General features: G+C 66.3%; 45 protein-coding genes and 1 tRNA gene (2 of these 46 cut by a window edge). 31 read left to right on the forward strand and 15 right to left on the reverse strand.

What is annotated here, in order from left to right; translation table 11 throughout:
- Both ACODSU_RS06475 and ACODSU_RS06480 read left to right on the forward strand, forming a co-directional pair.
- A protein-coding gene (locus ACODSU_RS06475) for a Crp/Fnr family transcriptional regulator (RefSeq protein ID WP_488840941.1) crosses the window boundary here: on the forward strand, positions 1-603 show its 3' portion. It extends 21 nt beyond the left edge of the window; 603 of the gene's 624 nt are visible here — the last part of the coding sequence; its start codon lies off the left edge, out of view; its stop codon occupies positions 601-603.
- Positions 604-957: 354 nt separating this feature from the next.
- Positions 958-3,084, forward strand: a complete 2,127-nt coding sequence (locus ACODSU_RS06480; protein ID WP_488840943.1) for a sensor domain-containing diguanylate cyclase — start codon at positions 958-960, stop codon at positions 3,082-3,084.
- Positions 3,085-3,944: 860 nt separating this feature from the next.
- Here the strand turns inward: ACODSU_RS06480 and xdhB are convergent.
- Both xdhB and xdhA read right to left on the reverse strand, forming a co-directional pair.
- The gene (xdhB, locus tag ACODSU_RS06485) at positions 3,945-6,293 is read right to left on the reverse strand and encodes a xanthine dehydrogenase molybdopterin binding subunit (RefSeq protein ID WP_488840945.1); all 2,349 of its coding nucleotides are present in this window, start codon (positions 6,291-6,293) and stop codon (positions 3,945-3,947) included.
- A complete protein-coding gene (gene xdhA / locus ACODSU_RS06490) occupies positions 6,290-7,801 on the reverse strand; it encodes a xanthine dehydrogenase small subunit (protein ID WP_488840947.1) in 1,512 nt (503 codons plus the stop codon). The genes xdhB and xdhA overlap by 4 nt, the downstream gene beginning before the upstream one ends.
- 104 nt (positions 7,802-7,905) lie before the next feature.
- On the opposite strand from xdhA, the gene ACODSU_RS06495 reads away from it, so the two are divergent.
- The 13 genes from ACODSU_RS06495 (at position 7,906) to ACODSU_RS06555 (ending at position 22,313) form a co-directional block, all read left to right on the forward strand.
- Positions 7,906-8,838, forward strand: a complete 933-nt coding sequence (locus ACODSU_RS06495; protein WP_082522392.1) for a LysR family transcriptional regulator — start codon at positions 7,906-7,908, stop codon at positions 8,836-8,838.
- Between the two features lie 79 nt (positions 8,839-8,917).
- Positions 8,918-10,504: an ABC transporter ATP-binding protein gene (locus tag ACODSU_RS06500; protein ID WP_488840949.1), complete on the forward strand. Its 1,587-nt coding sequence runs from the start codon at positions 8,918-8,920 to the stop codon at positions 10,502-10,504.
- Complete coding sequence (locus tag ACODSU_RS06505) at positions 10,497-11,570, forward strand: ABC transporter permease (protein WP_209817332.1); 1,074 nt, start codon at positions 10,497-10,499, stop codon at positions 11,568-11,570. Before ACODSU_RS06500 ends, ACODSU_RS06505 begins: the two co-directional genes overlap by 8 nt.
- Complete coding sequence (locus ACODSU_RS06510) at positions 11,570-12,490, forward strand: ABC transporter permease (RefSeq protein WP_488840951.1); 921 nt, start codon at positions 11,570-11,572, stop codon at positions 12,488-12,490. Before ACODSU_RS06505 ends, ACODSU_RS06510 begins: the two co-directional genes overlap by 1 nt.
- 109 nt (positions 12,491-12,599) lie before the next feature.
- Positions 12,600-13,766 carry a BMP family ABC transporter substrate-binding protein gene (locus ACODSU_RS06515; protein ID WP_015012885.1) on the forward strand — a complete coding sequence of 389 codons (1,167 nt, stop codon included), beginning with the start codon at positions 12,600-12,602 and terminating at the stop codon, positions 13,764-13,766.
- A 119-nt stretch (positions 13,767-13,885) separates the two neighbouring features.
- Positions 13,886-14,869: an aromatic ring-hydroxylating dioxygenase subunit alpha gene (locus ACODSU_RS06520; protein ID WP_488840953.1), complete on the forward strand. Its 984-nt coding sequence runs from the start codon at positions 13,886-13,888 to the stop codon at positions 14,867-14,869.
- Positions 14,869-15,921, forward strand: coding sequence for an adenosine deaminase (locus tag ACODSU_RS06525; protein ID WP_488840955.1), 1,053 nt, complete (start codon positions 14,869-14,871; stop codon positions 15,919-15,921). The genes ACODSU_RS06520 and ACODSU_RS06525 overlap by 1 nt, the downstream gene beginning before the upstream one ends.
- A 216-nt stretch (positions 15,922-16,137) precedes the next feature.
- Positions 16,138-17,712, forward strand: coding sequence for a methyl-accepting chemotaxis protein (locus ACODSU_RS06530; RefSeq protein WP_110959525.1), 1,575 nt, complete (start codon positions 16,138-16,140; stop codon positions 17,710-17,712).
- 182 nt (positions 17,713-17,894) lie between these two features.
- On the forward strand, positions 17,895-18,995 hold the full coding sequence (locus tag ACODSU_RS06535) for a BMP family ABC transporter substrate-binding protein (protein WP_488840957.1): 1,101 nt from the start codon (positions 17,895-17,897) through the stop codon (positions 18,993-18,995).
- A 111-nt stretch (positions 18,996-19,106) separates the two neighbouring features.
- Entirely contained in the window at positions 19,107-20,390 is a 1,284-nt protein-coding gene (guaD, locus tag ACODSU_RS06540) for a guanine deaminase (protein ID WP_488840959.1), read from the forward strand.
- A gap of 195 nt (positions 20,391-20,585) precedes the next feature.
- A complete protein-coding gene (locus ACODSU_RS06545; RefSeq protein WP_488840961.1) occupies positions 20,586-21,053 on the forward strand; it encodes a hypothetical protein in 468 nt (155 codons plus the stop codon).
- A gap of 122 nt (positions 21,054-21,175) precedes the next feature.
- Entirely contained in the window at positions 21,176-21,748 is a 573-nt protein-coding gene (gene dcd, locus ACODSU_RS06550; protein ID WP_015012892.1) for a dCTP deaminase, read from the forward strand.
- A gap of 148 nt (positions 21,749-21,896) precedes the next feature.
- On the forward strand, positions 21,897-22,313 hold the full coding sequence (locus tag ACODSU_RS06555) for a hypothetical protein (protein ID WP_488840963.1): 417 nt from the start codon (positions 21,897-21,899) through the stop codon (positions 22,311-22,313).
- 35 nt (positions 22,314-22,348) lie between these two features.
- On the opposite strand, the gene ACODSU_RS06560 is transcribed toward ACODSU_RS06555, so the two are convergent.
- The 3 genes from ACODSU_RS06560 to pcp form a co-directional block, all read right to left on the reverse strand.
- Entirely contained in the window at positions 22,349-24,049 is a 1,701-nt protein-coding gene (locus tag ACODSU_RS06560; RefSeq protein WP_488840965.1) for a sensor domain-containing diguanylate cyclase, read from the reverse strand.
- Positions 24,046-25,035, reverse strand: coding sequence for a delta(1)-pyrroline-2-carboxylate reductase family protein (locus ACODSU_RS06565; RefSeq protein WP_476017068.1), 990 nt, complete (start codon positions 25,033-25,035; stop codon positions 24,046-24,048). The genes ACODSU_RS06560 and ACODSU_RS06565 overlap by 4 nt, the downstream gene beginning before the upstream one ends.
- Before the next feature lie 117 nt (positions 25,036-25,152).
- Entirely contained in the window at positions 25,153-25,827 is a 675-nt protein-coding gene (pcp, locus tag ACODSU_RS06570; RefSeq protein ID WP_488840968.1) for a pyroglutamyl-peptidase I, read from the reverse strand.
- Between the two features lie 122 nt (positions 25,828-25,949).
- On the opposite strand from pcp, the gene ypfJ reads away from it, so the two are divergent.
- The 3 genes from ypfJ to ACODSU_RS06585 all read left to right on the forward strand — a co-directional run bounded on the left by ypfJ (position 25,950) and on the right by ACODSU_RS06585 (position 29,606).
- Complete coding sequence (gene ypfJ, locus ACODSU_RS06575) at positions 25,950-26,834, forward strand: KPN_02809 family neutral zinc metallopeptidase (RefSeq protein WP_110959519.1); 885 nt, start codon at positions 25,950-25,952, stop codon at positions 26,832-26,834.
- A gap of 33 nt (positions 26,835-26,867) precedes the next feature.
- Positions 26,868-29,057 (forward strand): cyclic nucleotide-binding domain-containing protein, encoded by a 2,190-nt coding sequence (locus tag ACODSU_RS06580; RefSeq protein ID WP_488840970.1) that lies wholly within the window; start codon positions 26,868-26,870, stop codon positions 29,055-29,057.
- 126 nt (positions 29,058-29,183) lie between these two features.
- On the forward strand, positions 29,184-29,606 hold the full coding sequence (locus ACODSU_RS06585) for a group II truncated hemoglobin (RefSeq protein ID WP_110959517.1): 423 nt from the start codon (positions 29,184-29,186) through the stop codon (positions 29,604-29,606).
- Between the two features lie 107 nt (positions 29,607-29,713).
- On the opposite strand, the gene ACODSU_RS06590 is transcribed toward ACODSU_RS06585, so the two are convergent.
- Both ACODSU_RS06590 and ACODSU_RS06595 read right to left on the reverse strand, forming a co-directional pair.
- Positions 29,714-35,716 carry an Ig-like domain-containing protein gene (locus tag ACODSU_RS06590; protein WP_488840972.1) on the reverse strand — a complete coding sequence of 2,001 codons (6,003 nt, stop codon included), beginning with the start codon at positions 35,714-35,716 and terminating at the stop codon, positions 29,714-29,716.
- A gap of 66 nt (positions 35,717-35,782) precedes the next feature.
- Positions 35,783-36,634 carry a sulfotransferase family protein gene (locus tag ACODSU_RS06595; RefSeq protein WP_488840974.1) on the reverse strand — a complete coding sequence of 284 codons (852 nt, stop codon included), beginning with the start codon at positions 36,632-36,634 and terminating at the stop codon, positions 35,783-35,785.
- 314 nt (positions 36,635-36,948) lie between these two features.
- On the opposite strand from ACODSU_RS06595, the gene ACODSU_RS06600 reads away from it, so the two are divergent.
- From ACODSU_RS06600 to ACODSU_RS06620, 5 genes are all read left to right on the forward strand, one after another.
- Positions 36,949-37,542: a LemA family protein gene (locus tag ACODSU_RS06600; protein WP_015012900.1), complete on the forward strand. Its 594-nt coding sequence runs from the start codon at positions 36,949-36,951 to the stop codon at positions 37,540-37,542.
- Positions 37,543-37,561: 19 nt separating this feature from the next.
- On the forward strand, positions 37,562-38,653 hold the full coding sequence (locus tag ACODSU_RS06605) for a M48 family metalloprotease (RefSeq protein ID WP_488840976.1): 1,092 nt from the start codon (positions 37,562-37,564) through the stop codon (positions 38,651-38,653).
- A 41-nt stretch (positions 38,654-38,694) separates the two neighbouring features.
- Complete coding sequence (locus ACODSU_RS06610) at positions 38,695-39,168, forward strand: RidA family protein (protein WP_422849629.1); 474 nt, start codon at positions 38,695-38,697, stop codon at positions 39,166-39,168.
- Between the two features lie 28 nt (positions 39,169-39,196).
- The gene (locus ACODSU_RS06615; RefSeq protein WP_422848947.1) at positions 39,197-39,463 is read left to right on the forward strand and encodes a DUF7661 family protein; all 267 of its coding nucleotides are present in this window, start codon (positions 39,197-39,199) and stop codon (positions 39,461-39,463) included.
- Positions 39,464-39,583: 120 nt separating this feature from the next.
- Positions 39,584-41,650, forward strand: a complete 2,067-nt coding sequence (locus ACODSU_RS06620) for a bifunctional 2',3'-cyclic-nucleotide 2'-phosphodiesterase/3'-nucleotidase (protein WP_488840978.1) — start codon at positions 39,584-39,586, stop codon at positions 41,648-41,650.
- 137 nt (positions 41,651-41,787) lie between these two features.
- On the opposite strand, the gene ACODSU_RS06625 is transcribed toward ACODSU_RS06620, so the two are convergent.
- Together ACODSU_RS06625 and radC are read right to left on the reverse strand one after the other, a co-directional pair.
- The gene (locus ACODSU_RS06625) at positions 41,788-42,534 is read right to left on the reverse strand and encodes a Smr/MutS family protein (RefSeq protein WP_369750498.1); all 747 of its coding nucleotides are present in this window, start codon (positions 42,532-42,534) and stop codon (positions 41,788-41,790) included.
- A gap of 185 nt (positions 42,535-42,719) precedes the next feature.
- Positions 42,720-43,433: a RadC family protein gene (radC, locus tag ACODSU_RS06630; RefSeq protein WP_056641656.1), complete on the reverse strand. Its 714-nt coding sequence runs from the start codon at positions 43,431-43,433 to the stop codon at positions 42,720-42,722.
- Between the two features lie 88 nt (positions 43,434-43,521).
- Between radC and ACODSU_RS06635 the strand changes: the two genes are divergently transcribed.
- Together ACODSU_RS06635 and ispH are read left to right on the forward strand one after the other, a co-directional pair.
- On the forward strand, positions 43,522-43,986 hold the full coding sequence (locus tag ACODSU_RS06635; protein WP_015012908.1) for an FKBP-type peptidyl-prolyl cis-trans isomerase: 465 nt from the start codon (positions 43,522-43,524) through the stop codon (positions 43,984-43,986).
- Entirely contained in the window at positions 43,986-44,981 is a 996-nt protein-coding gene (gene ispH, locus ACODSU_RS06640) for a 4-hydroxy-3-methylbut-2-enyl diphosphate reductase (RefSeq protein ID WP_476017076.1), read from the forward strand. Before ACODSU_RS06635 ends, ispH begins: the two co-directional genes overlap by 1 nt.
- Before the next feature lie 129 nt (positions 44,982-45,110).
- Here ispH and ACODSU_RS06645 read toward each other — a convergent pair whose 3' ends face one another.
- Positions 45,111-45,842 carry a CBS domain-containing protein gene (locus ACODSU_RS06645; protein ID WP_488840981.1) on the reverse strand — a complete coding sequence of 244 codons (732 nt, stop codon included), beginning with the start codon at positions 45,840-45,842 and terminating at the stop codon, positions 45,111-45,113.
- A gap of 166 nt (positions 45,843-46,008) precedes the next feature.
- On the opposite strand from ACODSU_RS06645, the gene ACODSU_RS06650 reads away from it, so the two are divergent.
- The 5 genes from ACODSU_RS06650 to mnmH all read left to right on the forward strand — a co-directional run bounded on the left by ACODSU_RS06650 (position 46,009) and on the right by mnmH (position 50,834).
- Positions 46,009-46,950, forward strand: coding sequence for a threonine/serine dehydratase (locus ACODSU_RS06650; protein ID WP_488840982.1), 942 nt, complete (start codon positions 46,009-46,011; stop codon positions 46,948-46,950).
- A gap of 32 nt (positions 46,951-46,982) precedes the next feature.
- Positions 46,983-48,299: a serine--tRNA ligase gene (gene serS / locus ACODSU_RS06655; RefSeq protein ID WP_015012912.1), complete on the forward strand. Its 1,317-nt coding sequence runs from the start codon at positions 46,983-46,985 to the stop codon at positions 48,297-48,299.
- A gap of 33 nt (positions 48,300-48,332) precedes the next feature.
- Positions 48,333-48,422, forward strand: a tRNA-Ser gene (locus tag ACODSU_RS06660).
- A gap of 253 nt (positions 48,423-48,675) precedes the next feature.
- On the forward strand, positions 48,676-49,728 hold the full coding sequence (gene selD / locus ACODSU_RS06665) for a selenide, water dikinase SelD (protein WP_488840984.1): 1,053 nt from the start codon (positions 48,676-48,678) through the stop codon (positions 49,726-49,728).
- Positions 49,728-50,834 carry a tRNA 2-selenouridine(34) synthase MnmH gene (mnmH, locus tag ACODSU_RS06670; RefSeq protein ID WP_488840986.1) on the forward strand — a complete coding sequence of 369 codons (1,107 nt, stop codon included), beginning with the start codon at positions 49,728-49,730 and terminating at the stop codon, positions 50,832-50,834. Before selD ends, mnmH begins: the two co-directional genes overlap by 1 nt.
- Before the next feature lie 3 nt (positions 50,835-50,837).
- Here the strand turns inward: mnmH and ACODSU_RS06675 are convergent, their stop codons facing one another.
- The 5 genes from ACODSU_RS06675 to ACODSU_RS06695 all read right to left on the reverse strand — a co-directional run bounded on the left by ACODSU_RS06675 (position 50,838) and on the right by ACODSU_RS06695 (position 57,205).
- Positions 50,838-53,174 (reverse strand): CHASE2 domain-containing protein, encoded by a 2,337-nt coding sequence (locus tag ACODSU_RS06675; protein WP_488840988.1) that lies wholly within the window; start codon positions 53,172-53,174, stop codon positions 50,838-50,840.
- A 103-nt stretch (positions 53,175-53,277) separates the two neighbouring features.
- On the reverse strand, positions 53,278-55,020 hold the full coding sequence (locus tag ACODSU_RS06680; RefSeq protein WP_488840990.1) for a FecR domain-containing protein: 1,743 nt from the start codon (positions 55,018-55,020) through the stop codon (positions 53,278-53,280).
- Positions 55,021-55,072: 52 nt separating this feature from the next.
- A complete protein-coding gene (locus tag ACODSU_RS06685; RefSeq protein WP_291444996.1) occupies positions 55,073-55,771 on the reverse strand; it encodes a response regulator transcription factor in 699 nt (232 codons plus the stop codon).
- A gap of 118 nt (positions 55,772-55,889) precedes the next feature.
- Positions 55,890-56,897 (reverse strand): formylglycine-generating enzyme family protein, encoded by a 1,008-nt coding sequence (locus ACODSU_RS06690; protein ID WP_488841025.1) that lies wholly within the window; start codon positions 56,895-56,897, stop codon positions 55,890-55,892.
- Between the two features lie 47 nt (positions 56,898-56,944).
- Positions 56,945-57,205 carry a hypothetical protein gene (locus ACODSU_RS06695; protein WP_488840992.1) on the reverse strand — a complete coding sequence of 87 codons (261 nt, stop codon included), beginning with the start codon at positions 57,203-57,205 and terminating at the stop codon, positions 56,945-56,947.
- Positions 57,206-57,385: 180 nt separating this feature from the next.
- On the opposite strand from ACODSU_RS06695, the gene ACODSU_RS06700 reads away from it, so the two are divergent.
- Positions 57,386-57,671 carry the 5' end (the start) of a CHASE2 domain-containing protein gene (locus ACODSU_RS06700; RefSeq protein WP_488840994.1) on the forward strand. 1,718 nt of this gene lie beyond the right edge of the window, so the window shows 286 of its 2,004 coding nt (coding positions 1-286); the start codon lies at positions 57,386-57,388; its stop codon lies beyond the right edge, outside the window.

Consider the following 57,671-nt stretch of genomic DNA (forward strand, 5'->3'; position numbering starts at 1 on the left):
TCTCTGCCCGCTGACACCGAGGTCATCGCTCCCGGCGAAGTGCTGCGCAGGCGCAATGAGGTGCTGACGACGGTGTCGCACCTCGAAAGCGGCCGTGTGCTGCGCGGTGTGCTAGACGACGGTTTCCTGCGCCACCAGCTCGGTGCTGTCGAGGGGCCGTTCTGGCTCGACGCCGCGTCGGCCTTGCTGGGCCTGCCTTTGCCGGTGGACATGGTGGCCGACACCCGCGTGCATGTGCGGCGCGTGCCCATCGAGGCGTTCCAGCGCAGTCTGGCCGCCATGCCGGCGGGCGCTCGCGGCCTGCTGCTGGACATGGCCCAGGGCTACCGGCAGCAGTCTGAACTGGCTGTGAGCCGCCTCGCGCAGGATGCCGAATCGCGCTGCGCACAGTGGCTGCTGAACCACGCCCAGCCGGACCACAGTGGCGCCATGCAGGTCACCCTGCACCAGCGTAAACGCCTGATCGCCGCCCAGCTGGGCATTGCGCCCGAAACCTTCTCGCGCGTGCTGCGCCACCTGCGCGAGCTGGGCCTGATCCACGGCACCGGCAATGTGCTGGCACTGCCCCAGCCCCGGGCCTTGCAGTCGATGGCGGGCTGCTGACCCCGCATTCTTGAGGCTCAGCAGCGGCCAACCGGCTGCTTGCTCCTGAGCGCTGTCACGGGCTGGTGCTCCGTTGCATTTGCTGACAAATCGACACCTCTGAGGCGATCGGCCCGGAGGCGGCTCTTCTGCGCGGCGATGTGCGCGTGCACCGCGCTGCACGGCCCTTGCCGCACCCCTTTTTCATACCCTCCGCACCCCGGCGGGCTCAGGGTTTTTCCTTGGCTTTACCCAAGGGTTCCACCCAAGCCCCGGGGCACAGGCCCTGCGTATATTTGTTGGGACATGTCTGCTGCGACCCGTCCCCATGCCGAACTTTGAGCGTGCCCATCAGCCCGAAGGGGGGAAGCGTCCATGACGCCGCCGCCCGGCCCCCAGGCTGCCCCGGACCCTGCGCCGGGCTGGCTGGTGCCCGGCGCCCTGGTGCTGCGGCTGATGCTGGTGGCTGCGCTGGCGGTGGCGCTGTCGGGGGCGGTGGCTGCCTGGCTGGTCACACGGGCCTCCGGACAAGAGGCCATGCGCCGGGTGGTGAGCCAGCAGACCGACGAGGTCGAGGTGGTGGCCCGGTTGCTGGCCAGCAAGATTGAACAAAGCCAGAAGGTGCTGCGCACGGTGGCTGCTGGCATCACGCCGGCCGTGCTGGAGTCGCCCTCGTCGCTGGAATGGCTGCTGCAGCAGGGCCTGCCTGCGGTGCAGTTTTTCGACACCATGCAGGTCGCGCGCGACAACGGCGAACTGCGCCTCAATTTACGCGCCGGCCAGATCGAAAAGGCGGCGGACCTGGACCCTGCCGAGCGCGACGCCTTGCGCCGCACCCTGGTCGACGGCAAACCTCTGGTGTCCGAGCTGATCGCCGGGCGCCGGGGCGAGGCGCGCGTCATGTTCACCATGCCGCTGCACCGTGACGACGGCACCGTGATGGGGGTGGTGGCGGGTGCTTTGCGGCTGCAATCCCAAAGCCTGTTGCCACCATCGATGACGCTGCCCGCGCGCGACGACTCGCAGCTCATCGTCTTCACCCGCGACGGCACCATCCTGTCGCACTCCGACCCCGCCCGCGTGCTGGGCCAGGTACGTGACGAGGCGGGCCTGGCCCCCGTGTACACCCGCTGGCAAAGCCAGGCCCAGCCCGTGGTCGGGCGGGGCATGACCCATGTGCAGGCCGACCACATCGTGAGCATGGCGGGCATGCCGCTGCCGCAGTGGATCGTGGCGCGCGTGAGCCAGTCGCAGGCGCTGCTGGCACCGCTGCGCGGCGCCCAGCGCGAAGCCTGGTGGCTGGCGGTGGCCAGCATGGTGCTGTGCATGTTGCTGGCCGTGGCGCTGATGGGCTGGATGGCCCAGCCACTGGCGCAGCTGACCTTCAAGGCGCGCCAGCTGCTCCGGACCAGCGCGCGCCAGCAGCCCGTAGAGGCGGTGGACTGGCCCCGCGCGGGCGGCGAGGTGGGTGAGCTGGTGCGCGTGTTCCAGGGCCTGGTGCAGCAGGGCAGCCTGCAGCAGTCGCGCAAGGACACGGTGGTCGGCCAGTTCCAGGCCGTGCTGGACAGCGCCCCCGTGGGCATCGTCATCACCCGCCACGGCATGCTGGAGGTGGCGAGCCACCAGGCCTGCGTGATGCTGGGCTACACCGCGCAGGAGCTGCAGGGCCGCCCCGCGCGCATCCTGTACGCGAGCGACGCCGACTATGCGCAGGTGGGCGACCGGGTGCGGGCCGAAGTGGCGGCGCATGGTGCGTTCGACGGCGACATCTGCTTTATGCGCAAGGACGGCAGTCCCGTGTGGGCCCGCGTGCAGGGCCGGGGCGTGCGCCCCGAGGAGGTGCACGGTGGCACCGTGTGGATTCTGGAAGACATCACCGCCGCGCGCGAGGCCCAGGTGCAGCAGTCCTGGGGCCGCGCGCACGACGCGCTGACGCAGCTGTACAACCGCGCCGCGTTTGACGAGCGCCTGGGCCAGCTGATGGCCGAGCGGTCGGCCCGCCAGCGCGCTGTGGTGCCCGCTGCCGACGAGGAGGGTGGCGAGACCCAGGGCGATGGTGTGGTGCTGTTCCTCGACCTGGACCATTTCACCGTGGTCAACGACATTGCGGGCCACGACGCGGGCGACGACGTGCTGCGCCATGTGGCCCGGCTGCTGGAGTCCCATGTGCGCCAGATCGGCTGGGCGGCGCGCCTGGGTGGCGACGAGTTCGCGGTGGTGTTGCCCGGCTGTGCGCTGGCACGCGGCCAGGCCGTGGCCGAGCAGTTGCGTGCGGCGGTGCATGCGTGGGAGCCGTCGTACCAGGGGCGCAGTTTTACGCTGGGGGTGAGTATTGGGCTGGTGGTGCTGGATGCCAGCTTGCAGGATGTGCCGTCGGTGCTGTATGCGGCGGACATGGCTTGTTATGACGCGAAGCGGGCGGGGCGCAACCGGGTGGAGACGCGGCATGCGAGGGATGCGTCGGTCACTTCTTCGGGGCGGATGGCTTTGGGGCCTGTTTGAGGGGTTTGGGCTGGATGCGCTAGTGGGATATGCGGTGATTGCTATTGATTTTGTAGTGTTGGTTTTTGTGTGCTGATTGAACCGCATGCCTTGGTTGAGGGCGGAGGCCGGGAGTCGCCCCGGCGGGCGAGGTACTTTTCTTTGCTTCGCCAAAGAAAAGTACCCAAAAGAAAGGCGACCCCCAGTCTGCGACCCCTTCGCGGAGCGAAGGGGCAAACCTGCGGCGTGTCGGTTGCGGGGTGCGCCGTGGAACTCGCTTTGCGCTGCGCGCGCCGCTCAGACATCCACGGCGAGTCAGTTGACGAGGCATGGGCGCTCCGACGCCCCTGCTCACCCCGCAACCGCCCCGCCGCAGGCGCAGCCAGCAGGGGGTGGACAGCCGAACATCCAAACAACCGAACAGCCGAACATCCATTCGGGCCATCGCTGCGCTCGGCCCAAGTTGCGCAGCGCGTGGCGCTTGCGCCCGCGAGTTGGGGCCGAGCGCAGCGCAGCGAAGCAAAGGCCCGTGTGGATGTTCTGTCCCCTTTGCCCCTCTGTATGCGCCGAGGAGCGCAGGGTTTGGCGGATCAGGGCTCGCGATTGTCTGAGCGAAGTGAAACGGAGCGAGTTCGAGCGAGACCCCGCCAAACCCGAGCACCGCAGGTTGCCCCGACGCGCAGCGGCGGGGACGCAGACAGTGGGGTCGCCCTTTCTTTGGTTCCTTTCTTTCGGCGACGCGAAAGAAAGGGACTCGCCTGCCGGGCGACTCCCGGCCTCCGCCCTCAACCAAGGCATGCGGCCCAATCAGCCATCCCACCAAACACTGCAAAATCAATAGCTACCAGCGCATATCCCTTCAGCGCCAGCAGCCCAAAACATCACTCTCCCACCCGCCCCAACGCCCTGAGCACATTCTCCGCAGTCGCCGGCGCTGTCAGCACCACTGGCGCCGCCGCATCCACCCCGCTACGCCCCGCCGCCACCGCATTGCGCAGCGCCTCATACACACTGATCGCCAGCATGAACGGCGGCTCACCCACCGCCTTGCTGCCACCCACGTTGTCCTCCCGATTCGCCTCGGGCCACAGGTGGACGTTGAAGTGCGCCGGGATGTCGCCGGTGGCCGGGATCTTGTACGTGCTCGGCGCGTGGGTGGCCAGATAACCCTTGTCGTTCCACACCAACTGCTCGGTCGTCAGCCAGCCCATGCCCTGCACGAAGCCGCCCTCGATCTGGCCCACGTCGATGGCCGGGTTGATGCTGTGGCCCACGTCGTGCAGGATGTCCACCTTCAGCACGCGGCTCTCGCCGGTGAGGGTGTCGATGGCCACCTCGGTGCAGGCGGCGCCGTAGGCAAAGTAATAGAACGGCCGGCCCGTGAGGGTCGTCTTGTCGTAGTGGATCTTGGGCGTGCGGTAAAAGCCGTCGCTCCACAGCTGGATGCGGTTGGCGTACGCGGCCTGCACCACCTCTTCAAAACTGCGCACCGTCTTGGGCGATATCACCTGGCCGCCCGCAAACCGGATCGCGCCTGCGCCGCAGCCGTCCAGGCCGCAAACGAACGAGGCCAGGTTGTCGCGCACGTTGCGCGCAGCGTACTGGGCGGCGCGGCCGTTCAGGTCGGTGCCGCTGCTGGCGGCGGTGGCGCTGGCGTTGGGCACCTTGCTGGTGTCGCTGGCGGTCACCAGCACGCGGTGCAGCGGCACGCCCAGCTCGTCGGCCACGATCTGCGCCACCTTGGTGTGCAGGCCCTGGCCCATTTCGGTGCCGCCGTGGTTCACCTGCACGCTGCCGTCGGTGTACACATGCACCAGCGCGCCCGCCTGGTTGAACAGCGTGGCGGTGAAGCTGATGCCGAACTTGACGGGCGTGATGGCCAGGCCGCGCTTGATGACCGCATTGCGCGCGTTCCAGTCCGCAATCTCGGCCTGGCGCTGGCGGTAGTGCGAGGTCTGCTCCAGCGTGGGCAGCAGTTCGTGCAGGATGTTGTCTTCCACCGCCATCTGGTAGTGCGTCACGTGGCGGCCACTGCTCGCGTCCTTGCCATAGAGGTTGGCCAGGCGCACGTCCTGCGCATCGCGGCCCAGCGCGCGGGCGATGTCGCCCAGGATCGCCTCGATCACGATCACGCCCTGCGGGCCGCCAAAGCCGCGGAAGGCGGTGTGGCTCTGGGTGTTGGTCTTGCAGCGGTACGACGCGATCTCGACATCGCTCAGGTAATACGCGTTGTCGGCGTGGAACACCGCGCGGTCGGCCACGGGGCCCGACAGGTCGGCGCTGAAGCCGCAGTTGGCGGCCATCTGCAGCTTCAGGCCCGTGATGCGGCCGGTGCCGTCAAAGCCCACGTCGTACTCGTACGCAAACGGGTGGCGCTTGCCGGTGACCATGAAGTCCTCGTCCCGGTCCAGCCGCAGCTTGATGGGGCGGCCCAGCTTGTTGGCGGCCACGGCGGCCCACACGGCCAGGTGCCCGGCCTGCGTCTCCTTGCCGCCAAAGCCGCCGCCCATGCGGCGGCATTCCACCTTGACCGCGTGGTTGTCGATGCCCAGCGCGTGCGCCACCCAGTGCTGCACCTCACCGGGGTGCTGCGTGCTGGAGTAGATCCACCACTGCTTTTGCTCCAGTGGCATGGCGTAGGCGATCTGGCCCTCCAGGTAGAAATGTTCCTGGCCGCCGACTTCAAACGCTCCCTGCATGCGGTGCGCCGATTGCGCGAGGCCCGTGGTCGCATCGCCCCGGCGCACAAACACCGGCGGCAGCACATAGCTTTGTGCCTTCAGTGCGTCCTGAACCGTCAGCACGGCGGGCAGGGGGGTGATGTCGAGCTTCACGGCCCGCACCGCGCGGCGCGCCTGCATGACCGAGTCGGCCACCACCAGGCCGATCACCTGGCCGACAAACTGCACGCTGTCCAGTGCGAATACGGGCTCGTCGTGTCCGAACGCGGCGAGGATCTTGTCGCCCGGCACGTCGGCTGCCAGCACCACACCACGCACGCCGGGCAGGGCCAGTGCGGCGGTGGCATCCACACTGTTCAGGGTGCCGTGGGCCACGGTCGAGAGGATGGGCGCGGCATACAGCGTGCCCTTCACCTCCGGCAGGTCGTCGATGTAGTGCGCGGCGCCCGCCACCTGGGCGCGGGCGCTTTCGTGGATGTGCGACTGGCCCATGGCGGCGCGGGCGGGTGCGGGCAGGGCGGTTTCGGCGATGGTGTGGGGGGCGTTCATACGGCGGCCTCCAGTGTCAAAGTGTCCAGGCTGACCGAGGGCTGGCCCTGGGTCTCCAGCCAGTAGCGCTGCAGCAGGCTGCCCAGCACCTGGCGGCGGTAGGCGCCACTGGCGCGCATGTCGGAGATGGGGCTGAACTCGGCCTGCAGCACCGCAGCGGCGCGCTGCGCGGTGGCCTCGGTCCAGGGCTGGCCGGTCAGTGCTGCCTCGGTCTGCCGCGCGCGGGCCGGTGTGGCGGCCACGCCGCCTGCGCCAATGCTGGCGCGTTGCACCGTGCCGTCCGCGATGTCGAGGTTGAGCACCAGGCACACGGCAGAAATATCGTCGTCAAAGCGTTTCGAAATCTTGTAGGCGCGCAGCTGTTCTTGCGCCGAGGGGCGGGGCACCACAATGCGCACCAGCAGCTCGTCTGCGGCCATCACGTTCTGCCGGTAGCCGGTGTACAGGTCTTCCAGCGGCAGCTGGCGCTCGCCCCGGGCCTGGCTGGCCAGCACCACCTGGGCGCGCAGGGCGATCAAGAGGGGCATGGAGTCGCCAATGGGCGAGCCGTTGGCCACGTTGCCGCCCAGCGTGCCCGAGTTGCGCACCGGCAGCCCCGCAAACCGCGTGGCAAATCGGTGCAGCTGCGGCCACTGTGCAGTGAGGGCCGCAAACGCGTCGGTTAGCGTGACGGCGGCACCGATGTGGATGGCGTCAGGGTGTTGCACCACCTGCCGCAGCTCGGCCGCGCGGGTCACGTCCAGCACCTGGGTGTACTGCTTGTGCTGCTTGGTCACCCACAGCCCCACATCGGTACAGCCCGCCACCACCTGGGCGCCCGGGTGGGCGGCGCGGGCTGCGAGCAGCTCCGGGAGTGTGGAGGGTGCGATATAGGCCGAATCGGCCGCATGCGCTAGTGCACCATGCCGAAGCAGCTTCAGTTTTTGTAGCACTTCGGCCTCGTTGACCGCCATGCCGGGCAGCGATGCCATCTGCTGGGCGGCATCAAGGATGGGGCGGTAGCCGGTGCAGCGGCACAGGTTGCCCGAGAGTTCTTCCTGCGCCAGCTCGCGGGTGATGGGCTGGCCGTGGCAGACATGGTTCTGGTACATGCCGAAGAGGCTCATCACGAAGCCGGGAGTACAGAACCCGCATTGAGAGCCGTGGCACTGGACCATCGCCTCCTGTGCGGGATGGAGCGTGATGGTTTGCTGTGCAGCGGGCGCTGTGTCGCCCACGGGCTGGATCAGCGGATCTTCCGCCAGGTCTTCCACCGTCCACAGTGCCATGCCATCCACCGAATGGGCCAGGCGGACGCAGCTGTTCACGGCGCTGTAGTGCAGCTGGCCATCGCGTTCTTCGCCGAGCACCACGGTGCAGGCGCCGCAGTCGCCTTCGCCACAGCCTTCCTTGGTGCCGGTGCAGCCCAGGTCTTCGCGCAGCACCTCCAGCAGGGTGCGGTCGGGTGGTACATTGCCCAGCGCCACGGGCTGGCCTCGGCGCAGGAATTGCAAGGGTCTTGTTGTCATGACAAACGCCACTTCGATCTTGGATGGAAAGGTTCAGCAGAGGGTAGAACGCAGTACCGTTACCGGCATATGCGCAAGCTTATGGCACCCATGCCCACACCGCTATGAGAGACCACGCCCTTTTCGACAAGATAGACCTCCATCTCATAAGGGTCTTGCACACCGTGCTCACAGAACGCAGCGTATCGAGGGCCGCCGTCCGCCTGGGCATGCACCAGCCGGCGGTGTCGGCTGCGCTCAAGCGGCTGCGCGACCTTTCGGGCGACCCGCTGCTGGTGCGCTCCGGCGCCAGCATGATGCCCACCGATGCCGCGCTGCGCATGGTGGAGCCCGCCGGGGCCATCCTGCGTGCGGCGGAGGCCCTGTTTTCGGATGCGCGTGGGTTTGACCCGCGCACGGCCACCCGCACCTTCCGCGTGGCGGCCAGCGACTACCTCGACCCGCTGTTCCTGCCACAGCTCGTGGCCCGCATCAAGGTCGAGGCGCCTTTGTGTCCCATCGAGATCCTGCCCCTGTCGGCCGACGCGCACTACCACGCGCACCTGGCCCAGGGCGATGTGGACGTGGTGATCGGCAACTGGCCCCAGCCGCCCGACGACCTGCACATGGGCCGCCTGTTTGGTGACGAGGTGGTGTGCCTGGTCGGCAAGGACCACCCTGCCGTGCGGCGCGGCTGGGATGTGGAGAGCTGGCTGGCCGCCGAGCACATCGCGCCCACGCCCACCCACCCTGGCGCGCGGGGCGTGATCGACGCCCACCTGGACAGCCTGGGCATGCAGCGCCACATCACGGCGCGCTGCGCGCATTTCAGCCTCATCCCCAGCATCGTGGCATCGAGCTTGCTTGTGCTGACCACGGGCCGCCAGTATTGCGAGCGGTATGTGGACCAGCTGCCGCTGGCCATCCTGCCGTGCCCGGTGCCGTTTCCCCGGCTCATGTATTACCAGCTGTGGCATGCCCGCACGCACCACTCGGCCGCCGCGGCCTGGCTGCGAGATTGCGTGAAAACCGTGGCTGCTTCGCTACGAAAAGAATAGCTGCTTGGGCATGCTGAACAAGCGCCATGAGGTATTTTCATTCTTATAACAAGTTGTAAAACTGAGAGACAATCCCCGCATGAGTTCTCCCCCCAATCCTTCAGCGCCTGGTGCGGCGCCGCCACGGCTGCAGCTGGTGGGCATCACCAAGCGCTACCCGGCCGTGGTGGCCAACAGCGGCGTGTCGCTCACGGTGCTGCCGGGTGAAATCCACGCCGTGCTGGGCGAAAACGGCGCGGGCAAGTCCACGCTGATGAAAATCATCTACGGCTCGGTCAAGCCCGACGAAGGCAGCGTGTTCTTCAACGGCCAGGCCGTGCAGGTGCGCAACCCGCAAGAAGCGCGGGCCCTGGGCATTGCCATGGTGTTCCAGCATTTCAGCCTGTTCGACACCCTCACGGTGGCCGAGAACGTGTGGCTGGGCCTGGACAAGAGCCTGACGCTGGCCGAAGTGACCAGCCGCATCACCGCGAAGGCCGCCGAATACGGCCTCGACATCGACCCCCTGCGCCCCGTGCACACGCTGAGCGTGGGCGAGATGCAGCGCGTGGAAATCATCCGCGCCCTGCTCACCAACCCCAAGGTGCTGATCCTGGACGAGCCCACCTCGGTGCTCACGCCCCAGGCGGTCGAAAAGCTCTTTGTGGTGCTGCGCAAGCTCGCCAGCGAGGGCTGCAGCATTCTTTACATCAGCCACAAGCTGCATGAGATCCGTGCGCTGTGCACCGCCTGCACCGTGCTGCGGGGTGGCAAGGTCACGGGCGTGTGCAACCCGGCCGAGGAATCCAATGCGTCCCTGTCGCGCCTGATGATCGGCGCCGAGCCGCCTGCGCTGGAGCACCGCGCGGTGCAGACCGGTGCCACGGTGCTGCGGGTGCAGGGCCTGTCGTTGCCGCGTGCCGATCAGTTTGGTGTGGACCTGATTGACCTGCAGTTTGAAGTGAAGGCGGGCGAGGTGGTGGGTATTGCCGGCGTGTCAGGCAATGGGCAAAAAGAGCTGCTCTACGCGCTGTCAGGCGAAGACCAGCGCGCCGAGCCGGCCAGCATCCAGGTGACGGGCCAGAACGCGGGCCGCATGGGCCCGGGCCAGCGCCGTGCTTTGGGCCTGCACTTTGTGCCCGAAGAGCGCCTGGGCCGGGGTGCTGTGCCCACCATGGGCCTGGCGCACAACCTGCTGCTCACCCGCACCAATTCGGTCAGCGGCAGTGGCTGGATCCAGGTGGGGGCGCTGCAAAAACATGCAGCGGACATCATTGCCCGCTTCAATGTGAAGGCGGGCGGCCCCAATGCAGCGGCCAAGTCGCTGTCGGGCGGCAACCTGCAAAAGTTCATCGTGGGGCGCGAAATTGACGCCAACCCGAAGCTGCTCATCGTCTCGCAGCCCACCTGGGGCGTGGACGTGGGTGCAGCGGCGCAGATTCGCGGCTCCATCCTGGCGCTGCGCGATGCGGGCTGCGCGGTGCTGGTGGTGAGTGAGGAGCTGGACGAATTGTTTGAAATCTGCGACCGGCTGCATGTGGTGGCCAAGGGGCATCTGTCGCCCTCGGTGCCCCGCGCCGAGGCCACGGTGGAACGCATTGGCGAATGGATGAGCGGGCTGTGGCATGCCGATGTGCAAGCGCACCTCGCGCAACAGGCCAAGGCAGGGGAGGTGCAGCATGCTTAAGCTGGAACCACGCCCCCAGGCGTCCAAGCTCTGGACCTATGGCTCGCCCCTGCTGGCGCTGGCCTTCACCGTGCTGATCGGTGTGGCCCTGTTCATTGCGCTGGGCAAAGACCCGGTGCGTGGGCTGCAGGTGTTCTTCTGGGAGCCCATCAAGACCCAGTACGCCATTGGCGAACTCATGGTTAAGGCCACGCCGTTGTTGTTGATTGCGCTGGGGCTGGCTGTGTGCTTTCGCTCGAACGTGTGGAACATCGGCGCGGAGGGCCAGTTTGTGATCGGCGCCGTGGTGGCGGGCGGTGTGGCGCTGATGGCCGACAAGACCACGGGCCCCTGGATCGTGCCCGCCATCCTGCTCGCCGGGGTGCTGGGCGGCATGGCATGGGCGGGGCTCACAGCGCTGCTGCGCGACAAGTTCAACGCCAACGAAATTCTGGTGAGCCTGATGCTCGTCTATGTGGCCACGCTGGTGCTGGGTTACCTGGTCTATGGCCCGTGGAAGGACCCGATGGGCTACAACTTTCCGCAGACCAAGACGTTCGAGAAGGTCACGCAGATCCCGCGCCTGATGCAGGGCTCGCGCGTGTCCATCGGCCTGCTGCTGGCGCTGGCTGGTGCCGGGGCGCTGTGGGTGTTTTTGTTCCGCACCCGGGCGGGCTTTGCCCAGCAGGTGGGCGGGCTGGCACCGGCAGCGGCGCGTTATGCGGGCTTTTCGTCGCGCCGCGCGCTGTGGACGGCATTGCTGATTTCGGGTGGTGCCGCCGGTTTGGCGGGGGCGCTGGAGGTGGCTGGGCCCATCGGCCAGCTCACGCCCTATGTGCCAGCGGGCTATGGTTTTGCGGCCATCATCGTGGCCTTTGTGGGGCGGCTGCACCCTGTGGGCATGATTCTCTCGGCCATCCTCATGAGCATGTTCTATATCGGTGGCGAGTTGGCGCAGTCGCGCCTGGGCCTGCCCAAGTCGCTCACCGGCGTGTTCCAGGGCCTGCTGCTGTTCACGCTGCTGGCCTGCGACACATTGATTGCCTACCGCATCCGCTGGGTGGGCACCAGAAAGGTGGTGGCCTGATGGAATCCTACGCACTCCTTATCGGCGCCACACTCAGTGCGGGCACCGTGCTGGCCATTGCGGCCCTGGGACTGCTCATCAACGAGAAGGCGGGCATCGTCAACCTGGGGGCCGAGGGCATGATGCTCTGCGCCGCCATTGCCGGGTTTGCCACGGTGGTCCACACCGGCAACACCTGGCTGGGCTTTGCTGCTGGCATGGCGGCCGGTGCCGTGTTGGCCGCCATCTTTGGTGTGCTGGTGATCTGGCTCAACACCAACCAGTACGCCACGGGGTTGGCGCTCAGCCTCTTCGGCGTGGGCTTCTCTGCCTTTGCGGGCATCAGCTATGTGCAGGCCAAGCTGCCCGAGTTGCCCAAGTACGCGATTCCGGTGTTGGTCGATGTGCCTCTGCTGGGTCCCGCGCTGTTCCGCCAGCACCCGCTGGTGTACCTCACCATGCTGCTGGTGGCGGGGTTGATCTGGTTCCTGTACCGCTCGCGCGCCGGGCTGGTGCTGCGGTCGGTGGGCGAATCGCCTGAGTCAGCCCATGCATTGGGCTACCCGGTGCGGCGCATCCGGCTGGCGGCCGTGGTGGTGGGCGGTGCCCTGTGCGGGCTGGCCGGGGCCTACATCTCCACCGTCTACACCCCGCTGTGGGTCGAGGGCATGGTGGCTGGGCGCGGCTGGATCGCGCTGGCACTCACCACCTTTGCCACCTGGCGCCCGGCACGGGTGTTGCTTGGTGCTTATCTGTTTGGTGGCGTGACCATGCTGCAGTTCCATTTGCAGGCCACGGGCGTGCAGGTGGCCAGCCAGTTGCTGAGCATGCTGCCGTATTTGGCCACCATCGTGGTGCTGGCGCTGATCTCGCGCAATCCGACCTGGATTCGCATCAACATGCCGGCATCGCTGGGCAAACCGTTTTATCCGGGCTCGTGATAGGGATTGCGCACGCGAAAATCTGGTTACCCTGCGGTAGATCGCACCATAATTGATAGTTTCGTCCCCCAACCTTTGCAAGTCTTACTTCTTCGATAAGGAAACCGACATGACTGATCTGCAGAAACGCTCCATGCTCAAGGTGGCAGCGCTCTCCGCTGTGGCCGCTGCCGCCCTCGTGGGTTGTGGCAAGAAGGAAGAACCGGCACCGGCCCCCGCGCCTGCACCGGCCCCTGCTGCAGAAGCACCGGCCCCCAAGCCCGAGCCACTGAAGATCGCTTTTGCCTATGTCGGCCCTGTGGGCGACGGCGGCTGGTCGTTTGCACACGACAACGGTCGCAAGGCCATCGAGAAGGAATTTGGCGACAAGGTCGTGACGAGCTTTGTGGAAAGCGTGCCCGAGTCCGCTGACGCCGAGCGCGTACTGCGCGACCTGGCCGGCCAGGGCAACAAGCTGATCTTCGGCACCACCTTCGGCTACATGGAGTCCATGCTCAAGGTGGCGGAAGACAACAAGGGCGTGAAGTTCGAGCACGCCACCGGCTACAAGACGGCCGAGAACCTGCGCACCTACGACAGCCGCACCTACGAAGGCGCGTACATGGCTGGCATCATCGCTGGCGCCATGACCAAGTCCAACACGCTGGGCGTGGTGGGCTCGGTGCCGATTCCTGAAGTGATCCGCAACATCAACAGCTTCACGCTGGGTGCGCAGTCGGTCAACCCCAAGATCAAGACCAAGGTGGTGTGGGTGAACGAATGGTTCAGCCCACCCAAGGAAACCGAAGCGGCAACCAGCCTGATCAACGGCGGCGCTGACATCCTGTTCCAGAACACTGACTCTCCCGCCGTACTCAAGACTGCTCAAGAGAAGGGCAAGCGCGCCTTCGGCTGGGACAGCGACATGACTGCCTATGGTCCCAAGGCCCACCTGGCATCGGCTGTCATCAACTGGGGCCCGTACTACGTCAAGGCTACCAAGGACGTGCTGGACGGCACCTGGGCTTCGGGCCAAAGCTGGTGGGGCGTGAAGGAAGGCGCGATCGACATCGTCTCCATCGCTGAAGACGTGCCTGCCGAAACCAAGGCCAAGGTGGAAGAAGTGAAGAAGGGCCTGGCCGACGGCAGCTTCAGCATCTGGAAGGGCCCCATCATGGGTCAGGACGGCAAGCCCGTGCTGGAAAAGGACGCTGTGGCCGACGACAAGTTCCTGGGCGGCATCAACTTCTACGTCAAGGGCGTGGAAGGCAAGATCCCCGGCGGCGACAAGAAGTAATTCGCACCGCGTTCATCAGCAGCTCTTGCGGGCTGCTGTGACAAAGGGCCGCCCTGGGGTGGCCCTTTTGTTTTGCAGGCGGTTTTTGCAGCCTGTAGCTTTTCTCAGGAGCAAGGACGATGGTCGAATCAACGTTGTGGCACCCGGTAGCCCTGTCAGAGGCCGTGGCTGCGCAGGCACCGCTGGCCGTGCAATTGCTGGAACAACCCGTGGTGTTGTGGCGCGACAGCGGAGGCGCTGTGCACGCGCTGGCCGACCAGTGCCCGCACCGGGGCGCCCGCCTGTCGCTGGGCCGCGTCACGCCCCAGGGCCAGTTGGAGTGCCCCTACCATGGCTGGCAGTTTGCGGCCGGCGGGCAGTGCACGCATGTGCCCGCACTGCCCAGCTTTGTGCCTCCGGCCACCCACTGCGCTAGGCACTTTGAGACGCAGGAGGCTTATGGCATGGTCTGGGTTCGCATCGCACCGGGTGAGCAGGGGCTGCCAGTGTTTGCGGCGGAAGGGGACGCCCGCCTGCGCAAGCTCAACTGCGGTCCTTACGATGTGGCGGCCAGCGCGCCGCGCATCATCGAAAATTTTCTGGACATGTCGCATTTCGGCTTTGTGCACGAAGGCTGGCTGGGCAGCCGCGAAGCGACGGCCATCGACGACTACCGCGTGGAGCCCACGCCCACAGGCCTGCTGGCCACGGGCTGCAAGGCCTGGCAACCGCAGTCCAACCTGCATTCCACGGCAGCCGCCCAGGTCGAATACACCTACGAAGTCACGGCGCCCTATGCAGCCGTGCTGACCAAGGTGCCCGAGGCGGGCACCACCGCGGTGGAGGGCTGGCGCGAGTCCATAGCCCTGTTCATCTGCCCGGTCACGCCCGTGCGCAGCCGGGTGTGGTTCCGGCTGGCGGTGGCGGATTTTGATTCGCCGGACGAGAAGCTGCAGGCCTTCCAGCACACCATCTTCACGCAGGACCAGCCCGTGCTGGAGTCGCAGATGCCACAGTGCCTGCCACTCGACCTGCGCGCGGAGTTGCATACCGCTGCCGACAAGGCATCATCTGCTTACCGCCGCTTTCTGCGCCAGAGTGGCATCACCTTTGGAGTCCGCTGATGTTCAAGATCCCCCCCATCTCCGCCGAGCGCCTGCCCAGCCTGCTGCGTGCCATGCCCAAGGCCGAGCTGCACATCCACATCGAGGGCTCGCTGGAGCCTGAGCTGATCTTTGCGCTGGCGCAGCGCAACGGGCTGACACTGCCCTATGCCAGCGTGGACGCCTTGCGCAGCGCCTATGCGTTCACCAACCTGCAGAGCTTTCTGGACATCTACTACGCGGGCGCCAGCGTGCTGCTGCATGAGCAGGACTTCTACGACATGGCGCGCGCCTACCTGGGCCGCGCGGCGCGCGACAACGTGCTGCACGCCGAACTCTTCTTCGACCCGCAGACCCATACCGCACGCGGCGTGCCCATGGAGACCGTTATCAACGGCCTGCACCGTGCCTGCCAGGATGCCCGCACCGAACTGGGCATCAGCGCCACGCTGATCCTGTGCTTCCTGCGCCACCTGAGCGAGGAGTCTGCGTTCGAAACGCTGGAGCAGGCCATGCCGCTGCTCGACAAGATCGTGGGTGTAGGGCTCGATTCCAGCGAACTGGGCCATCCGCCCGAGAAGTTTGCCCGTGTGTTCGCCCGCTGCCGCGAACTGGGCCTGCACCTGGTGGCCCATGCGGGGGAAGAGGGCCCTCCCGCCTACATCTGGAGCGCGCTCGATGTGCTCAAGGTCGAGCGTATCGACCACGGCGTGCAGGCCGTGCACGACGCGGCGCTGATGCAGCGCCTGGCGCAAGACCGCATTGCGCTCACGGTGTGCCCGCTGTCCAACCAGAAGCTGTGTGTGTTCCCCAATCTGGCCGACCACAACCTCGGCAAGCTGCTCGACGCCGGGCTGGCCGCCACTGTCAACTCCGACGACCCGGCCTACTTTGGCGGCTACATCAACGAGAACTTCACCCAGGTGTTTGCGGCCACGGGCCTCACGGCCAAACATGCCTACCAGTTGGCGTTCAACAGCTTTGAAGCCAGCTTTGCAGGCAATGCCGACAAGCGGGTGTGGGAGCACAAGCTCAAGGAGGCGTTTGAGCGGTGTGTGGAGCACGATTACTGAGGTGGGCGTAGCCCGCACGGAGGGCCTGTCGCCTGTGCGGCAGGGGGCTGATTTGGGTAAACCCTTAAAATAGTAAGCATTCGTTCGAATTGCGTCCGGCCAAGGCCCACGGGGTGATCCACCACCATGGCCCTTACCCTGCGCCCCTTGAGACCTTGAACAGTTTCTTTGCGGAGTGCACGGGTGCCGTGTTGCCCCCCTTTTTTGGAGCCTTCCATGTTTCTCAGTCAAATTTCCATTGGCAAGCGCCTCACGCTGGTGCTCGGCCTGATCCTGGCGTTGTTTTTTGCCAGCAGCGTGGTGGCTGTGGTCAAGCTCAGCCAGCTGGGCCGAGAGATCGACGCCATGGTCAACGACAACATCAAGACCGAACGTGCTGGCTCGGACTGGCTGCGCCACACCACGTCCGGCGTGCAGCGCGCTGCAGCCATCGCCAAGAGCAGTGACGCCAGCCTGATCCCCTACTTTGCGCCTGCCACGGCGGCGTCGATCCGCGAAACCAATGAGCTGCAGAAGTTCATCGAGTCCAAGATGGACACGCCGGAGAAGAAGCAGCTTTTTGCCAAGGTGGGTGACCTGCGCAAGGACTATTTGGCGGCCCGCGAGGAGGTGAGCAAGTTCAAGCAGGCGGGCGATGCCGAGAACGCCAACAAGGTGTTCACCGAGCGTTTTGAGCCCACCTCCCGCAGTTATCTGGCAGGCGTGCAGCAGATGGTGGACGGCCAGCGCGCCGAGCTGGATGCCGCCGGCAAGCGCAGCGAAGAGCTGCGCGCGCAGACCACACTGCTGCTGCAAATCTGCACCGGCGTGTCGCTGCTGCTGGGCGCCTTGTTGGCCTGGCTGCTGACCACCAGCATCACGCGCCCGCTGCGCCAGGCTGAGGCCATTGCCGAGACCATCGCCAACATGGACCTGACGGGGGCTCCCCAGGCGAGCTACGCCAACGATGAAACCGGCCACCTGCTGCGCGCGCTGGATGCCATGCGCAGTGCGCTGCACCGTTCGCTGCAGCAAGTGCGGGGTGTGGTGGACAGCATCTCCACCGCCAGCACCCAGATCGCGATCGGCAACCAGGACCTGAGCGCACGCACCGAGCAGACGGCCAGCAGCCTGCAGGAGACTGCCAGCTCCATGGAAGAGCTGACCAGCACGGTGCGCCAGAGCGCGGATTCTGCCGTGCAGGCCAACCAGTTGGCCGTGTCGGCGGCGCAGGTGGCCCAGCGCGGGGGTGATGTGGTGGCCCAGGTGGTGACCACCATGGACGAGATCAACACCAGCAGCAAGAAGATCGCCGACATCATCGGCACCATCGACGGCATTGCGTTCCAGACCAACATCCTGGCGCTGAACGCGGCCGTGGAAGCCGCCCGTGCAGGTGAGCAGGGCCGTGGCTTTGCCGTGGTGGCCAGCGAAGTGCGCTCGCTGGCCCAGCGCTCGGCCCAGGCGGCCAAGGAAATCAAGACGCTGATCGGCGTGTCCGTGGAAAAGGTCGAGTCGGGTGCTGCGCTGGTGCAGAACGCCGGCACCACCATGGGCGAGATCGTAAGCTCCGTGCGCCGCGTGACCGACATCATTGGCGAGATCAGCGCAGCCGCTTCGGAGCAGAGCCAGGGCATTGGCCAGGTGAACGTGGCCGTGACCCAGCTGGACCAGATGACCCAGCAAAATGCAGCACTGGTGGAAGAGTCCACCGCCGCCGCCGAAAGCCTGAAAGACCAGGCTTCGCGCCTGGCCGAAGTGGTGGGTGCCTTCCGCCTGGGCGCAGGCCCACAGGCGCTGCGTCTGAATTGAAATGAATGGCGGGGCTCTGTGCGCTGCTGCAGCGCACGCCCACACTTGAATCCTGTTTTTTTTAACCCGGCAGTCTTTGCAACACCGCTCCATGTAGTTTTCGCACAGTCTGACCGTCCCGGTGGCACCGTCGTCCTGCGGTGCTTCCGTTCCATTCCATCAGGGCCATGTAGAGGAACACCATGTACAAAAACCTCGCTGCCACGCTCGTGGCCGCCTGTTTTTTCTCCCCCGCTTTTTCCCAGACCACGCCCGCCAAGGGCAGTGTGACGGAGCCGGTCAAAGCCGGTTTTGTCTATGTCTCACCGATCACCGAGGCAGGCTGGACGCGCCAGCACGACGAAGGCCGTAAGGCCGTCGAGGCCGCGCTGGGCAACCAGGTGAAGACCACCTTTGTCGAGAACGTGGCTGAAGGGGCCGACGCCGAGCGGGTGATCCGCGACCTGGCCGCCACCGGCCACCAGATCATTTTCACGCCCAGCTTTGGCTACATGGAGCCCACGCTCAAGGTGGCGCAGGACTATCCGCAAGTGAAGTTCGAGTCCATCACCGGATACAAGACCACGCCCAATGTGGCTGCCGCCAATGCGCGCTATTACGAGGGGCGCTATCTCGCGGGCATCGCCGCAGGCCGCATGAGCAATACCGGCGTGGCCGGGTTCGTGGCCGGGTTTCCCATTCCGGAAGTGCTGCAGGGCATCAACGCCTTCACGCTGGGCATGCGCTCGGTCAACCCTCAGGCCACCGTCAAGGTGGTGTGGCTCAACGTATGGTTCGATCCACCCAAGGAGCGGGATGCCGCCATGGCGCTGTTCAACCAGGACGTGGACGTGATCGCGTTCCACACGGGCTCCACCGCCGTGATGGCGGCTGCGCAAGAGCGCGGCAAGATGGCCGTGGCCTACCACTCCGACATGCGCAAGACCGGGCCGGACGCCCAGATCGTGGCCGTGACGCACCAGTGGGGCGCCTACTACACCGAGCGCGTGCGCGCTGTGCAAAACGGCACCTGGAAAAGTGCCAACCTGTGGGGCGGCGTGCGCGAGGGCATGATCCGCGTGGGCGACTTTGGGAGCCGCGTGCCAGCGGCCGTCCAGCAAGAGGTGCTCAATGCGCAAAAGGCCGTGGGCGCGGGCAAGCTGCAGCCCTTCCGCGCAGGCAAGGCGCCGGTGCGCGACAACGAGGGGCAGGAGCGCATTTCGGCGGGTCAAGCGTTGACGGATGCCCAGATCCTGCAGATGAACTGGCTGGTGGAAGGTGTGGTGGGCAAGGTGTCCCGCTGATCCTGCTGGGCATGTCGCCCATCGTTATTACTCTCTGCGTTCCCCGAACCCCATAGCCACTATGGGGTGCTGCATATACAAACGGCGCCCCCTGCCGCTAAGCTTGCCGCCATGCCTGTTTACCGTTCCGCCCTTTTGCGTTTTGCCGATGACGGCCGCGCCCTCTATGACGAAGATGGCCTGCTGGCCATTGGCCCGGATGCCCAGGGCCGCCAGCGGGTGCTGGCAGCCGGTGCCTGGCAGACCCTCGCGCCCCAGTTCGCCGGAGAGCCAGTGGTGCATTTGCCGGGGCGCATTCTGGCCCCGGGGTTTGTGGACATGCACATCCACTTTCCGCAGACGGACGTGATCGGCTCGCCCGCCGATGGCCTGCTGCCCTGGCTGGAGAACTACACCTTTCCCCACGAGTCGCGGTTCGTAGACCCTGGCTACAGCGCCCAGGTGGCCGAATTTTTTGTGGCCGAGTTGCTGCGCAACGGTGTGACCACAGCCCTGGCGTTCTCGACGTCTCACCCCGAGTCGGTGGACGCCTTGTTTGCCGAGGCCCAACGGCAGCAGATGCGCCTCATCACCGGCAAGGTGCTGCAGGACCGCCACTCGCCCGACGGTGTGCGCGACGACACCGAGCAGAGCCTGATCGACACCGAGGCGCTCATCCGGCGCTGGCACGGCGTGGACCGGCTCGGCTACGCCATCACTCCCCGCTTCGCGCCCACCAGCACCCATGAGCAATTGCGCGGCGCGGGCGAGCTGGCTGCGCGCTACCCCGATGTGTGGATTCAATCCCACGTGGCCGAAAACCGCGACGAAATCCGCTGGGCGCGCGAGCTGTTCCCCGCCGCACGCAGCTACCTGGGCGTGTACGACGACTTTGGCCTGATGCGCGAGCGTGCGGTGTATGCCCACTGCATCCACTTCGACGACGATGACCGGGCGCTGATGCGTGACACCGGTGCCGTGGCTGCGGTCAGCCCCACCAGCAATCTTTTTCTGGGCAGCGGGTTCTTCGACTACGCGGGGGCCGACCGGGTGGGCTTCGGCTACGGCCTGGCCAGCGATGTGGGCGGGGGCACCAGCTTCAGCCCCTTCCACACCATGCTGGCCGCGTACTACGTGGGGCGGGAGGGCCAGACCAAGCAGGGCCTGAGCCTGTCGCCCCAGCAACTGTGGTGGCAACACACCGCCGGTGCTGCGAAGGCGCTGGGGCTGGCGGGTGTGGTGGGCAATCTGCAGCCGGGCTGCGAGGCCGATTTTGTGGTGCTGAACCCCGAAGCCACGCCGCTTTTGGCGCGCAAGACGCGCCAGGCGCGCAACCTGGATGAGCTTTTGTTTGCGCTGATCGTGCTCGGTGACGACCGCGTGGTGGAGAGGGCAGTGATTGGTCAGGCCGGTTAAAACAAAGCAAGCCCATTGCGCCGGGCCGCAAACGGCCCAAAGTCCTCATGTTTGGCGCCGTACCGCAGAATTGCTACTTCGTCCATACTGCATTTGCAGGATGTATTTGAGCCGAGGACGGCGGCACAGTGTGCTGATGCTGGATGCCGTGCGATGGGCGCGCGGCGCGTGCATTTTTTGTTCAGGGTGAGTTATATGCCTCCAACCAAATATTTGTTTGGCCTGCTGCTGATCGCCTCTCTGTCGCCGATGGCGGCGCTGGCGCAAGACCCACCCAAGGATCCCGCATCTGCGGCCTGCGAGGCTCGGGTTGGTGCGCCGCAATGGCTACCCTGTGGGCCGGATCGGGTATTTACTGAGGCGGAGGTCAAGTCCCTGCTCATCAAGGAGGATGCGATCACCAAGATGGTGGTGACCAGCGGAAAATCCGGTAAGCGATTTTTTGTTCACTTCAAACCAGCCGGAAAGTTGGACTCTGGTCCTGAAGGCGGCACTAACTTTGGCAAGAGCTGGAAGTTCAAGGGCAACCAGGTGTGCCGCGACTACTACCGCATTACGCAGGTGGATTGTGGCGTGTTTGAGTTGCAGGGCTCCACCTTGTACCTCGTCGATGACGACGGGGCGCGGAGCCCGGTAAATGCCCTGGAGTTCGCTAAGCCCTAGCTTGGTTGCCGCGCTCTCTGGCGGCGGCGGTGAAATTCTCAAGCAAAATACGTCTTAGGCGCTGGGGTATCAAGCGCCAGTAGCTATAAAAATCGTAGTATTTTTGCCGAGGAATCTCCAGCATGAGCATCAAGAGCGACAAATGGATCCGCCGCATGGCGGCCGAGCACGGCATGATCGAGCCCTTCGAGCCCGGTCAGGTGCGCGAGGTCGAGGGCCGCAAGATCATCAGCTACGGTACCAGCAGCTACGGCTACGACATCCGCTGTGCGCCCGAATTCAAGGTGTTCACCAACATCCACAGCACCGTGGTGGACCCGAAGAACTTCGACGAAAAGAGCTTTGTCGATTTCGAAGGCGACAGCTGCATCATCCCGCCCAACAGCTTTGCGCTGGCCCGCACGGTCGAATACTTCCGCATCCCGCGCAACGTGCTCACCATCTGCCTGGGCAAAAGCACCTACGCGCGCTGCGGCATCATCGTCAACGTGACCCCGTTCGAGCCCGAGTGGGAAGGGTATGTGACGCTGGAGTTCAGCAACACCACGCCGTTGCCCGCACGCATCTATGCCGGCGAAGGCTGTGCCCAGGTGCTGTTCTTCGAAAGCGACAAGGACGACGTCTGCGAGGTCAGCTACCGCGACCGGGGCGGGAAGTACCAGGGCCAGGTGGGCGTGACGCTGCCCAAGGCCTGACAGTCTCTGCGGCGCGCTGGGTACCCGCCCCGTGGCCAGGGGCGGTGTCCTACAAGCGCCATGCGCCTTGGCTGAAATGCAAGCATCGGTAAGTTTTTTAGCATCGGTGACATGCCCCCCGGGAGATGGGGGCTGATGGAGTCTCACCATGCTGATGTCCGCTGTCGCCTCAAGTTTTTTCTTTGCGCCCGTCCGTGCCCTGGCACCTGCGCAGGGCGCTGCGGTCGCCGCCAAAGCCAAAACGCCAGCCGCTTCGCCGGTGGCCTCTGCGTTTCAGCCGGCTGATACGGCGCGGGACGCGGCAGACGCGGACTGTCACGCCCACCACGCCCACACCAACACCTATTGGCCTTGTGAACTCCTTAACGACTTCGTGCTGCGCATGGCCGCGCAAGGCCATTGCGTGAACATGTCGATGATGCTGGGCCACCGGCCTTACGCGCTGGAGCGGCTGGCGCTGGCAGCCCAGGGGCCGGATGCCAGCTTGCAGGAACTGGCGGCCCAGCTGCGGCCGTACTTCGATGCACCGGTGCTGGAGGCCGGGGCAGTATCCAGCGGGCACTGACAGGGTGCTTGTTCTCGGAAGGCTCTGACGCCGGCTCAAGCTTCCACACAAACCCGGTTGCGTCCCTGCCCTTTGGCCTCGTAGAGCGCTGCGTCGCCTCTTCGCAGCATGGCGGCACCGTTGTCTTCCGCGCCGCGCATCGTGGCGACGCCCGCGCTGACGGTGATCGTCCCCACCACCGGGTCCTGCTGCTCCGCCATGGCCGTGACCAGGGCTAGTGCAATCGATTGGGCGCCGTTCAGGTCGGTGTCGGGCAACAGCGCCACAAACTCCTCACCCCCTAGCCGGGCCACCACGTCCGAGCCCCGCAGGCGGGACTCCAGCGTGCGCGCCAGGCGCCGCAGCACCTCGTCCCCCGCCTCGTGTCCGTAGGTGTCGTTCACCCGCTTGAAGTGGTCCACGTCCACGGTGATCAGGCTCAACGGACGGCTGCTGCGCCGCGCCAGCGCCACGGCAAAGGCCATTTGTGTCTCGAAGCCACGCCGGTTTAGCAGGCCGGTCAGGGCGTCAGTGCGCGCCTGCAGGTCCAGGGCGCGGTTGGCGGCTTCCAGTTCCAGCGTGCGCAGCCGCACCTTTTCTTCCATGGCTTCACGGGCGGCCAGCAAGTGGTGCGTCATGCGGCCCAGAGACTGCGAGAGCTGCTGCACTTCGCGGCTGCTCTGCATGGCCGGGATATCACTGCCTGGGCGGCCCGCCTCCACCCCGCTGGCGGCATCGGCCAGCGCATACAGGTCCACGCTCAGGCGCCGCGCGGCCAGCCAGGCCAGGGCCGAGGCGAACAGAGCGGCAACCAGACCGATGGCGAGCGCCAGCTGCACGGTGTCGTCGGCCTCGGCAAAAGCCAGCTCCACGGGTTGGCGCGCCACGATGCGCCAGCCCAGGTCGCTGGCGGCATTGCGTGGTTGCAGCTGCGTGGCTGCGGTCAGGTAGCGTTTGCCGTCCTGCCACCGTGCCACGGTGGTCTGCGTGCTGCCGCCGTCGCGGTTGTTGTTGATCTGAATGCCCTCGGGCAGCCGCTGCCCGGCGGCCCGCATCACCTCGGTCCGCCCGCCGGGGGCAAAGATCAGGGTGCCTTGCCGGTCAAAGATGAACAGTTCCAGCGCGCTCTCGTCAGACGAAGCGGGCGTGAGGCTTTCGAGCACCTCGCGGGTCCATTGCCAGCTGCCGTGGATGGCGAATACGCCCACGGTGGTGGGGCCGATGCGGATGGGGGCGGCAAAGTCCACAAAACGGTGCGGCTCGCCCGTCGCGGTGGGAGGCAGCAGGGATTCGAGCAACTGTGCTGCATGCACGTCGCCCACATGCACTCCTTGCAGGCCGTGCTGAAACCAGGGGCGCTGCGCCACGCTCTGCCCCACCAGCAGGCCGTTCGTGGCATTGCGCACCACGCCTTGCGCGTCGGCCACGCCAATCCACACATTGGTGGGTTGCATGGCCTGGCTGCGAGCCAGCATGTGTTGCGCTTCGGCAGAGTCGAGCCCCTTGGACCAGACCACTTCGGCACTGGCCATCACCTCGGCCTCCAGGCTGCGCTGCATGAGGCCCAGGGCCAAGAGCTTGCCGGCGTTTTCGGCCACCACCTGCAACGAGTTGCCTGCATCGCGCTGGATGCGGTGCTTGAGCAGTTCGCCAAACCCCAGCGACAACAACACCGACAGGCCCACCACCAGAGTGCCAAATACCAGCGCGATCTGCATGCGCAGGCTGTGGTCTGAAAAGCGGGTGATGAACATCATGCAGGCGTTGCGGTCACGGAGTCCATCGCTGCCAGGGCCGGGCTGGCATGGCGCAATGCCAGCCGGGCGGCTGCCAGGTCCCAGCCGGCCCAGCCGCAGCTTTTGAACAGCACCGGGCCCGGTGGGTGCTTCAGCGCCGCATTGCGGTGGTCACGCACCACATCGCCCAGTGTGGGGAGAGCGGCCACATCCAGGCCCGCCTGCAGCAGATCGCCCGCCTCGTGCAGCGCATCGCTGGTGTCCACCACGATGCGTCCGTGCTGCGCGATGTGCTGGCACAGGCCTGGGGCCAGCTCCACCATGACGGGCGTGAAGGCGCCCACCGCTGCGATGAACGTTTCGGGCTGGGGAACGGCGCTGAGCACCACGGCCTTGCCGGTGGTGCAGGTGGCGATCAGCGGGCAATGAGGCATGGCGGCATCGGCGTCGGGCACCACCCGAGCCTGGGCGCCCAGCGCTTGCACTTGCGCCGCGAGGGCCTCGGCGCTGGCGCGGCTGCGGGAGGCAATCCACACCTCGCGCACGCCGAGGCCGTGGATGAAGGCCTCGGCGTGCGCCAGGCCCTGCACCCCTGCGCCTACGATGAGCAAAGGCCCTTGTGGCACCTGCGCCAGCCGCTGGGCGGCCAGCAGCGACGCTGCGGCGGTGCGCCGTGCGGTGACGGTGGGACCATGAAGCACCAGCCGGCGCTCGCCCGTGGCGATGTCAAACACCACCACATCGCCCTGGATCGACGGGCGCCCGGTGCCTGCATTGCCCGGGGTCAGGGTGATGAGCTTGGTCATGGCCACCGCCTGATCCGTGGCGGGCATCACAAACAGGCTGCCGCCTTGTGCCAGCGGCAGCACGGCCCGCTGGGGTACCACCACGCTGTTGTCCTGGAGCATAGCGGCTATTTCATCGGCCAGTGCGGACCAGGGCAAGCGCTCGGCGGTGGCGGCCGCGTCCAGCAGGCCAGAGGATGCGAAAGAGGGGACAAAAGGCATGCGCGGACTTTACACAGCGTGCAGGCGGCCTGGGAGCGGAGAACCCCTCACCGACGCCGGGTACGGGACCACAGGGCAGGGCGGTCTCGGCTCAGGGTGGCTGTACGCAGTACTTCATCAATGCGTGGCCCCTGCCTGCAGCGCAATGTCCTGCGGGGCCAGCACCGCCGCCCAGAGGGCCGCATGGATGCCGCGCACCATGTCGCGCAGGGGCAGATGGGGCTCGCCCTGGCCGCTGAGCCAGGGCACATGCACAAAGCCGCCACGCGCTCCCTGGGGGGCAGCGCCCTGCGCCAGCAAGTGCATCAGCCCGTACAGCACATGGTTGCAGACAAAGGTGCCTGCGGTCTGCGATACCTCGCAGGGCACGCCTGCCCGCTGCACGCCACGCAGCATGGCCTTGATGGGCAGGCTGGCAAAGTAGGCGGCGGGCCCGCCGGCCTGCACCGGGGTGTCGATGGGTTGGGCGCCGCAGTTGTCGGGGATGCGCGCATCGTTGATGTTGATGCCAATGCGCTCGATGGACAGCGCTGCCCGCCCGCCGGCCAGGCCCAGGCACATCGTGATGGCGGGCTGGTGTTCCTGCAGCAGCGACTGCAGCCGCTGCAACGACTGCCCGAACACCGTGGGCAACTGTGCCGCCACCACCTGGTGCCATCCAATGCGCTGGCCGTGCAGCGCTTGCGCTATGAGCCAGCTGGGGTTGTTTGCGCCGCCGCCAAACGGGTCAAAACCAGTCAGCAGGATGGCCGGGCCGGCCTGGGGCGTACTGTGGGGAGTGTCAGGGGCCATGGATGTCATGAAAGGCGGGCTGAAGCGGGGTGGAACACATCGTAAATCGTCCACGCCGGGGCCGTCCCGGCGCGTAACATGCAGGCTTGGTCGCCCCGCCGTGAGGGCGCTGGAGAGATGCAATGAGATGGGAAGGCAATCGCGAGTCCGACAATGTGGAAGACCGCCGCGATGACGGAGGTGGCGGCGGATCGCCGGTTTTCGGGGGGCGCAGCATCGGTATCGGCACCATCGTGATCGCGCTGGTGGGTGGCTGGGTGCTGGGCATCAACCCTTTGACCATCCTGGGGTTGCTCAGCGGTGGCGGCCCGGCGCCCCAGGTCCAGACACAGCCCCATACCCCTGCCCACAGGCCTCCGGCCGATGACACCATGGCACGTTTCGTGTCCACGGTGCTCGCGGACACGGAGGATGTGTGGGGCGAGTTGTTCCGCCAGGGCGGCGGTCGCTACCAGGACCCGCGGCTGGTGTTGTTCCGGGGCGCCACGCCCACCGCCTGTGGCACGGGCCAGGCCGCCATGGGCCCGTTCTATTGCCCGGCTGACCAGAAGGTCTACATCGACCTCGGCTTTTACGAAACCCTCAAGACCCGGTTGGGAGCCCCCGGCGACTTTGCCCAGGCCTACGTGATTGCCCACGAGGTGGGCCACCATGTGCAGAACCAGCTCGGCATCAGCGCCAAGGTGGACCAGATGCGGGGCCGTGTGAGCAAGGTCGAATACAACGCGCTGTCCGTGCGGCTGGAACTGCAGGCCGACTGCTTTGCGGGGGTCTGGGCCCACCACGCCCAGAAGGCCCGGCAGATCCTGGAGCAGGGCGATGTGGAAGAAGCCATGAACGCCGCCGCCAAGATTGGCGACGATGCACTGCAGCGGGCCAACGGCGGCGCCGTGGTGCCCGAGAGCTTCACGCACGGCACCAGCGCCCAGCGGCAGCGCTGGTTCAACAGCGGCCTGCAAAGCGGCAGTGTCAAGACCTGCGACACCTTTGCAGCGCGCAGCCTGTAGGCGCGCAATGCCCGGGGCTTGCTAGACACCTCCATGCCACCGACCGCACCCGTGACTGCCGCGCTGCAACGCCGTACCGGGCCTTCGGCGGGTGCTGAGGTCGGGCCGTCAGCGCCGCAGCCCTCGGGCGCCGCAGCGGCGTGGTCGGCGGCGGCGGTCACCGTGCCCCATGCCGTGGGGCTGGGGCTGCTGGCATTTGCCCCGCTGGCGGGTGAGCATTCTCTGGCCGCGCTGGCGTTGTGGTCGGCCGCGTTACCCGGCCTGCTGCTGACCTTGGCGACGCCCCGCGCCGGGGTGGTGTATGCACCGACCACGGTGGTGGCGTTGCTGTTTGCTGCCGTGCTGGCAACCGCCCACGGCGCGGCCCCCAGCCTGGGCCTGAGCGCGCGCCAGGTACTGGCGGTCAGCGGTGCCACGGTGGCTTTGGCCTTTGTGTTCCAGTGGCTGTTGGGGGTGTTGCGGCTGGCGTCGGTGGCGCGGTTTCTTCCCATCTCGGTCACCCACGGGTTTGCAGCCGGTGTGGGCTTGTCGATGGTGGTAGGCCAGGTGCGCAATGGTTTTGGCGCGGGGGCTGATGCGTTGTGGGACGCCCGCACCGGCTGGCACCTGCTGGCGGCTCTGGCCGTGGTGGTGCTGGCCTGGGGGCTGCGCCGGCGCTGGCCCCGCATGCCGGGGCTGCTGTCGGCGGTGGCCGTGGTGGCACTGGCCGTGGCGCTGGCAGGGGTATGGGGCGTGGGGCTGGGCAGCGTGTTCGTGCCAGCCGCGCCGCCCAGCGTGTTTGCCTGGCCCATGTTGCCCGACTGGACGGGCATTCCCTGGATGGCCCTGGCCCGGCAGCAGGGCTCGGCCCTGGTGGTGTTGGCAGTGCTGATGGCGCTGGTCAACAGCCTGGAGATTCTGGTGTTCAACCAGGAGCTGGAGCTGGACCACGGCCTGCGTGGCAACGCCAACCTGGCCTTGCGCCGCGAGAGCCTGCTGGGTGCACTGTGCGGGCTCGTGGGCATGATTCCGGCGTCCACCAGCGCCTCGCGTTCGCGCATCGTGCTGGCGCAGGCGGGAGCCTCGCGCGAAGCCCCGCGCTGGCACGCCGCCATCATGCTGGGGGTGGCGGTCACTGGCGCGTGGTGGCTGCACTGGGTGCCCATGGCCTGTCTGGCAGGGGGGCTGGTGCTGGCGGGGCTGATGCAGGTGCCGGGGCTCATGTGGTCGCTGGGCTACGCCCGCCGGTCGCGGGTGACCTGGGCGCAAAGCTGGCTGGTGGCGCTGGTGTTTGCCGTGATGGGGGGCGTGGGGGCGCTGGTGGCTGGCCTGGTGGTGGCCACGTTTGTGCTGCTGCACGACTCTGCCGCCACGGTGCTGCGCCACGTGCGTCTGGATGGCGAGCTGCGCTCGCGGCGCTTGCGCCGTGCCGGGTCGGACAGCTGGCTGACGCCGCGCATGAACCAGGTGGCCGTGTTTGAGCTGCAAGGCGTGATGTCTTTTGGGGTGGCCGCCCATCTGGCCGAGCAGGTGCGCATGCTGCTCCTACCGCGCCATCGCTGGGTCATTCTGGACGCGGGCCGTGTGCCCGCGTGGGACAGCACGGCAATGGCCCAACTGCGGGCGCTGGTGCGTGACCTGGACCAGCAGGGCATCGCCGCAGCCGTGGCAGCCTTGGACCCCATGGCCGCCGAGCATGCCGGAGAGCATGTGCGCGCCTTTGCCGACCTGGACCGGGCGCTGGAATGGGCCGAGGTGGGCATCCTGTCCCAGCGGCCCATCGAGCAGCGCCCCGTGCACCCCGAGCGGGATGTGCTGGGCGAGGTGGGCGAGGGCGTGCCCAAGGCCGCGGCCGAGGCCTTGCAGGCGCTGCTGGTGCCGCAGGCCGTTGCACCCCATGGTGTGGTGTTCCATGCGGGCGATACGGACCATGACCTTCTCGTGGTCAAGTCCGGCCACATCACGTTGGTGACCCAATGGCCGCCCGACAAGGGCTTGCGCCTGGCCACCGTCGGTCCGGGCATGGCGTTTGGCGAGATGGCCTTCCTCAACGGTGCGGCCCGCAGTGCCTGCGCGGGCGCCGAACGTGGCCCGGCGCACCTGGTGCGGTTGTCGCGCGCGCATTTCGACGCCTGGGCCCGGCAGTATCCTGAGGCGGCCCTCACGGTGATGAACAACCTGGCCCAGATCGGCGCCCGGCGCCTGGCGGTGACCACGCGGCAGCTGCGGGCGGTGCTGGAGTAACGGGGCACAGGGCAACGGGTGTCGATGTGTGGTTGTCCCACACGCGCTGCAGGCGCATGACAAGGCCCGGATTTCTATAATCCAAGGCTTCCCGACACCGCCTGGCAACCTCTTTTTGCCAACCCCATGGAATCCACCCCCTCGTCCTCCGCCGCAGAGGCCCCCGTGGCCACCACCCCTTTTGAATGGATCGGCGGCGAAGAACGCGTACGCGCCCTGACCGAGCGCTTCTACGACCTGATGGACCTGGAGCCCGGTTACGCCGAGCTGCGTGCCGCCCATGGCAGCGATCTGGGCCAGGCCCGGCAAAAGCTGTTCATGTTTCTGTGCGGCTGGCTGGGCGGGCCGTCGTACTACACCGACCAGTTTGGCCACCCCCGCCTGCGTGCGCGCCACATGCCGTTTGCCATCGGCATCAAGGAGCGCGACCAGTGGGTGGCCTGCATGGACCAGGCCATGGGCGAGACCGGCGTGCCCACCGACCTGCGCGTGCGGCTGAAGGAAAGCTTCATGGGCACGGCCGACTGGATGCGCAACAAAGGGGTGTAGCCAGCCTAGGGCAGTGCCTAGTCGCCGCCAGTTGCAGAACTCGGCAGCCATCCCAAGGAATGCGGCGTGCTTATCAATCGCAGCCGCTAGCTCCAGCCGACGGCTCCTTAACCCAGCACGTCAGGTGAAACCCCCGGCGTACTTCCTACGATGGATACAGCTAAACCGTCGCTTGGCACAAACCGGTCGTGATACTCGGCGCTAGCACCAGTCGCGAGCGTCATAAACTGCGCCAGATCGCCTATCGCTGGGTATTGGCCCTCCCAGTAGGCTGCACCTGCTGCTTTGGGCTCACGATTGAGCAACCCCAAGAACAACAAATCCACTGCCACCTTGCTCGACATGACCGCTTTGGCCTCTGCAGATTGAGCGACTCCGTACAGCACTTGTGCACGGTCCATCGCCCCGCTCTCCAGTTGCTGTAACCACCCCGCCTTGCCAGCAGCATCGGGCATGCGGTGGAGCGCATTTTTGTATAGGAAGTCCACGAAAGCGCTGTTGTCCAGCCCAGCGTACTGCTGCACAAATTCTGGAGAGTTCAGAAAGGCTCGTCCAATTTCGAGGACGCTAGTCCCCTCGTTGGCTTGCCCCAACCAGTAGTTGTAGCCACACATCTTCGGACTTCGGTCCAGCACGGTGTGAAACAGACGCAGAACAGCGCCTGCATGGTTATCCAACTCTTGGCTGCTAAGTACTTGGGCAAGCGCTTGTGTCTTGTTCACACTGCCTTGGCTGATGCTCTGAGCCAATTGCGTAGCCTGGCTGTCTCCATAGCCCTCGCGCCCGTAAAGATCGCGCCATAGCTGGTTGACCCATTGGCCGTTGTTTCCAAATACGTTGTTGTCTTTGACATTGACGTTGGTGCCAGCGGCCAGCTCGATAGCATCCGGCACCTGGTCTTTGTCAGTGTCGTTGCGAAATGGGTCATATGGGCACTCTGGTGTGACCTGCACCAATTTGCCAGGGGCTCCGGGGTCTGTGATGATGCCGTCGGCTTTGCCGTCGGCGTCAAACTTGCCGCCGTCCTGGATGGCAAAGTCCAATCGGGTCTTGCCGTTTTCTACAACGACCTTGCCGCCGTTTTCTGGACTGGCCAGGTTGATCCAGGTGCCGCTGGCGTCTTGCTTGTAGTAGCCGTTGATGTCCAGGCTACCGTCCACGTAGAAGCTGAAGTTTTCAGTGCCCCCGGGGGTGTCAATCTTGGCTGTGAAGCTCAGCAAGCCCAGCGGAGCACTGAATCCTGCGGGTAAATCGGCGGGGGCATCTTTCTGGCTGATGCTGGTGATTTGCGCTGTGCCCGTGTCTGGATCGATCTGCCCGTCTTTGCTGTCAGCCACCAGTGTCACGGGGGTTTTGGGGGCGCCAGGGTTGCTGCTGACGCTGTCCGTCTGGCGGAAGTTCAGCGAGGTGACTTCTGCTTGTGTACTGTCCTTGATGCCGTCTCCGTTGCCATCGCCAGCTATCACTGTGCCGCCGTCGCTGCGGGGAATGCCCGGCACGCTGTCTTCCTCAGCGGCATCTACGCCATCTCCATCCCCAGGTGGTGGCGGGGGAGGAGGAGGCTCCGCAGCCTCCGTGGTGAAGTTGTAGGTAGTTTCGTTGGCGACTGCGACGACGGCGTTACCAGCGAGATCCTTCAGGGCATTGGAGTCCCAGGTCACGTAATACGCGGTGGAGTTCTGCAGCGCTGCAGTCGGTTGAATCACTAGCTTGCCACTGCCGTTAAGACTGATCGTGGCTGCCACCAAGGTATCGGTGTTCACATCCTTGAGGTACACCTTGGTACTGTCGATTGACGCAAGGGCCTCGCTAAAGGACAGCACCAAGCTGCCGCTCACGGGTACAGCGCTGGCGTCGTCAGCAGGCGCGCTGCCGGTTGTGGGGTTGAAGGTGGGCGCCGTGACATCCAGGACGTAGGCCTTGCTGGTGGACGCACCGGTGTTTCCCGCAGCGTCCTTTACGCGCGCCTGCAAGGTGTCGCTACCTGCCAGGGTCTGCCCTGCGAGACTCCATGTGGAGCTACCTACCGTGGCCGCAGCCACGGCCCAGGTAGAACCATTGTCCAATGACACCTCTACCGATTCACCCACCACCAGCGCGGCGCTCAGCGTGCCCGAGATGGTCTGCGCCGCCTGGTTGGTCACCAGATCGATGGCGCTGGCGCCGTTATCAGCGCTGAAGGCGAAACCACTGGCCGTGGTCGAGGGCCCCAGGGTGTCGAAACTGAGCGCGGGCGTAGTGCCAGCCCCACCCGCATTACCCGCCATATCGGTGTAAGACGCTGCAGTCACGGTGATGCTGGCGGTACCTCCGTTGGTGTTTGCGTCGGGGGTGAAGGTGGCGGTGCGCGTCGCGCCTGTGCCTGAGATGGCGCTCAAGGTGCCGCCAGTGACCACCACATCGCCGCTGTTGCCGTCCCAGGTGAAAGTGCTGCCGGGGTCTTCGCTGAAGTCGAAGGTGATGGTGGCTGTTTCGCCGGTCTTGATGGCGCTGACGTTGCTGGTGATCGCCAAAGTGGGCGCCGTGGTGTCAATGACGACCGTGCTTGCGTCGGAATAAGTGCTGGTATTGCCCGCCGCATCGGTCGCGTTAATTTGAAGTTGATGGGTGCCTTGCGCCAAGCCCGTCACGTTCAAACTCCAACTACCGTCAGCGTTGGCGACAGTGTTGGTGAGCCCACCATCCAGACTGGAGCGGGCGTGCACCGTTGCATTGGCCTCCACCGAGCCGGCCGCACCTTGCAGAGTCAGGCTGGTGAGATTGGTGATGCCATCGGAGTTGCTTTGACCCATATCCGACGCTGTAGCCAGCACCGGAGCAGCGGGCTTGCTGGGGGGATTGGCGTCCACGGTCACCGTCAGCCCGGCAGACGCACTGCTGACGTTGCCCGCCGCGTCGGTGGCCTTGGCGCTCAAGGTATGGGTGCCGGAAGCCAATGGGCTGCCGGTGATGGACCAGTTGCCTGAGCCATCGGCCGTTGCGGTGCCCAGCACGGTCATGCCGTCGGTGTCGTACAACGTGACGGTAGCCCCCGCTTCTGCGGTCCCCGTGATCGTGGGTGTGGTGAGCTTGGTGAGGTTGTCTGAGCTGGACAGGCCCGTATCGCTGGCGGTGGCCAGGTCGGGAGCCGAGGGGGCGGCAGGGGCCAGCGTATCGAAGGTCAGCGCTGGCGTGACGCCTGCGCCTCCGCTATTGCCAGCGGAATCGGTGTACGCGCCAGATGCCACCGTGATGCTGGCGGTGCCGCCGTTGGTGTTGGCCGACGGGGTGAACGTGGCCGTGCGAATGAGGCCCGTGCCGCTGAGGGCGCTCAGCGTACCGCCGCTGACGACGACATCGCCTGTCGAGCCGTCCCACGAGAACGACGCGCCAGGGTCTTCGCTGAAGTCGAAGGTGATGGTGGCCGTTTCGCCGATCTTCAACGTCGACACATTGCTGGTGATGGTCAGCGCGGGCGCAGCAGTGTCAATGGTCACGGACAAGCCCGCCGAAGCCGCACCCACATTGCCTGCCGCATCCGTGGCCTTGGCCGTCACGGTGTGCGTGCCCTGCGACAAGGGGATGCTGGTGATCGTCCAGACGCCGCCTGTGGCAACGGCGCTGCCCAGTGCGGTCATGCCATCTGCATACAGCGTGACGGTACTTCCCGTCTCTGCGGTGCCGGTGAAGGTCGGCGTGGTGTCGTTGGTGATGTTGTCGGTGCTGGACACGCCGCTGTCGCTGGCGGAGACCAAGTCTGGCGCGCTGGGCGCTGCGGGCGCGGTGTTATCGATGGTGTAGGACTGCCCGCTAAAGCCGCCGGTGATGGCATTGCCAGCCACGTCGGCAATGCCGGTGCCCACATTGTTCAGGTCCAGCCGCAGGGTGCCGTCACCCGTGATGCCGTTCACTGTCACCGTGTAGGTGCTGCCGCTGCCGCTGACCGCAGCGATGGAGCCCGAAGCGCCCGCACTTATCAGAGTGAAGTCGCCTGCGTTCACACCGGTCACCGATTCGGAAAAGGTGACGGTGTAATCCACGCTGCTAGCGTTGGTGGTGGCAACCCCCACCCGGTTGATTGAGCTGACCGATGGCGCCACCGCATCCACCAGCACCCCGGTGGTACTGGCAAAAGGAATGCCGGTGGTTGGGGCGTTGTTGTTGCCACTGTCTAGGATGGTGCCGCCGTTCAGGCTGATGCTGGTGGCGGCCGCGATGCCATTGGCGTCCAGATTGCCTGCGGCCACGGTGTAGCGGAAGGTCAGGGCGTTGGTGGTACTGCCCCCGATGTAAGCCGCTTGCACCGTGCCGCCGGTGTCCAGCGCGAGGGTGATGAAGGGCGTACCGCCTGTCGTGTTGACGATCACGGCCTCGTTGTAGTTGACCGTGAAGTCCAGGTTATGGCCGGCCTTATAGGTGCCGTTGGCCGGAACGGCGGCGCTGGTGATGGTCGGGGGAACGTCGTAATTTGTGTTCAGGCTGCCGATATTTGCAATCAGCGCGACGGCTGAGGGCTTCACGCCCGGAGATCCCGCTCCGTCTTCCAAGCCCCCATTGCCACTTTCGCCCACATTACCCGTCATCGCTGCGTAGTTGGCACTGGTGATATTGAATGTGCCCGCGTTATAGACACCACCTACGCCAAGACCTCCGGCACCTCCATCGAAATTTCCAGGAGGACTTGGCAGCGACCCCGAATCCGTTCCGCTGCCCCCGCCGCCGCCACCGCCCGCGCCCACATTGTTGGTAATGGCCGAACTGCCGATGACAGTTATGGTTGCTGAAAAGTTGTTGAAAATGCCGCCGACGGCCATGCCACCGGCCTTGCCAATGGCGTCCCAGCCTGAGCCGCCGCCGCCGCCACCAACACGGAGCGCCCCGCTGACCGCCGTTGCCCCGCTACCCCCGTTCGAGTAACCAAAGGTTCCGTAACCGCCAGCACCTCCGCTTGCGCCGCCCCCTTTTCCAGCCATATTGACGCCGTCATAGCTCCCGCCACGTCCTCCAAGGCCGCTGCTCCCCGCGACACCTGCGTAATAGTCGTCGCCATTGCCCGCATCTCCGCCCTTTGCGCCTGTGCCTTGACCAGTGCCACTGATGAGGGGGCCGCCACCCCCACCGCCGCCACCTACGTACTGGCCTGTCACACCCCCTCCGCCACCGCCTCCGGCAGCGCCGTTGGCGGTCACGCTGGTGTTAAGGATGGTCAGCGTGCCTGCATTGAAAATACCCGCGCCCAATGCGTTGCCACCATTGGCGCTAGGGAACTCGCCGCCCCCTCGGCCGCCGACACCCGAGAGCGAACCATGGGTAATCACCAGTCCATCAAGCATGGCGGTGGTGCCCGAGGTGATCTCAAGTACCCGGCCTATGTACTGTCCATCCAGCGTGACATCGGCGGTGCCGTCGTTGTCCCAATCGCCATCAATGGTCAGGTTCTTGTTCAGGATGAGCAGCGAGTCGGAGTTAACCTCAGCCTTCGTGCTGAGGCCGATGGTCATCGAGGCGTTGAAGGTAATGATGTCCCCGCTGACTGCATCGCTGATGGCCTGGCGCAGCGTGCCAGCGCCGCTGTCGGCGTTGCTGGTCACCGTCAAGGTGGCCAGGCCATGCTGGTACGCCACTTCTCCCTGCGCAGACAGCACGGCGGCCTGTTCGATGCTCCCCGTCGAAATCTCCAGCTCCCAATCGCCCCCCGCCCCCGTGCGGTCATCACTCGCAGCGACATCCGCCCCCGTGAGTGCAACCAAGTTGCTGACGAACTGCGCGCCCTCGCTGCCTTCAGCCGTATTGCATGCGTAGATCAGCAGGTCGCCATCTTCCGTCAGGCCTCGGCCCAGCGCGGCCAGCAGGGCCTGCACCTCGGGCTGCTGCAAGGTGGTGTTGTCCAGAAAGCGGCTACCCAGCCACAGTTGCCCGGCGCTGCCGTGGGCGATGACCTGCACGGCAGCCACGTCACCCCGTTCACCCAGCGCGGCGGCCATTTGCGCCAGGCCGTCCTGCCCGGCTTGCAGAAACACCACCTCGGTTCCGGGGTCCAGCCCTTGCAGCAGGGTGGCGGCGTCTTGCACGCGGCTGTCGACGAAGACGATGCTGCGGGCGGGGCTGGCGGTGGGGGCAATGTCGGTCATGGCAGTCTTCCTTGGGATTATTTGAGTGTTTTTGGCCTCTGGCGCTTATGCAGCAAGCGCGAGCAGCTATGATTTTTGATGGTTCTTGGCGGTGATGACGTTGGCGCGGCTGCGGCTGCCGTCCTGCCAGAACGAGAGCTGGCTGTACTGCTCGAACAGGTCGGGCGGCAGGATGGTCTGGCGCGGCTCCAGCGCCACCCGGGCGCGCACCTTGTGCAGGCCGTGCAGGCCCAGGGCTTCGTCGAAGTCGGGGGCGTCGTATTTCACCTGCTCGAAGTTGTGCGCGTATTCGGGCTCGCCCAGAAACTGGTAAATCAGCGGCAGCACCTTCTGCGGCGCCTGGGCCAGCAGGTCGTAGTCCACCACCAGCAGTGATTCGGCGTGCTCGCCATAAAAGGCCTCTTTGAGCGCCGTCCAAGGGTAGCCCACCATGCGGTTGCGCTGGGCCAGGGTGTCCACCCGGCTGTAAACGGTGTTGCGCTCGGTGTCGTCGCCAAACAGGCGGGTGACTTCGTAGGGGTTGGCGCGGTAGCGGCGCTCAATGCTGTCCATCACCCAGGCCACGTTGCGCACACAGGCAATGAGCTTGGCGCCGGGGAACAGGTCCATGAGCGCGGGCATCTGCGCACTCCACATGCGGTTGGTGTCAAAGATGACTTCCTTGCTGGATGCCTGGTCTGCGTAGTAGCTGTCAAACAGGCCGCGTGCCAGGCGCCTGCGCTGCTCGGTGGTGACCACGGGGCCAAACTCGCTGCCGGCTCCGAGCTGGTTGAGCATGCCCCTGAAAAGGCCACCTACTGGACTGGTCATGCCTGCATGAAAGCGCGGGTTTTGCAGCAGCAAGGCGGACAGCAGGGTAGAGCCCGATCGAGGCAGGCCGGTGATGAAGTGCAGCCGAGGGGGAGATGGATTTGTCATGAAAGATTCAAAACCCGAGGGCAGCAACCGCTATCTGCAGCAGATGCGGGGCCACTGCTTGGCTCAGGCGATGCGGAAAAACCGGGCCACCCGCTTCGCGGCAATGGGTGCCCAGCGGGCCATCAATGGGGAAAGAAGACGAAGACAGTTAATAAGCAAACATAGTTTTTAACCAATGTCGAAACGCTTGTCACGCATTGTTTTTCAGTGCGCGCCGACCGAATAAGAAATGCAGGTCACACGCCGAGAGCGGGGCATTTTGGGGCCTAGCATCTAAGATGCTTCCTCCAACAAATATAGATAGGAGGTGGGGTATGTCGGCAACTGCATGGGTCGTGGTCGTTGTGTTGGTCGCGGTGGGGTTGTGGGCTGTGGCGGTCTACAACCGGCTGGTGCAGTTGCGTAACCGCATTGCCAACGCGTTTGGCCAGATCGACGTGCAGCTCAAGCGCCGTTATGACCTGATCCCCAACCTGGTAGAGGTAGCGCGTGGCTATCTGGCGCACGAGGCCGCCACGCTGGAGGCCGTCATCAAGGCCCGCAGCCAGGCGCAGGGCGCGGCTGCGGCGGTGCGTGCCGCACCGCAAAGCGCCAGCGCCATGGGCGCGCTGGCGGCGGCCGAAGGCGTACTCGGCGGCAGCTTGGGCCGCCTGATGGTGGTGGCCGAGAGCTACCCTGAACTCAAGGCCGACGCCACCATGCAGTCGCTGTCCGAAGAAATCACCAGCACCGAAAACCGCCTAGGGTTTGCGCGCCAGGCCTACAACGACCAGGCGCTGGAGTTCAACGATGCGGCGGCGCAGTTCCCGGACCTCATCGTCGCGCGCCTGCTGGGTTTTGCGCCCGCGCCCATGCTGGCGTCCACGCAGTCCGACGAAGAGCGCGCCGCGCCCCGGGTGAAGTTCTGACCCTTCCACTGCCACATCCATGAAGTTCTGGGATCACCAGCACAACGCGCGCAGCGAGACGCGCCGCCTGCTGCTGGGTTTTGCCTTCGCTGTGGTCGTTCTGGTGGCGGCCGTGCATGCGGCCCTGGCGCTGGCCTGGTGGCTGATGGTGGCGGTGCTGCCCGTGCACTTGCCCTTCCCACAAGGTTTTCTGGCCGCCAATGTGGGGGTCTCGCTGATGCTGGTGCTGGGCGGCTGGTGGGTGGAGACGTCCAACTTGCGCGCAGGCGGTGTCAAGCTGGCGCAACGTGTGGGCGCGCGCGAGTTGCGCCCGTCGCTGTCGCACGCCGAGCAGCGGCTGTCCAACATCGTGGACGAGCTGTGCATTGCCGCGCACATGGATCGCCCGCAGATCATGGTCATGCCGCGCACCGATGCCATTAACGCGTTCGCTGCCGGGTGGGACGAGAGCGACGCCGTCATTGCCGTGACGCAGGGTGCCCTGGACTACCTCACCCGCGAAGAGATGCAGGGCATGGTGGCGCACGAGCTGAGCCATCTGCACGAGGGCGACACGCGCCTGAAGATGCGCCTGGCGGGCATGGTGTTCGGGCTGGAGCTGGTCTACAACTTTGGCGACACGATGCGCGAGCGCCGGGGCCTGGCCTGGTGGTTCGGTTCGGCCATCATGGTGGCGGGCTTTGCAGGCTGGCTCACCGGCCGCATGCTCAAGGCCGCCGTATCGCGACAGCGCGAATACCTGGCCGACGCACGCGCGGTGCAATGGACCCGCAGCCGCGATGGCCTGGGTGGCGTGCTCCGCAAGGTCATGGCCCAGCGCCGCGACACCCCGGCCGGGTATGCCGAGAACCCCGTCCACACCGGCCTGGCCCACCCGGCCGTGCAGCACATGCTGCTGGTGGACGTACCCGGCCGCAGCCGCATGGAGCGCTGGCTGGATACCCACCCCACGCTCGACGACCGCGTGCAGCGCGTGTATGGCCGCCGCATGCAGCCCTTGCCCGCCGTGCCGGTGCCTGCAGGGCATGAATCGGCGCGGCGTGACGAGGGTGGGGCGGCCGGCACCGGGTCTATCGCCTCGCTGGTAGACCCTTTTGCGCGCTTCATGTAGCCCGCAGCGAAGACGGCAGTTTTTTCAGGAGACCCATGTCCATGTCACGCGATGCGCGATTTGAGGAACAGGCCCAGGCACTGGGCTACCGCTTTGATGGCGAGATCAAGATTGGTGGCAACTACGTCCCGCTGGTGCGTGACGGCCACCACATCTACCTGAGCGGGCAGATCCCGCGCGTGGGCGACACGGTGGTCGTCACGGGCGCGGCGGGGGCCGATGCCTCGCTGGCCGATGCGCAAAAGGCCGCCAAGGTTTGCGCGATGCGGGCGCTGGCGCTGCTGCAGCGCGCCGTGGGTTCGCTGGATGCCGTGCAGTCCATCCTGCGCATCACCGTGTATGTGCAGTCGGCGCCCACGTTCACGCAGCAAAGTGAGGTGGCCGATGGCGCGTCGGAGGTGCTGTTTGCCGTGCTGGGAGAGGCCGGCGCCCACACCCGCACGTCGGTCGGAGTGCTGCAGCTACCCAAGAACGCAACGGTGGAGGTGGACTTGATCGCCTCGGTGCGAACCTGACGGCTCCCTCGCGTCTGGACAAACTCCTATGACTGCTGCTGAACCAATCCCCACACCTGCTCAACAGCCGGAAGCCCATGGGTACCCGCGCTTCAATGTGTTCGGCCGCATCGTCGAAGTGCGCCGCGAAGGCGCGCTATGGCAGGCCTACCGCGTGGGCGCTGACGGCAAGCGCACGCCCTCGGGCTTTGTCATCCCCGACTTTGTCGAAGAGCATGAACTCGTGCAGTTTCTGGAAGACCTGTTCCACGAGAGTGCTTCACCCCACAACGGCGACGTGCACCGCATCGATTGAGCCGCCACGAGGCCCGCTGACTGCCGCGTGCGGCGAGGGTGTTGCATCGACGTTGCCACGTCACACCGCTGTCAAACCCGGCCCAGACACTCGGTCCCTTGTTTCCAACAGGGACTGTTCATGTCTGAACGCATTCTGGGTTTTCTGATTTCCCCTTCGCAGGTTTCACGCCGTGTCGCCGCACTGGGTGTGGTGGCGCTGGCTGCGTCGCTGGCCGCCTGCGGTGGCAGCAGCGACAACGCCAGCAGCAACGCGGGCGCCACAGCCACGCTGGCTGTGCTGGAGACCACCGACCTGCACTTCAATGTGCGCAGCTACGACTACTTCAAGCTGGCTGAAGACAAGAGCTACGGCTTTGAGCGCACCGCCACGCTGGTACGCGCTGCCCGCAAGGAGTTTGCCAACACGCTGCTGGTGGACAACGGCGACACCATTCAGGGCACCGCGCTGGCCGACTACGAGGCCACCATCAGCCCCATCCCTTGCACGCAGCAGCTGTCCATGTACAAGGCCATGGGCGCGCTGGGCTTTGATGCGGGCACGCTGGGCAACCACGAGTTCAACTACGGCCTGCCCTTCCTGAACCAGGTGCTGGGCGGTGGGTTGGATGTGGATGGGGTCGATGCCACCAAGAAATGCGCGGGCGCGGGCTACCCCGCCGTGCTGGCCAACGTGTACAGCAACAAGACCAAGAAGCCGCTGGTGCAGCCTTACACGTTGCTGGAACGCACGCTGGTGGCCAAGGGCACCGATGGCAAGGAGGTGAAGCTGCCGATCAGGATCGGCGTGATCGGCTTCACCACCCCCGGCATCATGAACTGGGACAAGCGCTACCTCGAAGGCAAGGTCTACACGGAAGGCGCCGTGGAATCCGCCAACAAGTACGTGCCCGAGCTGCGCGCCAAGGGCGCCGACATTGTGGTGGCGCTGTTGCACGGCGGGCTCGACAGTGCCGCCTACTCGGCCACCATGGAGAACCCGGGCTTGTACCTGTCCAAGGTGGCGGGCATTGATGCCATGGTGATGGGCCACCAGCACGGCGTGTTCCCCGACACCGCAGCCACCCCCAGCTTCAACCTGCCGGGCGTGGACCACAAGGCGGGCACCGTGAACGGCGTGCCCGCCGTGATGGCCAGCTCGTGGGGCAAGGCCCTGGGTGTGGTGCAGCTGGCGCTGCAGTGGGACGGCAGCAAGTGGATGGTCAACAAGTCCGCCAGCAAGAGCGAGCTGCGCAACATCCAGAGCAAGAATGCCGCTGGCGCCACGGTGACTGTGGATGCCGACCCCGCCATCGCCCCGCTGATAGAGACCCAGCACCGAGCTGCGATCCAGTATGTGAAGACACCGATCGGCCAGACTGACTTCCGCATGAGCACGCTGTTTGCTGATGTGGGTGACCCCGGCGCGATCCAGATCGTGAACCAGGCACAGCAGGCCTATGTGGCGGCTTACATCAAGGCCAGCCTGCCGCAGTACGCTGCGTTGCCCGTGCTGTCGGTGAGCGCGCCGTTCAAGAGCGGCTTCCAGGGCGGGGCCGACTACACCGACGTGGCCGTGGGCCCGCTGGCCATCAACAACGCGGCCGACCTGTACCTGTACCCCAACACGGTGTACGCGGTGAAGGTGAACGGCGCGGACATCAAGAACTGGCTCGAAGCCGCTGCCAAGCGCTTCAACCAGATCGACCCGGCCAAGACCACCGAGCAGCAGCTCATCAGCACTTTCCCGGGCTACAACTTCGACATGTTCACCACGGCGGACATGCAGTACGAGATCGACGTGACCCAGCCCGTGGGCAGCCGCATCAAGAACCTGACCTACCTGGGCAAACCCATCGAGGGGGCGCAGGAGTTTGTGATCGCCACCAACAACTACCGCGCCACCAGCGGCAAGAGCTTTATCGACAAGCTGGACGGCTCGGGCACCATCTGGGCCTCGCCCGATGCGAACCGCGACGTGGTGATCGACTACATCCGCAAGAACCCGGCGGTGACCCGCGCTGCCAATGGCGCGGCCAAGAGCTGGCGCTTTGCCAAGGCCACAGTGGCGGGGCCGGTGGTGTTCAGCTCAGGCGCCAATGCGCTCAGCGTGGCCCAGGCAGCCGGGCTGGGCAACGTGTCGCTGCTGGCGGCCGATGATGGCTCGGGCAAGGGCACGTCGAAGTACGGCGTGGACTTGTCCAAGTAGTCGTCCCCCTGCCGTTGTGGGTGCCGTGGCGGTGCGTGCGTTTGCAGCGCCGCCACGGTGCGGTCTGTTGTAGAGCATTGATTTGCTCTGTTTTTGATAGCTGCAAGCGCATATGGATCTAGCGCTTGCGGCTATTTTTATGAATTTTTGCGCAACACGGGTTGCAGCAGCACCACCAGGGCGCCCGCGCCGCCATCCATGGGCCGCGCCTGCACGAAGGCCAGCACCTCGTTCTTCTGCACCAGCCAGCGCTGTACGCGGCCCTTGAGCACAGGGCTTTTGCCGGGCGAGCCCAGTCCCTTGCCATGCACCACGCGCACGCAGCGCAGGCCGATCTTGTGCGCCTGGCGGATGAATTCACCCAGCGCCTCGCGCGCGTCGTCCACACGCAGGCCGTGCAAGTCCAGGTGGCGCTGAATGCTCCAGTGGCCGGAGCGCAGGCGGCGCGTCACCTCTACCCCGATGCCCGGGCGGCGAAAGCTGAGCTGGTCGTCGGTGTCCAGCAGGGTGCTCACGTCGAAGTCGTCGCTGATGGATTCGAGCAGCACCCGCTCCTCGTCCAGCCAGTGCTGCACCGGCAGCGGCGGCGGCAGGTGGCGCCGCAGCCGCGCCACATTGGGGTTGCGCAGCGGGGTGACAGGGCCCACGCTGCGGCTGAAGAGGTAGCGCTCGGCCTCGGCCCGTGCTGCCGCTTCGCGTCGGGCTTTGTCTTCGGCCTCGCGGCGCTCCTGCTCCTCGCGCAGGCGGCGGGCCACGGTGGCCAGGTCCTGCAGCTGGGTGATGCGCTCACCCGCACGGCGCGGGGCCGGAGGGGCTCGGCGGCGGGGTGGTGAGGGGCTCGCTGCGGCTGTGGGCCCGGCGGGGGCCTGGCGCAGCGGGCGCATCGCTGCCTTGGCGGCTGCCTTTTTGTCAGCCAGGCCTGCGCGCCGGGCGGACCGGGGTGCGCTGGGGGCCGGGGCGGCGGCTGTGGCTTCCACCGGGGGCGCCTTGCCGGGAACAGCGCGCGCAGCACGCGCCAGCGCGGCTTGCAGGGCCGTGGGCGGCTGGGCGGGTGTGGGGGCTGGGGCGGTCACACCAGGCCTTTTTCAGCCATCGACAGCGCCTGGCCCGGTGCCACGATCACATGGTCGAGCACGCGCACGTCCACGAGGGCCAGCGTGGTCTTCAGGGTCTGGGTCAGCGCCTCATCCGCACGGCTGGGTTGTACGCTGCCGCTCGGGTGGTTGTGGGCCAGCACCACGGCGGCGGCCTGGTGGTGCAGGGCGCGCAGCACCACCTCGCGCGGGTACACGCTGGTCTGCGTGAGCGTGCCGCGAAACAGCTCCTCCAGTGCCAGCAGGCGGTTTTGCGCATCGAGAAACAGCACCGCAAACACCTCGTGCCCCTTGGCGGCCAGGTGCAGTTGCAGGTAGTGCTTGACGGTGTCGGGGGAGTCGAACACCTCGCGCTCGCGCAGTTGCTGGGCCAGGGCGCGGCGGGCCAGCTCCAGCACGGCCACCAGCTCGGCGCGTTTGGCGGGGCCCAGGCCTTTGATCCGCTCCAGGTCGGCCGCGCTGGTGTGCAGCAGCCCGGCAATGCCGCCAAAGCCGCCAGTGACGGCGCCCGTGTCCGGGTCGATACCGGGCGGGTCCAGCAGCTCCTGCGCCATCTGCAGCACGCCTTTGCCCACGATGCCGGTGCGCAGCAGGATGGCCAGCAGCTCGGCATCGGCCAGTGCAGCGGGGCCGCGTGCCAGCAGTTTTTCGCGGGGCTGGGCGTCGGCGGGCAGGTCTTTAAGGGGCATGGCGCAGGGTCTTTGACACCCGTCAGGGGCCGACGGGCGTAGGGCTTTGCCCGGTTTTCTACAATCGTGGCAGTTTATCGGGACTCTCATGACCTCTATTTCCACCCCCCTTCCCACCGTGCAGCCGGGCTCCTTTCTCACGCTGCACTACCGCCTGGCTGGCCCGGCGGGGGATGTGATCAACACCTTTGCCGACAAGCCGGCCACCCTGTCGCTGGGCACGGGCGAGCTGTCGCCCGCTATGGAGCAGCGCCTGCTGGGCCTGGCCGAGGGCACGCGCACCACGTTCGAGCTGCCTGCGGGTGAGGCTTTTGGCGAGCGCAACCCCGACATGCAGCAGTGGGTGGCGCGCAAGCTGATGAACGAGCTGGGCGACCCCGACGAAAAGTACAACGTGGGCGATGTGGTGCAGTTCCCCACGCCCGACGGCCAGGGCAGCTACGCCGGCGCCGTGATGCAGGTGCGCGAAGACGGCGCCGTGCTGTTCGACTTCAACCACCCGCTGGCGGGCCAGCCCGTGACCTTTGAAGTGCAGCTGATCGGGATCCTGTGATGCTGGCGCCGAAAGAAATCCTGCTGGCCGAGCCGCGCGGCTTTTGCGCCGGTGTGGACCGCGCCATCGAGATCGTGGAGCGCGCCATCCAGAAGTTTGGCGCCCCCATCTATGTGCGCCACGAAATCGTGCACAACACCTACGTGGTGAACGACCTCAAGGCCAAGGGCGCGATCTTCATTGAAGAGCTGTCCGACGTGCCCCCGGGCGCCACGCTTGTCTTCAGCGCCCATGGCGTGAGCAAGGCGGTGCAGCAAGAGGCCGAGGCGCGCGGCTTCAGCATTTTTGACGCGACCTGCCCGCTGGTGACCAAGGTGCATGTGGAGGTGGCCAAGCTCGCCAAAGAAGGCTACGAATTCATCATGATCGGCCACAAGGGCCATCCCGAGGTGGAGGGCACCATGGGCCAGCTCGACCACGGCATCCACCTGGTGGAAGACGTGGAGGACGTGGCCCGCGTGCAGCCGGCGCAGACCGAGAAACTGGCCGTGGTCACGCAGACCACGCTGAGTGTGGACGACGCGGCTGAAATCTCTGCCGCCGTGCGGGCGCGCTTTCCGAATGTGCGCGAACCCAAGCAGCAGGACATCTGCTACGCCACGCAAAACCGGCAGGACGCCGTCAAGGTGCTGAGCCCGCAGGTGGACGTGGTGATCGTGGTGGGCAGCCCCACCAGCTCCAACAGCAACCGCCTGCGCGAGCTGGCTGCCAAGCTGGGCACCACGGCCTACATGGTGGACAGTGCCGACGAGCTGCAGGGCGAATGGTTCAAGGGCCTTGCACGCGTAGGGCTGACCGCCGGAGCCTCCGCGCCGGAGATTCTGGTACAACAGGTTATCGACCGCATCAAGGCGCTGGGCGCAGTGTCGGTGCGCAGCATGGCGGGCATTGAGGAGACCATCAAGTTCCCGCTGCCCAAGGGGCTCAAGATTGACGCGGCCACGGGTCTGGAAATTCGTGAGCGCACGCCGGAGACGGGGCCGTCTGCGCACTGACGGCGGCGTGCGAGGTTGCCGCTGATCGTGCAAGGGCGCCGGTAGGCGCCTTTTTTATTCACTCCTGAATTGATAGCTGCTAGCGCATATTCCTCTAGCGCTAGCGGTCATTTTTATCCAAATATGCCCCTACAGAGGCACGGCGGGCCCGCTCCACAGGTCCAGCGGCGGGTCGGCCGCCACGGCGCGCAGGATGTCGGTGCGTGAAATAAAGCCCGACAGCACGCCCGCCTCGTCCGTCACCGGCAGGCCGGGCAGGCCGGTGTCCAGCAGCACGGCGGCCACGCGGCGCAGTTCGGTGTCGGGTGACACGGTGGGCACGGGGCTCACCATCACCTCGGCCACCGGGCGGCGGGCCAGGTCGATGGCCTGCTTGACGGCGCCGGGCTCGGGCAGCAGATCCAGCGGCGCCATGTCGGCCCTCAGCAGCAATCCGATCACGCGGCCCAGCGCATCCACCACGGGGGCCTGCGCCACCCGGTGCTCTGCCAGGGTCTGCCAGGCATCGTTCACGCGCACATCGGGCGCCACACTCACGCCGCCGGTGGTCATCACATCGCTCACCTTGGTCAACGGCTGGCGGGCACTGGCCTGGGGGCCTTGCTCCGTTTGCGCGTAGGCGCTCACGGCGTCCTGCAGGCGCAGGTTGACGACGGCGCCGGGTGCCGCCGCATGGGTGTGGTCGGCGGTGGTGGGGCGGGGTGGGGCCGTGAAGACGGGTACCGGCTGCCCGTCTTGTGCGTCCATGGCCCGCGTGCGCAGGGCCTGCGGGCGTTGCACGCTGCGCACCGCAGAGATACGTGCCAGGTTTTCGGGGCCGCCCCGGTACATCTGGCCCGACGGGCCGAACACAAAGAACATGCTTTTCTCCTGTGTGCAGAACCGCCGGACGGGTGGGTTTGGAACTGCTTTGGCCATGTTATCGGCAGTTGTGGGGCGCTCGTGCAGTCCACGTTGTGTCTGCATGTTGCGGGCAGCCCCTACACTGCCCCTTCTTTTGACACCACCTGCCATCCGGAGCCCCTGCATGATCGACCGCGCCGCCATTGCCGCAGCCCGCCGCCAACTGGCCACCCAGCCCGACTTTTTGCGCACCACGCCGCTGATGCGCCTGTCCGGCAAGTCCTTGGGCGTGGACTGTGCCGAGGTCTGGCTCAAGCTGGAGCATCTGCAGGTGGGTGGCAGCTTCAAGGCGCGCGGCATGCTGTATCGCCTGCTGGCCAACCCGGTGCCTGAGAGCGGCGTGATCATCGCCTCGGGCGGCAACGCCGGCATTGCGGTGGCCGCGGCGGCCCAGGCTCTGGGCGTGCGCTGTGAGGTGTTTGTGCCCGAAGTCTCGCCAGAGGCCAAGCGCGCCCGCCTGCGCGCCCTGGGGGCAGAGGTGGTCGTCACCGGCGCTGCGTATTCCGAAGCCTTTGAAGCCTGCGTGGCCCGCCAGAAGACCACTGGGGCCTTGCAGGCCCATGCCTACGACCAGCCTGAAGTTGTGGCGGGCGCGGGCACCCTGGCGCTGGAGATGGAAGAACAGGGCGGCCGCCTGCCCGACACAGTGCTCGTCAGCGTGGGCGGTGGTGGCCTTATCGGCGGTGTGGCCGCATGGGTGGAAAGCCGAGCCCATGTGGTGGCGCTGGAGCCCGAACGCTCACCCACCCTGCACGCTGCGCGGGCTGCGGGCCAACCGGTGGATGTGGAGGTGGGCGGCGTGGCCGCTGACTCGCTGGGTGCCCGCCGCATCGGGGCGATTAGCTGGGAGGTGAGCCAGCGCCATGTGCACGATGCGTTGCTGCTGCCCGACGACGCCATCCGCGCGGCCCAGCTGTGGCTGTGGAAGGAGCTGAAACTGGCCGTGGAACCCGCCGCCGTGCTGGGCTTGGCAGCTTTGCAAACCGGCGCCTACAAGCCCCAGCCGCAAGAGACGGTGGCCCTGATTCTCTGCGGCGCCAACTTTGACCCCGCCAGCCTTGCCTGAGCCTGTGCCGACCACCCCCTTAAAATCCTGCAATGCTTGACATTCTTCTCCTCCGCAAAGACCTCGACACCGCCATCGCGCGGCTGGAAACCCGCAAAAAGCCCCAGGCCTTCCTGGACGTCTCCGCTTTCCAGGCCCTGGAGTCCGAGCGCAAGACGCTGCAGACCCGCACCGAAGAGCTGCAGGCCCAGCGCAACCAGCTGTCCAAGCAGGTCGGCATGCTGATGAGCCGGGGTGACAAGGACGGCGCCGAAGCCGTCAAGGCCCAGGTGGCCGCAGGCAAGGTGGAGCTGGAACAATCCGCCGCCCGCCTGGAACAGATCCAGTCCGAGCTGCTGGCCATGCTGGTGGCCGTGCCCAACCTGCCGCACGAATCCGTGCCAGTAGGCAGCGACGAAGCGGGCAATGTTGAAGTGCGCCGCTGGGGCACGCCTGCGAAGTTCGATTTCGAAGTGAAGGACCATGTCGATGTGGGTACTCCGCTGGGCCTCGATTTCGACATGGGCGTGAAGCTCTCGGGCTCGCGCTTTACAGTGATGAAGGGCTCTATCGCCCGCCTGCATCGCGCGCTCAGCCAATTCATGCTCGATGTGCAGACGCAAGAGCACGGCTACACCGAGTGCTACGTGCCTTACGCTGTGAACGCCGACTCGCTCAAGGGCACGGGCCAGCTGCCCAAGTTCGAGGGCGACCTCTTTGCTGCCAAGAAGGGCGGCCAGGACGGCGAGCCCGTGCCGGACAACGCGGCGCTGTACCTCATCCCCACCAGCGAAGTGCCGCTGACCAACTTCGTGCGCGACGTGGTGGTGGCCGAGGCCGACCTGCCCATCAAGCTCACGGCCCACACGCCATGCTTCCGCTCCGAAGCGGGCAGCTACGGCCGCGACACGCGCGGCATGATCCGCCAGCACCAGTTCGACAAGGTCGAAATGGTGCAGATCGTGCACCCCGACAAGAGCTATGAAGCGCTGGAAGAAATGACCCGCCACGCCGAGACCGTGCTGCAAAAGCTGGGCCTGCCCTACCGCGTGATGAGCCTGTGCACGGGCGACATGGGCTTTGGCGCCGCCAAGACCTACGACCTGGAAGTGTGGCTGCCCGCGCAGAACACCTACCGCGAAATCAGCTCGGTAAGCAATTGCGAAGCCTTCCAGGCGCGCCGCTTGCAAGCCCGCTTCAAGAATGCGCAAGGCAAGAACGAGCTGCTGCACACCCTGAACGGTTCCGGCTTGGCCGTGGGCCGCACGTTGGTGGCGGTGCTGGAAAACTACCAGCAGGCCGATGGCAGCGTGACGGTGCCCGAGGTGCTCCGCCCCTACCTGGGCGGCACCGCAGTGCTCAAGCCCTGAAAATCTGGCTATAATCAAAGGCTTCGACACATTGGAGAGGTGGCAGAGTGGTCGAATGTACCTGACTCGAAATCAGGCGTAGTGGCAACACTACCGTGGGTTCGAATCCCACCCTCTCCGCCAGCATCAAGGCCCTGTAGCTATTTAATCGATAGCACAGGGCCTTTTTCTTTGTGTCCGCTTGAACACTGCAGGCGGCTGGATCGCCCACATTCGGATGCAGTGGGTGTAGAGGCTCGCAGATTCGCCGCTGTGTGGGCATCACCATGCAGATGCGGGAGTGACAGGGTATTGATTGCGATGCATGGCCGCGTTTCCCTGCAGCGCCAGAATACGGGTTGCGCGGCCCGCGCGTGATGCCACGAAAGAACCTCGCATGCTCCCAGAGACCTTGACAACCTCCCCCATTCGCCTGACCCAGTACAGCCACGGCGCCGGCTGCGGCTGCAAGATCAGCCCCAAGGTGCTGGACGTGATCCTGGCGGGCAGCGGGGCGCAGCACCTGGACCCCCGGCTTTGGGTGGGCAACACGTCGCGCGACGATGCGGCGGTGTATGCCCTGGATGCGGAGCGCGGCGTGGTGTCAACCACCGATTTTTTCATGCCCATCGTGGATGACCCGTATGACTTCGGGCGCATTGCTGCCACCAACGCGATCAGCGACATCTACGCCATGGGGGCTGATCCGCTGATGGCCATTGCCATCCTGGGATGGCCGGTGAATGTGCTGCCGCCCGAGGTGGCGCGTGAGGTGGTGCGCGGGGGGCGTGCGGTGTGCGACGCGGCGGGCATTCCCCTGGCGGGCGGGCACTCCATCGATGCGCCGGAGCCCATCTTCGGCCTGGCGGTGACGGGCATCGTCGAAAAGCGCCACCTCAAGCGCAACGACACGGCCACGGCGGGTTGCCGTCTTTATCTCACCAAGCCCCTCGGAATCGGCATCCTGACCACCGCCGAAAAAAAGGCCAAGCTGCGGCCCGAGGATGTGGGCGTGGCGTGCGACCTGATGTGCACGCTCAACCAGCCAGGGAGTCGATTCGGCCGACTGGCGGGCGTGAAGGCCATGACGGATGTGACCGGCTTCGGCCTGTTGGGGCACCTGGTCGAGATGGCCGAGGGCAGCGGTTTGAGCGCCGTGATTGACTACGCGGCGGTGCCGCGACTGGAGGGGGTGGACTACTACATGGACCAGGGCTGTGTGCCCGGCGGCACGCTGCGCAACTTTGACAGTTATGGCGCCAAGATCGCGCCCCTGACGGAGGTGCAAAAGCACCTGCTGTGCGACCCCCAGACCAGCGGGGGGCTGCTGGTGGCCGTGAGCCCGGAGGGCGAGGCCGAGTTTCTGCAGGTGGCCGCAGAACTGGGCCTGGCGCTGCAGCCTATCGGTGAGCTCACCCCGCGACAGGCCTTTGCTGTCGAGCTGCGCTGATGCCCACCAACCTCACGGACTACCGGCACATCTTTTTGAACGATGTGCCCATGATGGATGTGCGCGCGCCGGTGGAGTTTGGGCAGGGCGCGTTTCCTGGTGTTGCCAACCTCCCCCTGATGGACGATGGTGAGCGCCAGCAAGTGGGCACCTGCTACAAGCACAAGGGTCAGGAGGCCGCGATTGCGTTGGGGCACCAGCTGGCGTCGGGCACCATCAAGCGCCAGCGCATCGAGGCGTGGGCGCAGTTTGCGCGAGCGCATCCGCAGGGCGTGCTGTACTGCTTTCGTGGCGGGTTGCGCTCGCAGATCGTGCAGCAGTGGTTGCTGAACGAAGCGGGCATCGACTACCCCCGGGTGGTGGGGGGCTACAAGGCCATGCGCGGGTTCCTCATCGGCACCACACAGGCTGCGGCGGCAGAGTGCGGGTTTGTGGTGCTCAGTGGCCTGACCGGCACCGGCAAGACCGAAGTGATTGCGCAACTGGCCAACGGCTTGGATCTGGAAGGCCATGCCAACCACCGTGGTTCCAGTTTTGGCCAGCGCGTCAGCGGTCAGCCCACACAGATCGATTTCGAGAACCGGCTGGCCATCGACGTGCTCAAGAAGCGTGCACTGGGCCACGAGACTTTTGTGCTGGAGGACGAAGGTCGCCATGTGGGTAGCTGTTCTGTGCCGCTGGAGCTGCGTCAGCGGCTGGAACGGGTACCCATCGTCTGCCTGGAGGATGCTTTTGACGCCCGTGTGGAGCGCATCCTGCGCGACTATGTGCAGCAGCAATGCGCTGATTTTGTCGCGGTCCATGGAGAGGCGGCAGGGATCGACCTGTTTGCGGCGCGGCTGCTCGACAGCCTGGGCAAACTCGCCAAGCGTCTGGGAGGCGACCGCTACCAGGCGCTTCGCGGGTCGATGCAGGCAGCGCTGGCACAGCAGCGCAGCCGGGGCGATTTGTCGCTGCACCGGGATTGGATTGCTGCGCTCATGCGTGACTACTACGACCCGATGTACGCCTACCAGCGGCAGAGCCGCGCCGACCGCATCGTTTTCCAGGGTGACCATCGGGCGGTGCTCGACTTTCTGCGGTCGCAGTCGGCGCCTCGCGGCTAGCTACTACGCCTCGTCGTCGTCCGACAGCGCATCCAACTGCTGCGGCAGCACCAGCCGGAACTCGGCACCCCGCCCGACATCGCTCTCCACCTCCAGCGTCCCGCCGTGGCGCAGCACTACGGTCTGCACCAGTGCCAGGCCCAGGCCCACCCCGGCGATGGCCGGGTGGCTGTGGTCGTGCAACCGCTGGTAGGGGGTGAACAGGTGGCCCTGCTGCTCGGGCGCGATGCCAGGGCCCTGGTCTCGCACTGACACCACCCAGTGCGCGCCCCGCGCCACGATGGCGCACTGCACCGTGCCGCCATCGGGGCTGAACTTGATGGCGTTGTGGATCACGTTGGTCAGGGCGCGGGACAGCAGGGCGCGGTCGCCCAGGCAGGGCGCAGAGTCTGGCGTGGCCACCGTGCGCACGTCCACATTGCGGTCGCGGGCCAGGGTCCAGAGGTCGTCGGTGGTTTCGGAGAGCAGGGCTGCCAGGTCCAGCGGCGCCATGCGGTATGGCTGCGATTGCGCGCTGGCCAGTTGTACAAAACTCTCGGCCATGCCCAACGAGGCCTGCGCGTAACGCTCAATGCGCTCCAGCAACTCCTGGTCCGACAGGCGGCCGGGGTAGGCGCGCTGCATTTCCAAGAGCGTCAGGATGGACGCGTTGGGCGCGCGGATGTCGTGCGAGATGAAGTGCATCGCCTGGTCACGTTGCTGCAGCGCGCGACGCATCTCGGTCAGGTCCACCAGGGTCAGCAGCCAGCCTGCATTGGCCAGGTTGGTGAAAGGCTTGCATTGCACCAATAGGTTGCGGGCCTGGGCGTCCGTGCCCTCGGCCTGCTCGGGCAGGGTGCCATGCTGCAAGGCCGCCTGGGTGACGATTGGCGCATCGGTTCCTGACTCGACCAGATCAGCCAGCAGGTCCACCACCGACAGCCCCTGCAGGGAGGGCTGGGTGGTGCCTCCCAGATGCTGGCGGGCTGCCTGGTTGGCCAGCAGGATTTCACCGTCGGGGGCGCAGACGATGGTGGGGGAGGGCAGCTGCTGCAGGCTCTCGCTCACAAACTGGTGCAGGTCGCGCAGCTGGCGGGATGCGCGCTCCACGGCATTGATGCGGCGCTCCAGAAAGTCGGCGGAGTCTCCGGGCCGTCTGCGCAAGCGCATGGCCAGGCCCTGGCGTTGCAGGTTCTCCATCTCCAGCCGCAGAAAGTGCGCGGCCGCACTCAGGCGCCGCCAGCTCCACAGCGGGTAGGCCAGTGCGAGGCCCAGCAAGGCCGCTGCGGGTGCGAACTGCAAACCTGCCCACCAGGGCAGGGCCATGCTCAGCAGCAAGGTGGCCACCGCCAGTGCGGCGCTGGTCAGCAGGGCCGCCAATGGGCCAATGAGCAGCAACGCAAGCAGCGCACAGGCCAGTGGCACCAGGTTGAAGGCGAAGTTCAGTGCCTGCGGTGCGCGCACGATGTGTTCGCGGGCCAGGCGGGCATCCAGCACATGGGCCACCACCTCCACGCCGGGCATCAGGCGCGACTGCTGGCTGACGGGGGTGGCAAACATGTCGCCCAGGCCCGAGGCCGCCGCGCCCACCAGCACGTACTTGCCTTCCAGCGCTCCGGCCGGCAACTGCCCGCGCAGCACATCGATGTACGAGTAGGTGGTGAAGGGCGATGGCCCGGCGGCATAGGCGATGAGCGTGGGCTCAGCGCGCTGCCAGGGGCTGGTGTCGGTGGCGCTGGCGGGCGAGCGGCCGCAGGTGGCCACAGGTTGCCGGTTTGCCACGCACTGCAGAGCGGTACTGAAGTGGTGCCAGGGGGCGGCCGCCGGGCCTTCCAGCAAGTACAGGCTGCGCACCACGCCATCACTGTCGGGTGCCACATGCACATGGCCCAGGCCGGCGGCAGCATCGGCAAAGCCGGGCCAGGGCAGGTCGGTCTGGTTGCTGACGGGGCCATAGCCGCGCCGCAGCACGGGCAGCACCACGCGCGCACTGCGCCGGATGGCGTCGGTGAGCAGCAGGTCGTCCTCGGGGTAGTCCAGGTCGGCTTCGTTGAACAGCACGTCCATGCCGATGGCGCGCGGGTTCTGGGCGGTCAGGCGCGAGATCAGCTCGGCATGCAGGGCCCGGCGCCAGGGCCAGCGGCCGATGGCGGCAATGCTAGCGTCGTCGATGGCCACGATCACGATGTCGGGGTGGGCGGGCCGCGAGACCAGCCGCATGCCTGCGTCCTGCACCAGATGGTTGACGCGGCCGAGGCTGTCGGCGGTGCTGAGCCATGCCACCAGCGCCATCAGCGCGCAGGCCAGCAGCGCCCATTCCAAGCGGCGTCTGCGGCGGCGCAGGTGGGCGATGGTCACCATGGCAGGGGTGGTGGTGGGTGCGACGTTTGCTCAGCACGTGCCGCGAAAGCAGCGCGCGCTGGTGCAACTGGTACGGCGGGGCTGAGCAGGCTCCATGGCCCGCTCAAGGCCGGCCCACGGGTGTGCCGCTGCTGGTGGACACCGGCAAGCCCGCACCCGTGCGGATGCCCGTGCCCACGCGGATCTTGCGCGGTGGGGAGAAGTCGCTCTCCAGCCCACTGGCGTCCAGCACCTGAATGCGCACCAGGTAATCGCCGGCAGCCAGGTTGCTGGCCGTCCAGGTCGGGGCGTCGAGCACAGTGTCCTCGGCAACCTTGGCAAAGTCCAGGTCGGTGGCCTCGGTGCGCTGCAGCCGGAAGCGCTGGCCAGCCTGGGCAGGCCAGTGCAGGCGCACGGTCGGATCTCCGTCCTCTGCCTGCAGCGCCTGCAGGGGCAAGGCGGTCGGCCGGTCGGCCACAGTGAAGGGCTGTGGGGGCGCAAACGGCCCCTGGTCTGCCTGCCCGTCGGACAGCGCCAGCAGGCTGGCGATGCGCCAGAAGTAACTGCCTGCGGGCAGCGCCCCCAAGGGCAGGCGGCATTCGGTCAGGCGCTGCTCGTCGCGCAGGGGCTGGGTGAACTGGGCGTCGGCGGCCACCTGCACGCGGTACCAGCGCACGCCGGGGACTTCCGTGCAGCGCAGCTCGGCCGCGCCGCTGGGCACTACCGCGCCAGGCGCAGGGTGCTGGTACAGCGGTGCGACCGGGCGGGTCTTGACGGTGAACGGCTGCACGGCCGGCAGGCCCGCAATGCCCGCATCGTCCAGCGCCCGCACGGCCAGGTAGTAGCGGCCATCGTCCAGCGCCTTCCAGCGCAGGCGGCCATCGGGGAAGCTGCCGTGGCGCAGCACCTGGGTGAAGGCGGGGTCTTGTGCCACCTGCGCCACATAGCGCGTGGCGCCTGCGGCCATCGGCAGGTCGATGGCCAGCAGGCCTGCATCGCCCAGCGTGGTGGGCATGCCGGAGGTATCGGGGGCGGGCAGCAACGCGCGGGCGGCGCCGACGGTGCCATCGGTGGCCACCGCCAGGCCTTGTCCGGGCGCCAGCAGCGCAGTGGGCGCTTTGAGTGCGGCACCGGGCTCACTGTCGGTGTCGCGCCGCGATTGCACGGCCACCGAGCCATGCTCTACCGACGCCGTGGACTGGCCCGAATCGGCCAACGCCACGCTGAACTGCGTGCCCCGCACGCTGGTCACCGCCAGCGGTGTGCGGATCTCCATGCGACGCAGTGGCTCGGCGCTGGGCGGTACGGTCGATTCCACGCCGCCCTTGTGCATCTCCAGTACCGACTGCACGCTGCCTGCGCGGCCCCGCCGGCGCAACTGGCGCAACTGCAGCTCGGACTGCGCCTGTACCCGCACCACGGTGCCGTCCGCCAGCTGCACTGCCACGAACGACTCGGGGCCCACCTTCAGCTCGGTGCCTTCTTCCAGCTTGCTGCCGGTTGCAATGGGGGCGGGTGTGCTGCTGCCCCGCGCCTGCGCCGTGGCCTCGCCCTGCACAAACTGCACGGTGGCCGACTCACTGGGCTGCAGCCGCACGGGGATGAAGATCAACGAGCCCGGTTGCAGGCGCCTGGGGTCAGCCACCTTGTTGCGGGCCTGCAGCAGCGGCCACTGGCGCGGGTTGGCCAGGTAGCTGCGGGCCAGCCCTTCGAGGGTGTCGCCTTCTTTCACGGCGTGGGCAATTTCATCGCCTTGCTGGGGGGCTACCGGGCCAGTGACTGGCTGGGCCGAGAAGGCCGTACTCGCTGCCAGAAAAAACAGGGCTGCAGCAATCGAGTGCATGCGAAATGGCAGGGGGGTGATCAAGTCATGTCTCCTTCAGGGGGCAGTGCCCGCCGGACTCCGTCGCGGCACTGCGTCAGCCCTTGTCCTGGCCTTCGACGGCTTCAAAACGGTAGCCCACGCCATACACCGCCGTCACGATGAAGCCGTTGGCAGGGCGCAGGTCGAGCAGGGTGCGCAGGCGCGAGATGTGGGTGTCCAGCGAGCGCGACATCACATCGGCCACCTGGCCCCAGACCACTTCCTTGAGGTGGTCGCGCGACAGCAATCGGCCCATGTTCTGGAACAGGAACAGCGCCAGGTCGTATTCGCGGTTTTTCAGCTCCACCGCCACCCCGTCCTTTTCGATGGACCGGGTTTCGGGCAGAAAGAGGTAGCGGCCGAACTCCATCACGCCGCCGGTGTTTTCGGGGTAGGCGCGGCGCAGCAGGGCGGCCACGCGGGCGTTGAGCTCGCCGATGCGCACCGGCTTGACCATGAAGTCGTCCGCGCCGCTGCCCAGGCCTTCGACAATGTCACGCTCTTCTTGGCGGTGCGTGACGAACAGGATGGGTACGCGGGCCGCGACGTTCTGGCGCACCCAGCGCACCACCTCAGGCCCGGTGGTGTCGGGCAGGTGCCAGTCCACGATCAGCAGGTCAAAGGTCTCGCGGCGCAGCGTGCGCATCAGCTCCGCACCGGTCAGGTGGGTGTGGCACACATGACCCATCGCCTCCGTGGCCTGCTTGATCAGATCCAGCTGAAGCGCATCGTCGTCCAAAGCGGCTATGCGCATGGTTCTCCCCATCCAAAATCGAACTGGGCATTATTGGCGATAACTACCACGGCGCAGGCGCGCTCCGCGCGGGGCGAGAGGGGTTTTGACATTTGTTAACCCTCCCGGCCCATGCTGGTCACCGCGCGGGGGGCTCTGCTGCTATCTCGCGCACCAGCCGCATGCCGACAAGGGTGTAGCGGGTCTGCGGGCTGTTCCAGTTGCGGTATCCGCAGCGTGCATAGAGCGCCCAGGTGTGCCACGAGCCGCCCCGGCGCACGCGCACGCTGCCCTCTGCCGGACCGGTGGGGTCATTGCGTGGGGACTCGGCGTAGTAGGTGTCGCCATGCCAGTCGCCCGTCCACTCCCAGGCGTTGCCCAGCATGTCGTACAGCCCGAAGGCGTTGGGCGCAAAGCGGCCTACCGGCGCGGTGAAGGCGTACCCGTCGTTGCCCACCAGCGCATGCTGGCGCCAGCGTGGCCAGAGCGGGGCCGCAGCCTGGTCGAAGGTGTTGCCTGCGGAGACAAGCTCTTGCGGGTTGTCGCCATGGGGGTACAGGCTGCGGCTGGCTGCGCGGCAGGCGTATTCCCACTCCGCCTCGGTGGGTAGGCGATAGCGGTGGCCCTCGGTGCGGCTGAGCCACTGGGCCATGGCCTGCGCGTCGTTCCAGGTCACGTTTACCACGGGGTGGTCCGGGCCCTGCGCAAAGCCGGGGTTGCGCCACGAGTAGCGCGGGTCGCGCCCCTCAAACGCATCGCCGCGCCGCGTGTTGGCCGGTTCGTAGGCCGGGTTGTAGCCATAACCCCCGGTGCCGTCGGCCTCGGACTCTGGCCGGTAGCCAGAGGCCTCCAGGAAGCGCTGGAACTGCCCCACGGTGACCTCGTGCTGGCCCAGGTAAAAGTCGCGGGTAATGTGCACCTCGTGCTCGGGCGACTCATCTGCCAGGTCGGTCAGGCGCTTGCGCTCCAGCAGCGGGAAGGTATTTCCCAGCGCCTCGACAGGGGGCGCACCCCCCATCCAGAAAGTGCCTGCAGGCACACGGACAAAGGCCATGCCCAGGCTGTTGACCCAGGGCGATGTGGCTGCGCTTGCCGGGGTCGAGGGCGTGTGCTGGCAGCCTGCCAGCAGCGCGGACAGCGCCAGCAAGGCCGTACCGATCGCCCAGCGGCGGCACGCTGGTGGGGCGGCTGGCCTCAAGGCTTGTCCTGCAACTCGCTCACGCATTCAAACACCAGGCGCGAGCCATCGTTGCGCAACAGTTTTGCGTGCAGGGCCATGCGCTGGCATTCGCGGCTGGCCGCCGCATACGCCTGGGAGGTGTCGGGCCCGTACACCGGTACGCTGAAGGTACGGTCGCGGCCCGAGGCCATGGGGCCCGAGGGGCCGTAGGGGTCGGTCGCATTGCAGCCCGCCAGCAAGGCCAGCACGGACACGGAGGCACACAGCAGTTTCATGGAAGTCTCTCTCATTGATCAGGGCACCCAGTTTACGCACCTGCCCGGTGGCTGCACATAGGTGTTGTGCGGGGCGTCCATGGCGTCGGGCATGCGTGTAAGCCCCCACTGTGCATGCGCAGGCCCAGCCACTACAGTGGGCGCTGCATGCACGGCTGCATGCTGCTGTGGAGGGGCGGGATGGCAAGTACGCGAGCACCGGTCACACAAGACGCCTGGCGGCCCTGGGCGTTGCGGATACTGCTCGCGCTGGGCTTGCTGGCGCTGCTGCCCGCCTTGCCAGTTTGGACGCCGCTGCAACGCCTGGAGCATGACCTGCTGGCCAGCTGGACCGCTTCGCCGCCGCCCGACGTGGGCGTGCTGGTGGTCGGGCTGGACGAGCCCAGCCTGGCGGCGCTGAACCTGACCCCACCCCTGCCGCGCCGCCTGCACGCACAACTGGTGCAGGCCTTGTCTGCGGCGGGCG

This window comes from Acidovorax sp. FG48 (assembly GCF_057809085.1).

Excerpts from the sequence above, each read along its gene's own strand:
- ACODSU_RS06480 (WP_488840943.1), top strand. The coding sequence starts at position 958 with ATGACGCCGCCGCCCGGCCCCCAGGCTGCCCCGGACCCTGCGCCGGGC.
- xdhB (WP_488840945.1), bottom strand. The coding sequence starts at position 6,293 with ATGAACGCCCCCCACACCATCGCCGAAACCGCCCTGCCCGCACCCGCC.
- xdhA (WP_488840947.1), bottom strand. The coding sequence starts at position 7,801 with ATGACAACAAGACCCTTGCAATTCCTGCGCCGAGGCCAGCCCGTGGCG.
- ACODSU_RS06495 (WP_082522392.1), top strand. The coding sequence starts at position 7,906 with ATGAGAGACCACGCCCTTTTCGACAAGATAGACCTCCATCTCATAAGG.
- ACODSU_RS06500 (WP_488840949.1), top strand. The coding sequence starts at position 8,918 with ATGAGTTCTCCCCCCAATCCTTCAGCGCCTGGTGCGGCGCCGCCACGG.
- ACODSU_RS06505 (WP_209817332.1), top strand. The coding sequence starts at position 10,497 with ATGCTTAAGCTGGAACCACGCCCCCAGGCGTCCAAGCTCTGGACCTAT.
- ACODSU_RS06510 (WP_488840951.1), top strand. The coding sequence starts at position 11,570 with ATGGAATCCTACGCACTCCTTATCGGCGCCACACTCAGTGCGGGCACC.
- ACODSU_RS06515 (WP_015012885.1), top strand. The coding sequence starts at position 12,600 with ATGACTGATCTGCAGAAACGCTCCATGCTCAAGGTGGCAGCGCTCTCC.
- ACODSU_RS06520 (WP_488840953.1), top strand. The coding sequence starts at position 13,886 with ATGGTCGAATCAACGTTGTGGCACCCGGTAGCCCTGTCAGAGGCCGTG.
- ACODSU_RS06525 (WP_488840955.1), top strand. The coding sequence starts at position 14,869 with ATGTTCAAGATCCCCCCCATCTCCGCCGAGCGCCTGCCCAGCCTGCTG.
- ACODSU_RS06530 (WP_110959525.1), top strand. The coding sequence starts at position 16,138 with ATGTTTCTCAGTCAAATTTCCATTGGCAAGCGCCTCACGCTGGTGCTC.
- ACODSU_RS06535 (WP_488840957.1), top strand. The coding sequence starts at position 17,895 with ATGTACAAAAACCTCGCTGCCACGCTCGTGGCCGCCTGTTTTTTCTCC.
- guaD (WP_488840959.1), top strand. The coding sequence starts at position 19,107 with ATGCCTGTTTACCGTTCCGCCCTTTTGCGTTTTGCCGATGACGGCCGC.
- ACODSU_RS06545 (WP_488840961.1), top strand. The coding sequence starts at position 20,586 with ATGCCTCCAACCAAATATTTGTTTGGCCTGCTGCTGATCGCCTCTCTG.
- dcd (WP_015012892.1), top strand. The coding sequence starts at position 21,176 with ATGAGCATCAAGAGCGACAAATGGATCCGCCGCATGGCGGCCGAGCAC.
- ACODSU_RS06555 (WP_488840963.1), top strand. The coding sequence starts at position 21,897 with ATGCTGATGTCCGCTGTCGCCTCAAGTTTTTTCTTTGCGCCCGTCCGT.
- ACODSU_RS06560 (WP_488840965.1), bottom strand. The coding sequence starts at position 24,049 with ATGATGTTCATCACCCGCTTTTCAGACCACAGCCTGCGCATGCAGATC.
- ACODSU_RS06565 (WP_476017068.1), bottom strand. The coding sequence starts at position 25,035 with ATGCCTTTTGTCCCCTCTTTCGCATCCTCTGGCCTGCTGGACGCGGCC.
- pcp (WP_488840968.1), bottom strand. The coding sequence starts at position 25,827 with ATGGCCCCTGACACTCCCCACAGTACGCCCCAGGCCGGCCCGGCCATC.
- ypfJ (WP_110959519.1), top strand. The coding sequence starts at position 25,950 with ATGAGATGGGAAGGCAATCGCGAGTCCGACAATGTGGAAGACCGCCGC.
- ACODSU_RS06580 (WP_488840970.1), top strand. The coding sequence starts at position 26,868 with ATGCCACCGACCGCACCCGTGACTGCCGCGCTGCAACGCCGTACCGGG.
- ACODSU_RS06585 (WP_110959517.1), top strand. The coding sequence starts at position 29,184 with ATGGAATCCACCCCCTCGTCCTCCGCCGCAGAGGCCCCCGTGGCCACC.
- ACODSU_RS06590 (WP_488840972.1), bottom strand. The coding sequence starts at position 35,716 with ATGACCGACATTGCCCCCACCGCCAGCCCCGCCCGCAGCATCGTCTTC.
- ACODSU_RS06595 (WP_488840974.1), bottom strand. The coding sequence starts at position 36,634 with ATGACAAATCCATCTCCCCCTCGGCTGCACTTCATCACCGGCCTGCCT.
- ACODSU_RS06600 (WP_015012900.1), top strand. The coding sequence starts at position 36,949 with ATGTCGGCAACTGCATGGGTCGTGGTCGTTGTGTTGGTCGCGGTGGGG.
- ACODSU_RS06605 (WP_488840976.1), top strand. The coding sequence starts at position 37,562 with ATGAAGTTCTGGGATCACCAGCACAACGCGCGCAGCGAGACGCGCCGC.
- ACODSU_RS06610 (WP_422849629.1), top strand. The coding sequence starts at position 38,695 with ATGTCACGCGATGCGCGATTTGAGGAACAGGCCCAGGCACTGGGCTAC.
- ACODSU_RS06615 (WP_422848947.1), top strand. The coding sequence starts at position 39,197 with ATGACTGCTGCTGAACCAATCCCCACACCTGCTCAACAGCCGGAAGCC.
- ACODSU_RS06620 (WP_488840978.1), top strand. The coding sequence starts at position 39,584 with ATGTCTGAACGCATTCTGGGTTTTCTGATTTCCCCTTCGCAGGTTTCA.
- ACODSU_RS06625 (WP_369750498.1), bottom strand. The coding sequence starts at position 42,534 with ATGCGCCCGCTGCGCCAGGCCCCCGCCGGGCCCACAGCCGCAGCGAGC.
- radC (WP_056641656.1), bottom strand. The coding sequence starts at position 43,433 with ATGCCCCTTAAAGACCTGCCCGCCGACGCCCAGCCCCGCGAAAAACTG.
- ACODSU_RS06635 (WP_015012908.1), top strand. The coding sequence starts at position 43,522 with ATGACCTCTATTTCCACCCCCCTTCCCACCGTGCAGCCGGGCTCCTTT.
- ispH (WP_476017076.1), top strand. The coding sequence starts at position 43,986 with ATGCTGGCGCCGAAAGAAATCCTGCTGGCCGAGCCGCGCGGCTTTTGC.
- ACODSU_RS06645 (WP_488840981.1), bottom strand. The coding sequence starts at position 45,842 with ATGTTCTTTGTGTTCGGCCCGTCGGGCCAGATGTACCGGGGCGGCCCC.
- ACODSU_RS06650 (WP_488840982.1), top strand. The coding sequence starts at position 46,009 with ATGATCGACCGCGCCGCCATTGCCGCAGCCCGCCGCCAACTGGCCACC.
- serS (WP_015012912.1), top strand. The coding sequence starts at position 46,983 with ATGCTTGACATTCTTCTCCTCCGCAAAGACCTCGACACCGCCATCGCG.
- selD (WP_488840984.1), top strand. The coding sequence starts at position 48,676 with ATGCTCCCAGAGACCTTGACAACCTCCCCCATTCGCCTGACCCAGTAC.
- mnmH (WP_488840986.1), top strand. The coding sequence starts at position 49,728 with ATGCCCACCAACCTCACGGACTACCGGCACATCTTTTTGAACGATGTG.
- ACODSU_RS06675 (WP_488840988.1), bottom strand. The coding sequence starts at position 53,174 with ATGGTGACCATCGCCCACCTGCGCCGCCGCAGACGCCGCTTGGAATGG.
- ACODSU_RS06685 (WP_291444996.1), bottom strand. The coding sequence starts at position 55,771 with ATGCGCATAGCCGCTTTGGACGACGATGCGCTTCAGCTGGATCTGATC.
- ACODSU_RS06695 (WP_488840992.1), bottom strand. The coding sequence starts at position 57,205 with ATGAAACTGCTGTGTGCCTCCGTGTCCGTGCTGGCCTTGCTGGCGGGC.